General features: G+C 44.0%; 48 protein-coding genes and 1 other annotated feature (1 of these 49 running past the window's edge). Of the genes, 30 read left to right on the top strand and 18 right to left on the bottom strand.

The genetic code is table 11. From position 1 onward, the window contains the following. The 7 genes from recJ to OCT63_RS16400 all read left to right on the top strand — a co-directional run. On the top strand, positions 1-1,577 hold the 3' portion of the coding sequence (gene recJ / locus OCT63_RS16430; RefSeq protein WP_161672872.1) for a single-stranded-DNA-specific exonuclease RecJ. 160 nt of this gene lie to the left of the window's left edge; 1,577 of the gene's 1,737 nt are visible here — the last part of the coding sequence; its start codon lies beyond the left edge, outside the window; it ends in the stop codon at positions 1,575-1,577. 235 nt (positions 1,578-1,812) lie between these two features. Continuing rightward, positions 1,813-2,911, top strand: a protein-coding gene (prfB, locus tag OCT63_RS16425) for a peptide chain release factor 2 (RefSeq protein ID WP_161686311.1) whose coding sequence is annotated in 2 segments (ribosomal slippage) — positions 1,813-1,887 and positions 1,889-2,911 — 1,098 coding nt in all. Because the reading frame shifts where the segments join, the coding sequence is not laid out codon by codon here. A gap of 80 nt (positions 2,912-2,991) precedes the next feature. Then, positions 2,992-4,524 (top strand): lysine--tRNA ligase, encoded by a 1,533-nt coding sequence (gene lysS, locus OCT63_RS16420; protein WP_046223907.1) that lies wholly within the window; start codon positions 2,992-2,994, stop codon positions 4,522-4,524. Positions 4,525-4,796: 272 nt separating this feature from the next. Next, the gene (gene vpsR, locus OCT63_RS16415) at positions 4,797-6,137 is read left to right on the top strand and encodes a cyclic-di-GMP-binding transcriptional regulator VpsR (protein ID WP_269984068.1); all 1,341 of its coding nucleotides are present in this window, start codon (positions 4,797-4,799) and stop codon (positions 6,135-6,137) included. Positions 6,138-6,490: 353 nt separating this feature from the next. Next, on the top strand, positions 6,491-6,613 hold the full coding sequence (locus OCT63_RS16410) for a hypothetical protein (protein ID WP_260167372.1): 123 nt from the start codon (positions 6,491-6,493) through the stop codon (positions 6,611-6,613). A gap of 109 nt (positions 6,614-6,722) precedes the next feature. Next, entirely contained in the window at positions 6,723-6,974 is a 252-nt protein-coding gene (locus OCT63_RS16405) for a hypothetical protein (RefSeq protein ID WP_046223909.1), read from the top strand. 193 nt (positions 6,975-7,167) lie between these two features. After that, on the top strand, positions 7,168-7,479 hold the full coding sequence (locus OCT63_RS16400) for a DUF6482 family protein (protein ID WP_046223910.1): 312 nt from the start codon (positions 7,168-7,170) through the stop codon (positions 7,477-7,479). Between the two features lie 44 nt (positions 7,480-7,523). Here OCT63_RS16400 and mutH read toward each other — a convergent pair whose 3' ends face one another. Beyond that, positions 7,524-8,189: a DNA mismatch repair endonuclease MutH gene (gene mutH, locus OCT63_RS16395; protein WP_046223927.1), complete on the bottom strand. Its 666-nt coding sequence runs from the start codon at positions 8,187-8,189 to the stop codon at positions 7,524-7,526. A gap of 617 nt (positions 8,190-8,806) precedes the next feature. Here mutH and rppH point away from each other — a divergent pair. The 5 genes from rppH to OCT63_RS16370 are packed head-to-tail and all read left to right on the top strand — an operon-like array spanning position 8,807 to position 14,117. Further along, the gene (gene rppH, locus OCT63_RS16390) at positions 8,807-9,325 is read left to right on the top strand and encodes an RNA pyrophosphohydrolase (protein WP_017056118.1); all 519 of its coding nucleotides are present in this window, start codon (positions 8,807-8,809) and stop codon (positions 9,323-9,325) included. Between the two features lie 2 nt (positions 9,326-9,327). Beyond that, positions 9,328-11,577: a phosphoenolpyruvate--protein phosphotransferase gene (ptsP, locus tag OCT63_RS16385; RefSeq protein WP_060467200.1), complete on the top strand. Its 2,250-nt coding sequence runs from the start codon at positions 9,328-9,330 to the stop codon at positions 11,575-11,577. Between the two features lie 8 nt (positions 11,578-11,585). Then, positions 11,586-12,377: a sulfite exporter TauE/SafE family protein gene (locus OCT63_RS16380; protein WP_161753366.1), complete on the top strand. Its 792-nt coding sequence runs from the start codon at positions 11,586-11,588 to the stop codon at positions 12,375-12,377. A gap of 57 nt (positions 12,378-12,434) precedes the next feature. Continuing rightward, positions 12,435-13,256 carry a prolipoprotein diacylglyceryl transferase gene (gene lgt / locus OCT63_RS16375; protein WP_161686305.1) on the top strand — a complete coding sequence of 274 codons (822 nt, stop codon included), beginning with the start codon at positions 12,435-12,437 and terminating at the stop codon, positions 13,254-13,256. A 9-nt stretch (positions 13,257-13,265) separates the two neighbouring features. Next, positions 13,266-14,117 (top strand): thymidylate synthase, encoded by an 852-nt coding sequence (locus OCT63_RS16370; RefSeq protein ID WP_060467202.1) that lies wholly within the window; start codon positions 13,266-13,268, stop codon positions 14,115-14,117. Positions 14,118-14,432: 315 nt separating this feature from the next. Here the strand turns inward: OCT63_RS16370 and OCT63_RS16365 are convergent, their stop codons facing one another. Continuing rightward, positions 14,433-15,578, bottom strand: coding sequence for a Na/Pi symporter (locus OCT63_RS16365; RefSeq protein WP_060467203.1), 1,146 nt, complete (start codon positions 15,576-15,578; stop codon positions 14,433-14,435). Positions 15,579-15,965: 387 nt separating this feature from the next. On the opposite strand from OCT63_RS16365, the gene nhaR reads away from it, so the two are divergent. Beyond that, positions 15,966-16,856, top strand: coding sequence for a transcriptional activator NhaR (gene nhaR, locus OCT63_RS16360; RefSeq protein ID WP_060467236.1), 891 nt, complete (start codon positions 15,966-15,968; stop codon positions 16,854-16,856). 100 nt (positions 16,857-16,956) lie between these two features. Further along, positions 16,957-17,250, top strand: a complete 294-nt coding sequence (locus OCT63_RS16355) for an ArsR/SmtB family transcription factor (protein WP_060467204.1) — start codon at positions 16,957-16,959, stop codon at positions 17,248-17,250. Positions 17,251-17,580: 330 nt separating this feature from the next. Here OCT63_RS16355 and rpsT read toward each other — a convergent pair whose 3' ends face one another. Next, positions 17,581-17,841 carry a 30S ribosomal protein S20 gene (gene rpsT / locus OCT63_RS16350; protein ID WP_017056126.1) on the bottom strand — a complete coding sequence of 87 codons (261 nt, stop codon included), beginning with the start codon at positions 17,839-17,841 and terminating at the stop codon, positions 17,581-17,583. Between the two features lie 252 nt (positions 17,842-18,093). Between rpsT and murJ the strand changes: the two genes are divergently transcribed. From murJ to ispH, 6 genes are all read left to right on the top strand, one after another. Further along, positions 18,094-19,656: a murein biosynthesis integral membrane protein MurJ gene (murJ, locus tag OCT63_RS16345; RefSeq protein ID WP_333482696.1), complete on the top strand. Its 1,563-nt coding sequence runs from the start codon at positions 18,094-18,096 to the stop codon at positions 19,654-19,656. A gap of 70 nt (positions 19,657-19,726) precedes the next feature. Next, on the top strand, positions 19,727-20,662 hold the full coding sequence (gene ribF, locus OCT63_RS16340; protein ID WP_060467205.1) for a bifunctional riboflavin kinase/FAD synthetase: 936 nt from the start codon (positions 19,727-19,729) through the stop codon (positions 20,660-20,662). A 63-nt stretch (positions 20,663-20,725) separates the two neighbouring features. Continuing rightward, positions 20,726-23,602 (top strand): isoleucine--tRNA ligase, encoded by a 2,877-nt coding sequence (gene ileS / locus OCT63_RS16335; RefSeq protein WP_269984067.1) that lies wholly within the window; start codon positions 20,726-20,728, stop codon positions 23,600-23,602. A 158-nt stretch (positions 23,603-23,760) separates the two neighbouring features. Further along, positions 23,761-24,261: a signal peptidase II gene (gene lspA / locus OCT63_RS16330; protein ID WP_161686298.1), complete on the top strand. Its 501-nt coding sequence runs from the start codon at positions 23,761-23,763 to the stop codon at positions 24,259-24,261. Positions 24,262-24,446: 185 nt separating this feature from the next. Next, on the top strand, positions 24,447-24,878 hold the full coding sequence (fkpB, locus tag OCT63_RS16325; RefSeq protein WP_077680013.1) for an FKBP-type peptidyl-prolyl cis-trans isomerase: 432 nt from the start codon (positions 24,447-24,449) through the stop codon (positions 24,876-24,878). A gap of 176 nt (positions 24,879-25,054) precedes the next feature. Further along, the gene (ispH, locus tag OCT63_RS16320) at positions 25,055-26,011 is read left to right on the top strand and encodes a 4-hydroxy-3-methylbut-2-enyl diphosphate reductase (RefSeq protein WP_146441208.1); all 957 of its coding nucleotides are present in this window, start codon (positions 25,055-25,057) and stop codon (positions 26,009-26,011) included. A 151-nt stretch (positions 26,012-26,162) separates the two neighbouring features. Here ispH and btsR read toward each other — a convergent pair whose 3' ends face one another. The 3 genes from btsR to OCT63_RS16305 form a co-directional block, all read right to left on the bottom strand. Next, entirely contained in the window at positions 26,163-26,894 is a 732-nt protein-coding gene (btsR, locus tag OCT63_RS16315) for a two-component system response regulator BtsR (protein ID WP_060467208.1), read from the bottom strand. Positions 26,895-26,988: 94 nt separating this feature from the next. Then, a complete protein-coding gene (locus tag OCT63_RS16310) occupies positions 26,989-28,659 on the bottom strand; it encodes a sensor histidine kinase (protein ID WP_269984066.1) in 1,671 nt (556 codons plus the stop codon). Positions 28,660-28,921: 262 nt separating this feature from the next. Then, positions 28,922-30,415 carry a carbon starvation CstA family protein gene (locus OCT63_RS16305; RefSeq protein WP_060467210.1) on the bottom strand — a complete coding sequence of 498 codons (1,494 nt, stop codon included), beginning with the start codon at positions 30,413-30,415 and terminating at the stop codon, positions 28,922-28,924. A gap of 354 nt (positions 30,416-30,769) precedes the next feature. Here OCT63_RS16305 and OCT63_RS16300 point away from each other — a divergent pair, with 354 nt between their 5' ends. Beyond that, a complete protein-coding gene (locus OCT63_RS16300) occupies positions 30,770-31,120 on the top strand; it encodes a DUF2799 domain-containing protein (protein WP_060467211.1) in 351 nt (116 codons plus the stop codon). A gap of 125 nt (positions 31,121-31,245) precedes the next feature. On the opposite strand, the gene murQ is transcribed toward OCT63_RS16300, so the two are convergent. The 4 genes from murQ to OCT63_RS16280 are packed head-to-tail and all read right to left on the bottom strand — an operon-like array spanning position 31,246 to position 35,800. Continuing rightward, positions 31,246-32,166, bottom strand: a complete 921-nt coding sequence (murQ, locus tag OCT63_RS16295; protein WP_060467212.1) for an N-acetylmuramic acid 6-phosphate etherase — start codon at positions 32,164-32,166, stop codon at positions 31,246-31,248. A 44-nt stretch (positions 32,167-32,210) separates the two neighbouring features. Next, complete coding sequence (locus tag OCT63_RS16290; RefSeq protein ID WP_269984065.1) at positions 32,211-33,323, bottom strand: anhydro-N-acetylmuramic acid kinase; 1,113 nt, start codon at positions 33,321-33,323, stop codon at positions 32,211-32,213. Continuing rightward, complete coding sequence (locus OCT63_RS16285) at positions 33,320-34,204, bottom strand: BadF/BadG/BcrA/BcrD ATPase family protein (RefSeq protein ID WP_269984064.1); 885 nt, start codon at positions 34,202-34,204, stop codon at positions 33,320-33,322. Before OCT63_RS16285 ends, OCT63_RS16290 begins: the two co-directional genes overlap by 4 nt. Before the next feature lie 3 nt (positions 34,205-34,207). Then, positions 34,208-35,800 (bottom strand): sodium:solute symporter, encoded by a 1,593-nt coding sequence (locus tag OCT63_RS16280; RefSeq protein WP_161686290.1) that lies wholly within the window; start codon positions 35,798-35,800, stop codon positions 34,208-34,210. A 247-nt stretch (positions 35,801-36,047) separates the two neighbouring features. On the opposite strand from OCT63_RS16280, the gene OCT63_RS16275 reads away from it, so the two are divergent. The 4 genes from OCT63_RS16275 to tyrA all read left to right on the top strand — a co-directional run bounded on the left by OCT63_RS16275 (position 36,048) and on the right by tyrA (position 40,462). After that, the gene (locus OCT63_RS16275; RefSeq protein WP_137007634.1) at positions 36,048-36,896 is read left to right on the top strand and encodes a MurR/RpiR family transcriptional regulator; all 849 of its coding nucleotides are present in this window, start codon (positions 36,048-36,050) and stop codon (positions 36,894-36,896) included. Between the two features lie 11 nt (positions 36,897-36,907). After that, positions 36,908-37,897: a beta-N-acetylhexosaminidase gene (gene nagZ, locus OCT63_RS16270; protein WP_161678835.1), complete on the top strand. Its 990-nt coding sequence runs from the start codon at positions 36,908-36,910 to the stop codon at positions 37,895-37,897. Between the two features lie 246 nt (positions 37,898-38,143). Then, positions 38,144-39,217 (top strand): 3-deoxy-7-phosphoheptulonate synthase, encoded by a 1,074-nt coding sequence (locus OCT63_RS16265; protein WP_060467218.1) that lies wholly within the window; start codon positions 38,144-38,146, stop codon positions 39,215-39,217. 117 nt (positions 39,218-39,334) lie between these two features. Next, positions 39,335-40,462, top strand: coding sequence for a bifunctional chorismate mutase/prephenate dehydrogenase (tyrA, locus tag OCT63_RS16260; RefSeq protein ID WP_060467219.1), 1,128 nt, complete (start codon positions 39,335-39,337; stop codon positions 40,460-40,462). Between the two features lie 169 nt (positions 40,463-40,631). Here tyrA and OCT63_RS16255 read toward each other — a convergent pair whose 3' ends face one another. The 3 genes from OCT63_RS16255 to ettA form a co-directional block, all read right to left on the bottom strand. Further along, on the bottom strand, positions 40,632-41,642 hold the full coding sequence (locus OCT63_RS16255; protein ID WP_060467220.1) for a M23 family metallopeptidase: 1,011 nt from the start codon (positions 41,640-41,642) through the stop codon (positions 40,632-40,634). Between the two features lie 49 nt (positions 41,643-41,691). Further along, on the bottom strand, positions 41,692-42,060 hold the full coding sequence (locus OCT63_RS16250; RefSeq protein WP_060467221.1) for a PilZ domain-containing protein: 369 nt from the start codon (positions 42,058-42,060) through the stop codon (positions 41,692-41,694). A gap of 90 nt (positions 42,061-42,150) precedes the next feature. Continuing rightward, complete coding sequence (gene ettA / locus OCT63_RS16245; RefSeq protein ID WP_017629779.1) at positions 42,151-43,818, bottom strand: energy-dependent translational throttle protein EttA; 1,668 nt, start codon at positions 43,816-43,818, stop codon at positions 42,151-42,153. A gap of 263 nt (positions 43,819-44,081) precedes the next feature. Here ettA and OCT63_RS16240 point away from each other — a divergent pair, with 263 nt between their 5' ends. Both OCT63_RS16240 and trpR read left to right on the top strand, forming a co-directional pair. After that, complete coding sequence (locus OCT63_RS16240) at positions 44,082-46,031, top strand: transglycosylase SLT domain-containing protein (protein WP_161686282.1); 1,950 nt, start codon at positions 44,082-44,084, stop codon at positions 46,029-46,031. Positions 46,032-46,202: 171 nt separating this feature from the next. Continuing rightward, a complete protein-coding gene (gene trpR, locus OCT63_RS16235) occupies positions 46,203-46,496 on the top strand; it encodes a trp operon repressor (protein ID WP_161672906.1) in 294 nt (97 codons plus the stop codon). 116 nt (positions 46,497-46,612) lie between these two features. Here trpR and yjjX read toward each other — a convergent pair whose 3' ends face one another. From yjjX to OCT63_RS16210, 5 genes are all read right to left on the bottom strand, one after another. Next, entirely contained in the window at positions 46,613-47,137 is a 525-nt protein-coding gene (gene yjjX / locus OCT63_RS16230) for an inosine/xanthosine triphosphatase (RefSeq protein WP_060467224.1), read from the bottom strand. After that, positions 47,100-49,478 carry a bifunctional diguanylate cyclase/phosphodiesterase gene (locus tag OCT63_RS16225; RefSeq protein ID WP_269984063.1) on the bottom strand — a complete coding sequence of 793 codons (2,379 nt, stop codon included), beginning with the start codon at positions 49,476-49,478 and terminating at the stop codon, positions 47,100-47,102. The genes yjjX and OCT63_RS16225 overlap by 38 nt, the downstream gene beginning before the upstream one ends. A 348-nt stretch (positions 49,479-49,826) precedes the next feature. Continuing rightward, positions 49,827-51,002 (bottom strand): prephenate dehydratase, encoded by a 1,176-nt coding sequence (pheA, locus tag OCT63_RS16220; RefSeq protein ID WP_060467226.1) that lies wholly within the window; start codon positions 51,000-51,002, stop codon positions 49,827-49,829. Positions 51,003-51,014: 12 nt separating this feature from the next. Beyond that, positions 51,015-51,136, bottom strand: a sequence feature (Phe leader region). A 110-nt stretch (positions 51,137-51,246) separates the two neighbouring features. Next, positions 51,247-51,582, bottom strand: coding sequence for a ribosome hibernation-promoting factor, HPF/YfiA family (gene hpf / locus OCT63_RS16215; protein ID WP_060467227.1), 336 nt, complete (start codon positions 51,580-51,582; stop codon positions 51,247-51,249). Between the two features lie 467 nt (positions 51,583-52,049). Then, positions 52,050-52,778 carry an outer membrane protein assembly factor BamD gene (locus tag OCT63_RS16210; RefSeq protein WP_060467228.1) on the bottom strand — a complete coding sequence of 243 codons (729 nt, stop codon included), beginning with the start codon at positions 52,776-52,778 and terminating at the stop codon, positions 52,050-52,052. 137 nt (positions 52,779-52,915) lie between these two features. Here OCT63_RS16210 and rluD point away from each other — a divergent pair, with 137 nt between their 5' ends. From rluD to clpB, 3 genes are all read left to right on the top strand, one after another. Then, a complete protein-coding gene (rluD, locus tag OCT63_RS16205) occupies positions 52,916-53,890 on the top strand; it encodes a 23S rRNA pseudouridine(1911/1915/1917) synthase RluD (protein ID WP_065676749.1) in 975 nt (324 codons plus the stop codon). A 2-nt stretch (positions 53,891-53,892) separates the two neighbouring features. Then, on the top strand, positions 53,893-54,633 hold the full coding sequence (gene pgeF, locus OCT63_RS16200) for a peptidoglycan editing factor PgeF (protein WP_060467229.1): 741 nt from the start codon (positions 53,893-53,895) through the stop codon (positions 54,631-54,633). A 142-nt stretch (positions 54,634-54,775) separates the two neighbouring features. Continuing rightward, positions 54,776-57,349 carry an ATP-dependent chaperone ClpB gene (clpB, locus tag OCT63_RS16195; RefSeq protein ID WP_161672910.1) on the top strand — a complete coding sequence of 858 codons (2,574 nt, stop codon included), beginning with the start codon at positions 54,776-54,778 and terminating at the stop codon, positions 57,347-57,349. Positions 57,350-57,671: the final 322 nt, after the last annotated feature.

Here is a 57,671-nt window from a genome sequence, read left to right as displayed (position 1 = left end):
TCGATGCTGCGGTTGAGTTGTTGTTCAACGCGATTCAGCAGCAAAAACGCATCATCATTGTTGGTGACTTTGATGCCGATGGCGCGACGAGTTCTGCGTTGTCAGTGCTTGCTCTGCGTATGTTGGGCAGCTCTAACGTCGATTATCTGGTACCAAACCGTTTTGAAGATGGTTATGGCTTGAGCCCTGAGGTTGTCGAACAGGCAATCGAGCTTGGCGCTGAAGTGATCATGACGGTCGATAACGGTGTCTCTTCGATTGAAGGTGTGCGTTTTGCCAAAGAGAAAGGACTGGAAGTTCTGGTTACCGATCACCACTTGCCGGGTAATGAACTGCCAATGGTCGATGCGATGGTGAATCCGAACCTTGAAAGCTGTGCTTTTCCTTCCAAAGCCCTGGCGGGGGTTGGTGTGGCCTTCTACCTGATGATGGCACTGTGTGTCCACATGCGTAAGCTGAATTGGTTTGCAGAGCGTGGCATGACCGAGCCTAAGCTGATGGAGTTGATCGACCTTGTGGCGCTAGGCACCGTAGCCGACGTGGTGCCACTCGATGAGAACAATCGAATCTTGGTACACCAAGGGTTGCAACGCATTCGCGCGGGTAAAGCGCGTCCGGGTATTCAGGCCTTGATCGAAATTGCCAAGCGAGACGCTAAGCGTTTGGTCGCCTCTGATTTTGGTTTTGCGTTAGGTCCTCGTATTAACGCTGCTGGCCGATTAGATGATATGTCCTTTGGTGTTGAATTGCTGATGAGTAACAACATCCATGCAGCACGTCGAATGGCGAGTGAGTTGGATGGCTTGAACCAAACGCGTAAAGAGATTGAAGAGGGCATGAAACAAGAGGCGATGGCTTTTTGTGAGCGCCTTGAATTTGGTAAAGACGATCTGCCTTCAGGTTTAGCGTTATTCCAACGTGATTGGCACCAAGGTGTGATTGGTATCTTGGCTTCGCGTATCAAAGACAAATACCACCGCCCAGTGATTGCGTTTGCAGATGGCGGCGAAGGCAGTATTAAAGGCTCTTGTCGTTCAATTCCGGGGTTGCACATGCGTGATGCTTTGGACCGTATCGACACTCAAAATCCAGGCTTGATTCTAAAGTTTGGTGGCCACGCAATGGCGGCGGGCTTAACCATCATGGAAAAGGACTTTGAACGCTTCAGTCAGCTGTTCAATGATGTCGTGAAGAATGAACTTGGAGAAACAGCACTGAAGGGCATTATCTTGTCTGATGGTGAGCTGTTACCTGAAGAGTTCTCAATGCACACCGCTGAAACGCTTCGTTCAGGAGGTCCGTGGGGACAAGCTTTCCCTGAGCCAATCTTTGATGGCGAGTTTAAAGTGCTGCACCAAAAGCTGGTGGGTGAGAAGCACCTTAAGCTGATGCTAGAGCCGCTCTACAAAGGTCATCCAACTAACGTGATGATTGACGGTATTGCTTTTAACGTCGATTTACGCCGCTGGCCTGATGCCTCGGTGAAAACCGTTCACCTTGCATTTAAGCTCGATATTAACGAATTTCGTGGCAACCAATCGTTGCAGCTGATGATTGATCATATCGAAGCCAAATAGTTCTTTTTGGATCAATAATGCTCATCGTATAGCGCTAAACTCAGCAAGCTCTGTTCAAAAACAGGGCTTGTTTTCCTTCCTTCCCTTACAAATTTTACGTGTTTTTTCTGCCTGTCAATTTTATATCCCATTAAGTTGTTGAATCTTCGTTCACCACTCTAAAAAATTCTGTATCTCCGTCACACTTTTGAGTACAATTCTCCGGTTAAATTCTACTCATAAATGATGAGCTAAAATGTTTGAAATCAATCCTATAAAAAACCGTCTGCAGGATGTGTCTGAGCGCACAAATATCCTGAGGGGGTATCTTTGACTATGACGCTAAGAAAGAGCGTCTAGAAGAAGTAAACGCAGAATTAGAACAACCGGATGTATGGAACGAACCTGAGCGTGCTCAAGCGCTAGGTAAAGAACGTTCTGCATTGGAAGCGGTAGTAGAGACGATCGGCCAACTTGACCAAGGTGTTGAGGATGTTGATGGTCTACTAGAGCTTGCGGTTGAAGAAGAAGATCAAGAAACGTTCGATGAAATTGAACCAGAACTGGCTGAGCTAGAAGCTAAGCTAGAGAAGCTGGAATTCCGTCGTATGTTCTCTGGTGATCACGATGCATCAGATTGCTACATCGATCTGCAGTCAGGCTCGGGCGGTACAGAAGCTCAAGACTGGACTTCAATGATGTTGCGTATGTACTTACGTTGGGCAGATTCGAAAGGCTTCAAAACTGAAGTTATCGAAGTGTCTGAGGGTGATGTTGCTGGCCTTAAAGGCGCAACAGTACGTATTTCTGGTGAGTACGCTTATGGTTGGTTACGCACAGAGACCGGTGTTCACCGTCTAGTTCGTAAGTCACCATTTGATTCAAGTGGCCGTCGTCATACTTCATTCGCCTCTGCGTTTATCTATCCTGAGATTGATGACAACATTACGATCGACATTAATCCTTCTGACTTACGTATTGACGTATACCGTGCCTCTGGCGCTGGTGGTCAGCACGTAAACACCACGGAATCGGCGGTACGTATTACTCACGTTCCGACTAACACCGTGGTTCAGTGTCAGAATGACCGTTCGCAGCATAAGAACAAAGATCAAGCGATGAAGCAGCTACGTGCTAAGCTTTTTGAACTTGAGATTCAAAAACAAAATGCTGAAAAACAGGCGAGCGAAGAAACGAAATCAGACATCGGTTGGGGCAGTCAGATCCGCTCTTACGTACTGGATGATTCTCGTATCAAAGATTTACGCACCGGCATCGAAAACCGTAATACACAAGCGGTTCTTGACGGTGACTTAGACAAATTTATTGAAGCTAGCCTGAAATCAGGCCTGTAAGCTTACCAAGTATATTTGTAAAAATGCCTATATTTGCAAAGATATAGCGGTCCAAATTATAAAAGCAAGGTACATCTCTAATGACTGATGCTGTTCAAAACGAAAACGTACAAGAAGCTTCTTCACCTGAAGAAAATAAACTCATTGCTGAGCGCCGTAGCAAGCTGGATCATATCCGCCAAAACTGCAAAGCAAATGGTCATCCAAATGATTTCCGTCGTGAGCACCTAGCTGGCGATCTTCAAGCGGAATTCGGTGAGAAGACTAAGGAAGAGCTAGAAGAGCTTAACCACATCGTTGCGATCGCTGGTCGTGTTATGGCGAAGCGTGGTCCATTCCTTGCGATTCAAGAAACTTCTGGTCGTATCCAAGCATACGCAGCGAAAGACGTACAAAAAGTACTGAAAGAGAAGTACCAAGGCCTAGATATCGGTGACATCATCGGTGTTAAAGGTGCGCTTCACAAATCGGGTAAAGGCGACCTTTACGTAAACATGGAAGAGTTTGAGCTGCTGACTAAAGCACTTCGCCCTCTACCAGAGAAGTTCCACGGTCTAACTGACCAAGAGATGCGTTACCGTCAGCGTTACGTTGACCTAATCGTGAACGAAGACTCTCGCAATGCATTCATCGTGCGTTCTAAGCTTGTATCTTCAATCCGTAACTTCATGAGTGCTAAAGGCTACCTAGAAGTTGAAACGCCAATGATGCACGTGATCCCGGGTGGCGCAACTGCACGTCCATTCATTACTCACCACAATGCATTAGACATCGACATGTACCTACGTGTTGCTCCTGAGCTTTACCTTAAGCGTCTAGTCGTTGGTGGTTTTGACCGTGTATTCGAGATCAACCGTAACTTCCGTAACGAAGGTCTGTCTCCACGTCATAATCCAGAATTCACAATGATGGAATTCTACCAAGCGTACTCTGACTACAAAGATCTAATGGATCTAACTGAAGAGATGTTAAGCACAGCAGCAATGGACGTTCTTGGTTCTACTTCTATGCCTTACGGTGACGAAACGGTTGAGTTCGGTGGCACTTACGCTCGCATGAGCATGTTCGATGCAATTAAACACTACAACCCTGAGCACGCTGAGATTCAAGCGTTAACAGAAGCAGACCTACAAGACCGTGAGAAGATGGTCGCTATCGCTAAATCTGTACACGTAGACGTAGAAACGTTCTGGACATGTGGCCAGCTTCTTGAAGAGATCTTTGGTGAAACGGCTGAGCCTCAGCTAATTCAACCAACGTTCATCACTGGCTACCCAGCGGACATCTCTCCTCTAGCTCGTCGTAGCGATGACAACCCGTTCTTCACAGACCGTTTTGAATTCTTCATCGGTGGCCGTGAAGTCGCGAATGGTTTCTCTGAGCTTAACGATGCACAAGACCAAGACGAGCGTTTTAAAGCGCAAGTTAACGCGAAAGACGCAGGCGATGACGAAGCTATGTACTACGATGCAGACTACATTACTGCACTAGAGCACGGTCTACCGCCAACAGCGGGTCAAGGTATCGGTATCGACCGTCTAGCAATGCTATTTACAAACACGCACACAATCCGTGACGTGATCTTGTTCCCGGCAATGCGTCCACAAGCGTAATTTTTGCTTACAGGCCGTCGCAGCCCATCCAATTAAAAAGCCATCTTCGGATGGCTTTTTCTGTTTTTAGGCTTCAAAACCTAGCCTGTACCGCACTCTTGATTCGAATAATCATTATTTCTGGCGTAGTCTTACTATTGAGACGGAAAATCTAAGATAGTTCTCACTACTATACATATCGGCGCTGAATATGATCTCGTGGCACTTCGTAGAATTAAGAATCATGGAACTCGTATTAGCCAGACTTAAATAAAATAGAATAAGGAAGAAGGATGGGAACTCAATTTAAGATGGATTCCTTACCAGGTTCTCTTATCGTTGTTGGTGGTGCATACGAACCTTGGTTATCTGTATTAGAACAAGTGGGTTGGCAATGCACTCAGTGTGCGGATTTACGAAAAGCCGATGCCTTGATTGCTGACATTGGCCCATGCATTGGTATTGTTGATCTTAGCCACGATGAGTTCAGTCTTAACGGTATTGCTAACCTTGTGAGTAATAACAAACAGGTGAGGTGGCTCGCTTTTATTCGTGAATCACAATTAAGCTCTGATACGATCTGCCAGTTTATCGTTAACTTCTGTATCGACTTTTTCACGGCGCCAATCCCTGACGCTCAGCTATTGAGTACCATTGGTCACCAGTTGGGTATGCTTAAGCTTGAGCAGAAGGTATGGCCAAACTACGGCATTAACAACAATATGGGCCTGCTGGGCGACTCTGTGGCTGTAAAGCGCTTGAGAGACCAAGTGAAGCGTATTGGGCCGACTGACGTCAGTATCTTAATTTACGGCGAGAGTGGGGCAGGCAAAGAGACGATTGCACGCTCGATTCATCAAAACTCTTCGCGAGCACAGAAACCATTTCTCACGGTGAATTGCCGCGCCTTGTCAGAAATGAGAATTGAAGCCGAAGTGTTTGGTATCTCAGCATCAGCACAACAAGCGACAGCACCATGTATGTTAGAAGAAGCCGATGGCGGAACCATCCTACTCAATGATGTGTTGGCGATGCCACGCAATCAGCAGCTGAACCTGCTGCGCTTTTTGCAGGAAGGAAAAATTGAAACAGCGAACGGACCAAAATCTGTCGATGTACGTATTCTTGCTGCGAACTCTTCTGATATCGAAAAAGCACTAATTGAAGGTGACTTTAATGAAGAGCTTTATCACTACATCAATGTTCTGCGTATTCATGTTCCGAGCCTGAAAGAGCGTGTGAGTGATATTTCGGTACTGGCGAATCATTTCCTGCGTGAGTACTCGAAAGAGTTTAATGCTCAGGCTAAGAGCTTTTCAGACGACGCTATTCGTTCTATGAATCGCTACCACTGGCCAGGCAACGTCCGTGAGCTGATGAATCAGATTAAGCGTGCTGTTCTGATGTCGGATGCGGTGATCATCGAAGATCACCAACTTGATTTACCAAAACAGAATGATGAACGCCGTAGCTTGAAAAGTATTCGTGAGCGTTCAGAGCGCGATGCATTGCTGATTGTATTGGAGTCTTACGGTGGACAGGTTTCGTTGGCGGCTAAGGAGCTTGGCGTATCACGAGCAACGATGTACCGTTTGCTGAATAAACACAGTCTTATTTCTGAGGGTGTTGTGTAGAGCTCTCTTGTAAGTCATTCAATCTGTTAGTGTAAATTTAAGAGCCACGCATCATGCGTGGCTTTTTTGTTGCTAATCGCTGCGTTTATGCTCGAACAATCGAGAGATGAACTCTCAGTCACTAAGAGAGATATGCTGTGATTTTATATAATAATAGTGAATATCTTATATATAAATGAATATGCAACTGATATTTCAGGTGAATGCATTGTTTTGAAAATGTTAACCAATTATCGGTTGAATAATATACTCACTTGGTTAGACTTTAACCGTGAAAGCAGCGATTTAACAAAGACTTGTCTGCTTTTACTACCCATTTCTTTTTGGATTTTTTAGTTAGCTTGGAGGCGCAAATGAAACATTTCGATTTTATACAGCATATTTGCGCGTCTTTTGATCCGTGTACTGACATGGTGACTGATATGTCACAAACATCAGCCATGGCCGATCGAAACACCCAAGATAAACCTAACTAATAGATCCGTACCCTTATTTGGCTGCGGAAAAATAGCAGCTAAGTGAGAAGCCCTCATACGATCTAACACGCTATTTTTCCTCAGTTGATCCAACAACTGGAGAGTTATTATGCGTCACTCAGTATATTTAAAATTAGCAACAATCCTTATCCGTGCCGATCTTCGTCGTGAAGAACGCGAATGGCAACGAAAAGTTCGCCGTAGTTCATATGAGCTACCTTGGAACAATACTCATTTATTAAAAGATATTGGTCTTGAAGCCGATGGTCGACCGATTGGTTTTTCTGAACCAGAAGTTGTCACTATTGAACGTCGAGTACGTCACCTTCGTCGTGTCCTAAGTGCGCGAATACCGACGTAATCTTAGGGGTTGATAGCACCGTTCAACCCCTAAGATAACTTACAGTGATAGTTATGGCGTCGAAAGTGCAAACTTTTGAACTAGAACTGGATAAAAAAGAGAAGCACTTGCTTCTCTTTTTTGCTTTTTTAAGCCGTTATCTAGTAAAGGAAAAGAGTTCTACTACGCTTTATAGAGCAGGGGGAGAACGTTTATGCAAAAGCATCAATTAGACATGTGGTTACATGGAGAGCACAAAGACTCTTATCAAACACCCAAAGTGTACGTTATTGGCTGTTCTGATATCTCAGAATATCTATTAGCGGTGGAGTACAAACATAAGTTGGAACCGGTAAAACAAGACGGCGTGCCACTTCATTTTGGATCTTTAGATCAAGTGAAAGAGGAGTTACTCCGGCTCGGCTTTGAAAAGGCCTATCTTCGCTTACACAACGCGTATGAAGAGTTTGGCAATGAACCAAGTCATAGCTACTGTGATATTGAATTGGCCCTCAAACCTCATTAGAAAGCGTATATAACGTATTTATAAACAGAGTTTGTTATTACTATTTATGCGTAGTGTGTTGTCAGTAATTTATGGGTGAATTGAGTTCGCAGGTAGAAACCTCGTGGTTTGGTCTTGATGGGTTTGCCACTTGCACCGTAAGCTTCAGTTAACACTCGGCTGTTAGCGGCTTTTGGTCGAAGATGCAATGCTTCACCGTGCCTTGCTGTTATCTGTCCAACATTACCTAACACGATTAATTCCATCAGTTCTTCCCAGTCCCTTTTTAGAAGCTCATCTTCAGCTTCGTTTGGTGTCCAGAGTAAGGGAGAGCCAACATGCCTTTCTGCCAATGGAATTTCCCTTTCACCTTCTACAGGGATCCACAATACTTTAGATAGCTTGTTTCGGACGTGGCTGGTTTCCCATGTTAATCCCTGCACCCCCATCAGTGGGGCGACACAAACAAAGGTCGTTTCGAGTGGCTTTCCAGAATAGCCAATTGGAATGCTTTTAAGCTCGATACCTAGTTTAGCAAAATCTTGTTCTGGCTTACTGCCTGCTGGGGCGCCTAAGTGCCATTCCAGTAATTGTCCAACCCAACCTTTATCACGCTTAAGGTCGTTTGGCATCACCATCTCGGCTTCATCCGCGAGCTCTTTAAAAGTCATTCCGGCAATCGCATACGCTCTGTCTAATAACTCTTGTTGTGTTTGTGGTTCTGGTTTCATAATAAAAGGTATGATCAAAAAAACGATTTTATCAGAAGTTATCACCAAATGCCGAGTGGTTAATAAATGATCTCCTTGTTATAAAAGAGATCAAACTCATGGTTATCCACAGGACATAAACGTAATTAATTGAAATATTAATTTAGTGGATAAATAAACAGGGTTTAGTGGGGGATAAAATGCTTGCTAAATGATGTTTAAAATGAATCTTTCACTTACTAGTGTGGATAAACTGCTGGGTGATTGATCTTTAACCATGTTGAGTTTTTCAAAGATCTTCTGCTGTTTTTCAATTCTAAAATACACAGGTTTAAGTTTTATATTGCTGATATTTAAGGTTTTTATTTTTTATTTTTTATTTTGTTATTTATGGTTCTGATGAGTTTATGGATTAAAAAAAACGATTTCTGGTAATTCTTCACATAGTTATTCACAGAAAAGGTGAATAAATGTGGTCTATGTCTCACTCTTGTGTGGGTAACTAATATTTGAGCAAAACTTATCCATATTCTTAGTTAATATTCATAAATATAGCGCTTGTCACGTCACTAAGTTTGCTCCAATTGGGGATATGTGGAAAAATCAGTGTAATTAAAAATTTAGATAGAGGTTGGCCAGTGATAGATGGCGATGGTTACCGATTAAATGTTGGTATTGTAATCTGTAACAACCATGGTCAGGTCTTCTGGGCTAAACGATACGGACAACATTCATGGCAATTTCCTCAAGGGGGAATTGATGAAGGTGAAACTCCGGAACAGGCAATGTACCGCGAGTTGTATGAAGAGGTTGGCCTTACAAAAAAGGATGTAAAAATCGTCGCGACAAGTCGTCATTGGTTACGCTATAAGCTACCCAAACGACTGGTTCGGTGGGATTCGAAACCTGTCTGTATTGGACAAAAACAGAAGTGGTTCCTTTTACGCTTAGATTGCGATGAATCGTGTATCAATATGCAGCGTGGAAGTACACCTGAGTTTGATGGTTGGCGTTGGGTGAGTTACTGGTACCCAGTTCGACAAGTTGTTTCTTTTAAGCGAGATGTTTATCGTCGAGCGATGAAAGAATTCGCATCTTTGGCAATGCCGTTTAAAGAGCGAAAAACAAAAGGAAAACGCAAATTGCGTAGAGGTTAAGCATGCTCAGTCAACTAAGGGAAATAGTTGAACACGTATCAAGAGTTGAAGATGTGTCAACGGCTCTGGATATTTTAGTTAAAGAGACATGCAGTGCGATGCAGACCGAATGCTGCACCGTTTATTTAGCAAATAATGATATGCAGCGCCTTGAGTTGATGGCAACTCAAGGCCTGATCTTTAAAGGTAATAGTATTCACATTGGTTTTGACGAAGGTCTGGTTGGCCTTGTCAAAAGAAGTGCTGAGCCAATCAACCTTGCACAAGCCTCTGCTCACCCCGATTATAAGTTTTTTCCAGAGCTGGGAGAGAAGGTTTATCACTCTTTTCTTGGCACTCCCATCATCTATCGCAAGCAAGTGCTTGGCGTATTGGTCATTCAACAGAAGTCTCCTCGTTTATTCAGTGAAATGGAAGAGTCTTTTCTCGTCACGCTCTCAGCACAACTTGCCGTTATTGTTGCGCATGCTCAAACACAAGGTCATTGGTTATTAGAGCAGCAAAAGCTGCCTGCGACTAAAGGTGTCGCTGCGTCATCGGGTGTGGCGATTGGTGATTTGTGGTGGGATAACACGCAGCCTGAATTAACCGATGTTTATCCTGCGTCGACACTTAATGTCGAAAGGGAGCATGAGTTGTTGGCGGTTGCGGTTGAAAATGCCCTCAATGATTTTAAGCGTATGCGCAAGCGCTTGGATAGTGATATTAATAAAGATGCGCTGGCGATCTTTGACCTGTTTACGCACTTACTGAATGATCCGATGTTACGTAAGGATCTGAAAAACCAAATTCAGAAAGGCGATAAGGCCGATTGGGCATTAAGACAAGTTGTTGAGAGTTACTCTAACCGTTTTGCTCGTATGTCTGATGTTTACCTTCGAGAAAGGGCACAAGATATTCGTGAGCTTGGTCAAAGGTTGCTCTATTTCCTTCATAACTCAGAACAGGAGTTACGTACGTTCGATAAGCCGATTATTTTGGTTGTGCGTGAGTTGACGGCATCAGTATTAGCTTCAATACCGAAAGAGAAGCTGTTGGCTGTTATTTCTTTAGAAGGGGCGGCAAACTCGCATGCGGCGATTTTATCTCGTGCGCTTGGCATTCCTTCGGTAATGGGCATTAATCTCAACCTAGCTCAAGTGAATGGCAAACAAGCCATTGTTGATGGGTACAGCGGTGAGATATTTATTGAGCCGACTCAGAGTTTACTGATTGAATACCAAGGGTTTATTTTAGAGGAGAGTGAGCTCTCTTCTATGGTTAGCCGAGAGCTCTCTTTACCTGCGAAGACACAAGATAACAAGCAAATTGAAATCCTACTTAATGCGGGATTAAGTGCTGATACCAACATTGCTATCAACCAAGGTGTTGATGGGGTTGGTCTGTATCGAACCGAAATCTCTTTCTTGCTTCAGCAAAGGTTCCCGTCAGAAGACGAACAGTTCAAGCAGTATCGCTCTGTACTCGCGAGTTACCCTGAAAAGCAAGTTGTGATGCGAACTTTGGATATTGGTGGCGATAAGGCATTACCTTACTTCCCAATAGAAGAAGACAACCCATTTCTTGGCTGGCGTGGTATTCGCTTTACGCTCGATCACCCCGATATATTTATTATCCAGTTGCGTGCGATGTTACGTGCGAGTTGTGATAGCCAGAATTTGAGTATCTTGTTGCCAATGATCTCTAGCACTCAAGAACTGGATGATACTGTTCAACTCATCGAGCAAGCCTACGATGAAGTGCATGAGCTCGACAGTCGAGTTCGTATGCCTCGTATCGGTATCATGATTGAAGTGCCATCAATGCTTTACCTTCTTCCGCTTATTGCGGATAAAGTTGATTTCGTTTCGGTGGGCACCAATGATTTAACTCAATATTTATTGGCGGTTGATCGGAACAATTCCCGCGTCTCTGATGTCTATGAATCCATGCACCCTGCAGTGATCATGGCATTGAAACACATTCATGATACTTGTAAGCAATATCAATTGCCTGTGTGTATATGTGGAGAACTTGCGGGTGATCCAATGGGCGCTTTGCTCTTGATTGGATTAGGGTATGAGACGTTAAGTATGAATACCTCAAATGTCGCAAGGACTAAATATTTGATTCGTCAATCTAAGCTTAGTGAACTGCAAGATCTGGCAAATAAGGCACTTTCAAAACCGTATGGTTGTGACATCTATAGTATGATGCTCAACTATTTCGAAGAGCGTGAATTTACAGGCTTCATTCGAGCAGGTAAAAAATAGGATTTAACGTGTCATATGAAATAATAGGCTTGTTAGCAGGCCTTGGGGCTGTTGTTGGTGTTTTAGCGGGGTTGCTAGGCATTGGCGGTGGTTTGCTGGTGGTTCCTGCCTTACTGTTTTTGCTTCCTAAAGCGGGTATCCCTCAAGAGTTTGCAATGCAAATGGCATTGGCAACCTCATTATCGACCATTATTGTTACGTCAGGATCGTCTGCGATTAACCACTTAAAATTGGGTAATGTAGAGATGTTTGTCGTTAAATGGTTGATGCCAGGTGTGGTAGTGGGTGGTTTTCTCGGTTCTTTTGTCGCCGACGTAATTCCAGCTCAATACCTACCGAAAGTCTTTGGTGTGATTGTATTGGTATTAGCATTACAAATGCTGTTATCGATTCGTTCTACGAGTCAGAAAGCGATGCCAGGCTCTGCAAAAACTATATTATGCGGTGGTGGTATTGGTTTAGTCTCAAGCTTAGCGGGCATTGGTGGTGGATCTTTATCTGTGCCTTTTCTTAACCATCATGGTGTAGAAATGCGCAAGGCGGTAGGGTCATCTTCGGTGTGCGGCTTTGTTATCGCTATCTCAGGAATGCTCGGGTTTATTTGGCATGGCTCGTCTGTCGATGATCTTCCAGCGTTTAGTCTGGGCTATGTTTACCTGCCTGCTTTGGTCGCAATTTCTTGTACTTCAGTGCTGACTACGCGAGTTGGTGCGAAACTGGCCACTCAATTGCCAACCCCTGTGCTAAAGAAATTCTTTGCGGTATTTTTAATGTTTATAGCAGCCACAATGCTGCTGTAGTGTCTTTTCTGTTAGCTGCTGAGCTGACCGTTATTCAATTTAGATAGAGAGCCAAATATGTCTCAGGGTTTTATCGAATTCCCAAATATCGATCCTGTTCTTATTGAACTAGGACCAATTTCAGTTCGCTGGTATGGCTTAATGTACCTGGTCGGTTTTATGTTTGCTCTTTGGCTAGCAAATCGCCGAGCTGATCAACCTGATAGTGGGTGGACTCGAGAGCAAGTATCAGATTTGCTGTTTGCAGGATTTCTAGGTGTGGTGCTTGGTGGTCGTATTGGCTACGTACTTTTCTATAACTTTGACCTTTTCCTTGCAGACCCTCTTTACCTATTTAAGGTATGGACCGGTGGTATGTCTTTCCACGGTGGCTTGCTTGGTGTTATTACTGCGATGTTTTGGTATGCCAAAAAGAACGGTCGCACCTTCTTTGGTGTGGCAGACATGATTGCACCATTGGTGCCATTTGGTTTAGGCATGGGACGCTTAGGCAACTTCATGAACAGCGAACTTTGGGGCCGTGTGACGGATGTGCCATGGGCGATTGTGTTCCCTAACGGTGGTCCGCTTCCTCGTCACCCATCTCAGCTTTATGAAATGGCGCTCGAAGGTATTGTGCTGTTCTTCATCTTAAACTGGTTTATTAAAAAGCCGCGTCCTCTTGGGTCGGTATCAGGGTTATTCCTCGCAGGATATGGTACATTCCGCTTCTTAGTTGAATACGTACGTGAACCTGATGCTCACCTAGGTTTGTTCGGTGGATTTATCTCTATGGGACAAATTTTGTCACTGCCAATGGTTGTTATCGGTGTGCTGATGATGGTGTGGGCATACAAGCGTGGTCACTACAAAGATGAATTACCACAACAAACGAAGTAAGGAATTGGTGTGAAACAGTATTTAGATCTCTGTCAGCGTATCGTTGATGACGGTACTTGGATTGAAAATGAACGCACGGGCAAGCGCTGTCTAACTGTGATCAATGCTGACCTTGAATATGATGTTGGTAATAACCAATTCCCACTGGTAACTACGCGTAAAAGTTTCTGGAAAGCGGCAGTTGCAGAGCTGCTTGGTTATATCCGTGGTTACGACAATGCTGAAGATTTTCGTAAACTAGGGACAAAAACTTGGGATGCGAACTCGAACCTGAATGAAGCATGGCTGAATAATCCTTACCGCAAGGGTGAAGACGACATGGGCCGTGTTTATGGCGTTCAAGGACGTGCATGGGCAAAACCTGACGGCGGTCATATCGACCAACTGAAGAAGATTGTTGATGATTTAACTAACGGTATTGATGACCGTGGTGAGATCTTAAACTTCTACAACCCAGGCGAGTTCCACATGGGCTGCTTGCGTCCGTGTATGTACAGCCACCACTTCTCTCTGCTTGGTGACACTCTGTACCTAAACAGTACTCAGCGATCTTGTGATGTACCGCTAGGCCTGAACTTCAACATGGTTCAAGTGTATGTGTTCCTCGCTATCATGGCGCAGATCACCGGCAAGAAAGCGGGCGTGGCTTACCACAAGCTTGTGAATGCTCATATCTACGAAGACCAATTGGCACCCATGCGTGATATCCAGTTAACGCGTGAGCCTCTAGCAGGCCCTACATTCCATATCAATCCTGAAATTAAGTCTCTAGAAGATTTAGAAACGTGGGTGACGATGGATGACTTCTGGGTTGAAGGTTACGAATGCCACGAAGCGATTAAGTACCCATTCTCGGTTTAATCTCATTCGCTTTGCTTGATTGAAAGGCTGCCATTGTGCAGCCTTTTTTGTATCTAAGGGAACAGTGACGAGTAATCGGGATGCGAGATACGAAGAACAAAAGTACTCATCACCCCCTAGACTGACCAAGGAAGTAGAAGTGAATCTCTTTTGTAGTGTGTTGGTGACGCTCGAGTCTCTCTGTAGAGAATAACGGTTTTTATCTACTTTTGCTTTTCGTCACTCGTTTACTCGTATCCCTAATCTACTTTTCAGAAAAGAAAAAGCCCGCAACCTAGGTTGCGGGCTTTGCTATAAGCGATGTTTGTTTTGCTATTAAGCAGTAAGAGCTAACACGGTACCAGGCAGTACAAGGAATACTGCAACAAGGTAACCAGCGACTACCGCTTTGTTCTTCACTGCCATGTCTGAAATCATGTCTGCTGCTTTAACTGGTAGTTCACGTAGGAACGGAATGCCGAAGATGAATACCGTTGCCATAATATTGAATACCAAGTGTACTAGAGCAATCTGCAGTGCGAATACAGCGAACTCACCAGATACTGCTGTTGCTGCAAGTAGAGCGGTAATACAGGTACCGATGTTTGCGCCCAGAGTGAATGGATAAACGTCACGCACTTTAAGTACACCTGAGCCTACGAGCGGAACCATCAAGCTTGTTGTCGTTGAAGAAGACTGAACAAGGATAGTAACGATAGAGCCAGAAGCGATACCGTGAAGTGGACCACGACCGATTGCGTTCTTTAGAATCTCACGAGCACGCCCAACCATTAGGCTCTTCATTAGCTTACCCATTACTGTGATCGCTACGAAGATAGTCGCGATACCAAGAACGATAAGCATGATGCCGCCAACTGTGTCGCCAAACGTTGATAGTGGCTCTTTAATCGCGCTTACTACAGGTTTAGTGATTGGCTTGATGAAGTTAAGACCCTTCATGCTCATATCACCTGTTGCTAGCATTGGAGACACTAACCAGTGAGAAATTTTCTCTAGAATACCAAACGCCATCTCTAGTGGTAGGAAGATAGCAACGGCTAATAGGTTAAAGAAGTCGTGAATTGTCGCGCTTGCGAATGCTCGTTTGAACTCATCTTTACAACGAACATGGCCAAGGCTCACTAGCGTATTGGTTACCGTAGTACCAATGTTTGCCCCCATGATCATAGGGATGGCTAGCTCAACAGGCAAACCACCGGCTACAAGGCCAACAATAATTGAAGTAACGGTACTTGATGATTGAATAAGTGCTGTTGCCACTAAACCAATCATTAAGCCAGCAACTGGGTGTGAAGCAAATTCAAAAAGTACTTTTGCTTGCTCGCCTGTTGCCCATTTGAAGCCTGTACCAACCATTGAAACTGAAAGTAATAGTAGGTAAAGCATGAATGCCAAGTTAGCCCAGCGTAGCCAACGAGTGGTACTCGAAATAGGCGCTGCTGCAGTAGTAGCTTGGTTCATAATGTTTTCTCCATTGGACCGTTTAAGTCTGAGTGTGGTCTGTGTGTTTAATCTGAGCGAGATGTTAGAGATTAAATATGTCAGTAATATTACATTTTGATTTCGGTGAGGCTTTTTTGCGTCAATTTACTATTTAAATATTTTCCTCATAAAAGACGTTTATTTAAGTCTTTGTTTATTAGTTTGTTTTTGGGTTTGTGATGATGGAGGATATGGTTTTTGACAGGTAAGGAAAATGGGAAATAATCACTTTCATATTACATTGTTCAATTTCACTTATCGGAAAAACAAATGTTTACTGGTTTTTCTTTAGGTTTTTCCGAGTTCATTGAGTGGGAAGGGGATATTTGTTATAACAAGGCATCTACTCTCTATTACGGCACATTTATGTCGCACCTCAACTATAATCATGTCTACTATTTCTGGATGGTCTGCAAGCAAGGCTCTGTTACTAAAGCGGCGGAAGCTCTATTTTTAACGCCACAAACAGTAACGGGTCAAATTAAAGCGTTAGAAGAACGTATGGATGGCAAGCTGACTAAGCGTAATGGACGCAGCGTTGAGCCTACTGAGCTTGGTCAGCTGGTCTTTAAATATGCCGATCGTATGTTTGGTCTGAGTTATGAAATGCTCGATATTGTGAATTACAGCCAGCACTCAAATATTTTGTTTGATGTGGGGGTCGCGGATGCGCTATCTAAAAGATTAGTCAGCAAGATATTGATGTCGACGATCCCGCCAGACAACAGTATTCACTTACGTTGCTTTGAATCTACCCACGAAATGCTGCTTGAACAGCTCTCTCAGCATAAGCTGGATATGATCTTGTCTGATTGTCCGGTTGACTCTAGCCAAAGCCCTGGCTTGTTCAGCAAGAAATTGGGCGAAAGCAGTCTGAGTTTTTTCTGTTCAGGTAATGTTAAAGAGGTAAGTTTCCCCGCTGTATTAGAGCAAAGAAAATTGTTGATCCCAGGTAGCCGTACCTCAATGGGGCGTAAAGTGCTGCAATGGTTCGATAGGCAAGGACTTAAACCTGATATCTTGGGGGAGTTTGATGATGCAGCATTGATGAAAGCTTTTGCTCGTTATCACCATGATGCTATTTTCTTAGCGCCCACACTCTATATGTCTGAGGTTGATCAAGACACATCGCTGCAGTTGCTGGGTGACATTGAAGAGTTAAAAGAGGAGTACTATGTCATATTCGCTGAGAGGATGATCCAACATCCAGCAGTAAAAAACGTATGTGACGCAGATTTTAGCAAATTGTTCGAGTGAGGTAGTTTGTTAATGAATTGATATCGATTATTATGATCACCCAATGTACCGGAAATACTGATAGCCCGTAGTTGGCGTAGAGGTGGTAGGGAGCCAAACTATGAACTTAAAAGAGATGGAGAAGAACTCAGCAAAAGCTGTGATTCTACTCAAAGCCATGGCCAACGAACGTCGTTTACAGATCTTGTGCCTATTGCATGGTACTGAGCTGTCGGTTGGAGAGTTGTGTGGTAAGTTGGAACTGAGCCAATCGGCTTTATCTCAACATCTTGCTTGGTTGAGAAGAGATGGTTTAGTCGAAACTCGCAAAGAAGCTCAAACCGTGTATTACACATTGAGTAGTGAAGAAGTTAAAGCAATGATTAACCTACTGCATGGCCTATATTGCAAGTAGCTTATTGTTGGTGAGGAAGGTGATTCTTTATCAGGATAAGGTCGACACAAGGAAGTGTCAGTATTTCACGTCGAACGTTAATGCCTATCTGTGATCTTTTATAAATCCACTCTCTTTTGTTGATCGGTTAGCCGTTTATCTATTTGTTTATTTGTCTATCGGGAAGCGAAATTATTTTTAGTAAACAAATTATTTTTCAATAAGCCAATAGCTGTCAGTAAGAAAAATAACGTTCAGTAAGAAACCAAATAAAAACGTTACTCAAAATTTAGATATAAAAAAACCGGCCTAGGCCGGTTTTTTTCGTTTTGCGTTGTAATCAAATTTCTATTAAAGAGCTTTGATTGCAGCCGCGAAACGAGACTTATGACGTGCAGCTTTATTCTTATGAATAAGGCCTTTAGTCGCCATACGGTCAAGAAGTGGTGTAACTTCTACAAGAGCAGCAGTTGCAGCTTCTTTATCACCAGCTGTGATAGCTGCGATAGTCTTTTTCATGTAAGTGCGCATCATAGAACGACGGCTAGCATTGTGCTGGCGACGTTTCTCAGCTTGGATAGCGCGCTTCTTAGCAGATTTACTGTTTGCCAAGGGTCTAACTCCCAAAAACTTAGTTCGGTGACAATTTAAGGGCGAGGACTATCCCTCATTAGCGCTTAATTGTCAAATGATTTGTGCAAAAACCAGTCGTAGCCAAACAAACTTTGGTATAGAAAGGTCATCGCGGTTAAGATGGCGGGGATTCTAACAGCATTTTTATACCAATGCTAATAATTATGCTTCTTAGGACAGGATAGTATTTATCCCCCGCTTAAAAGTAATCAACTAGTGTCAGAGGTTTCTGTGAGTAAACGACTATTAAAGTCAGGCCTGATTGTCAGTGCAATGACTTTTGTTTCCCGTGTGTTGGGGCTAGTACGTGATGTAGTAGTAGCAAATTTGATGGGGGCAGGAGCAAGTGCCGATGTATTTTTCTTCGCTAATAAAATTCCTAATTTCTTACGTCGACTTTTTGCAGAAGGTGCATTTTCTCAAGCGTTTGTTCCTGTATTAACGGAATATCACGCTGCTGGTGATAAAGATAAAACTCGAGATTTAATCGCTAAAGTTTCGGGTACGCTCGGAGTATTAGTTTCGATCGTAACGATTGCTGGGGTACTGGGGTCTGGAGTGATCACCGCGATGTTTGGTGCAGGTTGGTTTATCGACTGGCTTAACGACGGCCCTGCGGCACCAAAATTTGAGTTGGCGAGCTTTATACTAAAAATTACCTTTCCTTACTTATGGTTTATCACCTTTGTGGCTTTGTCTGGTGCGATTCTTAATACCTTAGGTAAGTTTGCTGTTTCTTCTTTTACGCCTGTGTTCTTGAACGTAATGATCATTGGTGCTGCATGGTTTATTTCCCCTAACCTAGAGCAACCCGAAATTGGCTTGGCAATTGGTGTGTTTCTTGGAGGTCTCGTTCAGTTCCTTTTCCAAATGCCATTCTTAATCAAAGCGGGTGTGTTGGTTAAGCCTAAATGGGGATGGAGAGATCCGGGGGTGGTTAAGATCCGCACATTAATGATCCCTGCGTTGTTTGGCGTGTCTGTTAGCCAAATTAACTTACTGTTTGATACCTTCATTGCGAGTTTCCTTGCGACGGGCTCTATCAGTTGGTTGTACTACTCTGACCGGTTACTTGAATTTCCACTAGGTTTATTCGGTATCGCGATTGCGACTGTGATTCTGCCCGCTTTATCCCGTAAACACGTAGACGCTCAAGGTGAAGGGTTCGCACATACGATGGACTGGGGCGTACGAATGGTTTTGCTTCTCGGCATTCCGGCGATGTTAGGCCTGATTGTTTTGGCTCAACCTATGCTGATGGTGCTCTTCATGCGTGGTGAGTTTTCTCCACACGATGTGCAGCAGGCATCCATGTCATTGGTGGCTTATGCATCGGGCCTGCTTAGCTTCATGCTGATTAAAGTATTGGCGCCGGGCTATTATTCTCGCCAAGATACCAAAACGCCAGTTAAGTACGGCATTATTGCTATGGTCACCAATATGGTATTCAACGCGATCTTTGCGTATTTCTATGGCTATGTTGGTTTGGCGATTGCGACGGCATTGTCTGCTTTCGTGAATATGTCATTGTTATATCGCGGATTGCACCTTGCTGGTGTGTATCAATTATCTAAGACCACTTTGTTATTTAGCGCTAAGTTACTTATCTCAGGTAGTGTGATGGTTGCGGCTATTTTGTGGCAGCTTGATAGCATGCAAAAGTGGCTTGAATGGGGATTCAGTCAGAGAGCGATGACATTAACAGGCTTGATTGGACTTGGTGGCTTTGTTTATATTGTTTCTGTATTGATTTTAGGTGTCCGAGTAAAACATTTAAAAGCAGCGACAGATTAATACTGATTAGTATATAATCCGTCGGTTTCACACAATAAATGATGCAAATAGCAGGTTTTAGTTGATCATAATGGAACTGATCCGAGGTATACACAATATAAAAGCGCAGCATCGTGGCTGTGTATTAACCATAGGTAACTTCGATGGTGTTCATTTAGGACATCAAGAGGTGCTAAGTCAGGTTTCTAAACAAGCGGCAGTATTGGGGCTCCCCTCTGTTGTCATGACGTTTGAACCACAGCCTATGGAGCTGTTTGCCCGAGATAGAGCGCCAGCACGTTTAACTCGCTTGCGAGATAAATACGTGCAACTGAGTAAGCTAGATATCAGTCGTTTACTGTGCGTTAATTTTAACCAGTATTTTGCAAGTTTATCTGCGGAAGCATTCATTAAAGATCTTCTGGTTGATAAGCTTGGTGTTAAGTTCTTGGTGGTTGGTGACGATTTTTGTTTTGGCAAAGGTCGCACGGGTAATTTCGCTATGCTTAAAGAAGCAGGCGAAAAATATGGTTTTGAGGTGGTAAGCACCCAGAGCTATTGCTTAAACCAATTACGAGTAAGCAGCACCGAGATACGAAATGCATTAGCGGCTGATGACTTGGCTGCAAGTGCAACCATGTTAGGGCGTGATTACAGTATTAGTGGTCGTGTTTCTCATGGTCGAAAATTAGGGAGAACCATAGGTTTTCCTACCGCTAACATTCCATTAAAGCGTTGCGTTTCTCCTGTTTCGGGAGTCTATGTTGTTGAAGCTTTGGATATCGACGGTGTTCCTGTCGGTGGCGTGGCTAACATTGGACAACGACCAACGGTTAATGGCGTAAGGCAGCAATTAGAAGTGCACTTTTTTGACTTTAAAGCCAATTTATATGGTAAACAGTTAGAAGTTCGACTTTTACACAAACTGCGCGACGAGATAAAATTTGAATCGTTCGACGCATTAAAGAATCAAATAGAATTGGATGCTGAAGCCGCAAGGGTGTGGCTGCTTCAGCTAAAGAATTAATCGGATGATTCCACCGGTTAACATAATGTCTAACTTCGCCCAATATAACGGAATTAAGAATCGATGAGTGATTATAAAACTACCCTGAACTTACCAGAAACAGGGTTCCCAATGCGTGGCAATCTGGCAAATCGTGAGCCAGAAATGCTTAAGCGTTGGTATAAAGAAGATCTTTACGGCGAAATCCGTAAGGCAAAGAAAGGTAAAAAATCTTTCGTACTGCATGATGGCCCTCCATACGCGAACGGCGACATTCACATTGGTCACGCGCTGAATAAGATTCTTAAAGACATTATTATTAAATCTAAGACCCTTTCTGGTTTTGATGCACCGTATATCCCGGGTTGGGACTGTCACGGTCTTCCAATCGAGCTAATGGTTGAGAAGAAGAAAGGTAAGCCTGGTCAGAAGATTTCGGCTGCTGAATTCCGCGAAGAGTGTCGTAAGTACGCTGCGGGCCAAGTTGAAGGTCAGAAAGAGAGCTTCAAACGTCTTGGTATCATGGGCGAGTGGGACAAACCTTACCGTACTATGGATTTCGGCACAGAAGCGAACATCATTCGTTCTCTAGGCAAAATTGCAGATAAAGGTCACCTTCTGAAAGGTTTCAAACCAGTGCATTGGTGTACTGACTGTGGTTCTGCTCTAGCTGAAGCTGAAGTTGAATACAAAGATAAAGTTTCTCCATCTATCGATGTGAAGTTTTCTGCAGCTGACGAAGCGGCACTTCTAGAGAAATTTACGCTAGCTGGTGAGCACGCTGGTCAAGGTGAAATTTCTATAGTTATCTGGACAACAACACCATGGACTCTGCCTGCTAACCGCGCAGTCTGTCTACGTGATGATCTTGAATACGTACTTATCCAAGTTGAAGCGAATGGTGAACAGCCAGCTCAACGTATCGTTGTTGCTTCTGAACTAGCAAAAGACGTAATGGATCGTGCCGGTATCGAGCACTTCCATAACCTTGGTTTTGCAACTGGTGCTGATCTTGAGCTTTCTCTGTTCAACCACCCGTTCTACGACTTTACGGTTCCTGCTGTTCTTGGCGACCACGTTACAACGGATTCAGGTACTGGTGTAGTTCACACTGCGCCTGGTCACGGTCAAGAGGATTTCGTGGTTGGTAAGAAATACAACCTAGAAATCGCTAATCCAGTAGGCTCTAACGGCGTTTACCTGCCAGATACAGAGCTATTTGCTGGTCAGCACGTATTCAAAGCGAACGACTCTGTTTTAGAAGTTCTAAAAGAGAAAGGTGCACTTCTGCATCATCACGCTTACGAGCACAGCTACCCACACTGTTGGAGACACAAAACTCCAATCATCTTCCGTGCAACACCACAATGGTTCATCTCTATGGATCAAGCTGGCCTACGTGCAAAAGCACTTGAGTCAATCAAAGGTGTTGAGTGGTTGCCGGAATGGGGTCAAAGCCGTATCGAAGGTATGGTTGAAGGTCGCCCTGAGTGGTGTATCTCTCGTCAACGTACATGGGGCGTACCAATTGCTCTGTTCGTTCATAAAGAGACGTCAGAACTTCACCCAGACAGCCCTGCGCTGATTGAAAAAGTAGCGAAGCTAGTAGAAGAGAAAGGCATTCAAGCTTGGTGGGATGTAGATGCTGCTGAACTTATGGGCGCAGAAGACGCTGATAAGTACGAAAAAGTAATGGATACGCTAGACGTATGGTTTGACTCCGGTGTGACGCATTTCTCTGTTGTTGATTCTCGTGAAGAGTACAACTTCCCGAATGAAGAAAGAACGCACAGTGCCGATCTTTACCTTGAAGGTTCTGACCAACACCGTGGCTGGTTCCAGTCTTCTTTGATTTCATCTATCGCGATGAAAGACGAAGCACCATACAAGCAAGTGCTAACGCACGGTTTCGTGGTTGATGGTAAAGGCCGTAAGATGTCTAAATCTATCGGTAACGTTGTTGCTCCTAAAGATGTAACCAACAAGCTGGGTGCGGATATCCTACGTCTATGGGTTGCTTCCACAGACTACACCGGTGAAGTGGCGGTTTCTGATGAAATCCTGAAGCGTTCAGCTGATGCTTACCGTCGTATTCGTAACACGGCTCGTTTCTTCCTAGCGAACTTGAATGGTTTCAACCCTGAAACTGACCTAGTACCTGCTGAAGAGATGGTTGCACTTGATCGCTGGGCTGTTGGTCGTGCTCAAGCTGCACAAGAAGAGATTGTTAAAGCATACGGCGAGTACAACACTCACGGTGTGACTCAACGTTTAATGCAGTTCTGTTCTATCGAAATGGGTTCTTTCTACCTAGACGTAATTAAAGATCGTCAGTACACAGCGAAGCAGGGCAGCCATGCTCAACGTAGCTGTCAAACGGCGCTTTACTACATCGTAGAAGCTCTAGTTCGTTGGATGGCACCTATCATGTCGTTCACTGCCGATGAGATCTGGAACGAAATGCCAGCTTCTCTTCCAACCGGTGAAAAACGTGACAAGTTTGTATTCACAGGCGAGTGGTTCGAAGGTCTATTTGGTCTTGCTGAAGGCGAAGAGCTAAGCAACGAATTCTGGACTGAAATCCAGTCTGTTCGTGGCGCAGTGAACAAGCTCCTTGAAGATGCTCGTAAAGAGAAAACGATCGGTGGTGCACTGCAAGCTGAAGTGATTCTGTACGCTGACGACGCACTAGCGGCTAAGATCAACAAGCTAGAAGATGAGCTACGTTTCGTACTTATCACTTCTACTGCGGTTGTTAAGCCACTAAGCGAGAAATCTGATACAGCTCAAGCGACAGACGTTGAAGGTCTATTCGTTGAAGTAGCGGCGACTGAAGCTGAGAAGTGTGACCGTTGTTGGCACCACACTCCAGATGTAGGCACTATCGAAGGTCACGAGAAAGTTTGTGGTCGTTGTGTGTCGAACATTGACGGTGAAGGCGAAGTGCGTAAGTTCGCATAACCGCTCAGAGAAAGACTGAACTTTTTGTAAAAATTATAGCCCCAGTATCAACTGGGGTTATTTTTAATTATAGGAAATGTGTTTCGCCAAGTTGAGTACTGATGATCACTTAAATCGAGTGAAAATGAATACTAACTTCGTAAATACTAGGAATAGAAATGAGTGAAGTTTCGTTAAAACAATCTGGTGTGCGTTGGTTATGGTTGGCTCTGCTGGTTTTCCTTGCCGATATCGGCATTAAACTTTTCGTCATGGACAACATGGGTTATGGCTGGGCAAATCGTATTGAGGTGCTGCCGTTCTTTAACTTTTTGTATGTTCATAACTATGGTGCGGCTTTTAGCTTCTTGAGCGACCAAAGTGGTTGGCAGCGTTGGTTATTTACCTGTATCGCATTTGCAGTAACAGGCATGCTGACGTACTGGATGAGCAAACTACCAGCGACAGAAAAGTGGAATAACATTGCTTATGCGATCATTATTGGTGGTGCAGTTGGTAACGTATTTGACCGAGTAGTACACGGCTTTGTTGTCGATTACTTAGACTTTTACTGGGGCACTTACCACTGGCCTGCCTTCAACTTAGCGGATATGGGAATCTGTATCGGTGCAGCGATGATCATCCTCGATGGTTTCCGCAAGAAAGACGAAAGCAAATAAGTGAATAAGCCTTAAGTAGAAACGCTTTGAAATAGATGACCTTAAAGTCAGTCTATGACTCACAGAATAGAATAGCCCTAAGCGCTGTCGGTTGATTCCGGTGGCGCTTTTTTTTATGCTTCAGTCAACAAGAAAGCAAAGCACCATGCGTCCCCCAAATAATAAAGAAGTCTAAGGAAAGTAACGTGGCAGCAATTAAAAACGATTCAGCAGTAACCCTACATTTTACGATTAAAATGAAGGATGGTTCCGTTGCCGATAGCACCGAAAATATGGGTAAACCCGCGAAGTTCGTTATGGGTGATGGTAGCCTAAGTGAGAACTTCGAAGCGTGTTTGCTTGGACTTGAAACCGGTACTGAAAAGTCTATCGAACTGAAAGCACAAGATGCGTTTGGTATGCCGAACCCAGACCATATCCACCATATGGATAAAACAAAATTTGCTGGTGATTCTGATGTTGAAGTCGGCACTATCATGGCATTCTCTGGCCCTGACGGTATGGAAATCCCTGGGATTATCACTGATATCGCGGGAGATTCAGTAACGGTTGATTTTAATCACCCGTTAGCAGGTCAAGACGTTACTTTTGATGTCAACATCTTAGCGGTAGAATAGTTATCTTCACGGTGGAGTAGCTAGTTTAACGGTAGAATAACTATCTTAACGTTAGAATAGCGCCGCCTTACAGGTGTGATACAACCCAGAGCTTCACTGTCTAGGCGCTTCACTGTAGAATGCGAACCTCGCTGACGGCGAACTCTAGAGAAACAACCTTAGTACCGCGGTAAATGATGAGCAATGAAATGAAAATAATGTTAGCTAACCCTCGTGGCTTCTGTGCCGGTGTCGATCGTGCGATCAGCATCGTAGAGCGCGCACTTGAAATGTATCAGCCACCGATTTATGTTCGCCATGAAGTGGTACATAACCGCTTTGTTGTTGAAGGGCTTAAGCAACGTGGTGCTATTTTTGTCGAAGAGCTGAGTGAAGTGCCAGACGATAACATCGTGATCTTTTCTGCTCACGGTGTATCTCAAGCGGTTCGTAAAGAAGCGAAAGAGCGCGATCTCACCGTATTTGATGCGACGTGTCCATTGGTCACTAAAGTTCATATGGAGGTTGCTCGTGCGAGTCGTAAACATATGGAAGTGGTATTGATTGGTCACGCAGGTCATCCTGAAGTGGAAGGGACTATGGGTCAGTACGCTAGCCAAACCGGTGGAATGTATTTGGTTGAAAGACCAGAAGACGTACAAAACCTAGTAGTGAACGATCCAACTAACTTACATTACGTTAGCCAAACCACCCTGTCAGTTGATGAAACCGCAGATGTGATTGAAGAACTGCGCCGTGTATTCCCACAGATCCAAGGCCCACGTAAAGACGACATCTGTTACGCGACTCAAAACCGTCAAGACGCAGTACGTGATATGGCAAATGATGTAGACGTAGTGATTGTGGTTGGTTCTAAGAACTCATCGAACTCAACACGTTTGAAAGAGCTGGCTGAGAAGCTAGGCACACCAGGTTATCTAACTGACTGCCCTGAAGACATTCAAACAGAATGGGTTGAAGGCAAGAAGAAAATCGGTGTAACGGCGGGGGCTTCGGCTCCAGAAGAGCTAGTAAACCAAATCTTGGACCGCATTCGTGAGTTGGGTGCTACCGAGGTTGAAGAGATTCAAGGTCGTGAAGAGAATATGTTCTTCGAAGTGCCCAAAGAGCTGCAGATTAAACAAGTCGACTAATCTTTATCGACTTGTGATGCTAGCGATTCGCAACACAGTTGAATCGTAAACACTATCGATTTGCAAACACTATTGATTTGTAAACAGCAGGAAGCCAACGTTGATGCGTTGGCTTTTTTGATCGTGCTTTATGTCCCACCCTGAAATATGTTTACTGAAGGCCGAGCTGTTCTTTTAACGTTTTGAGGTAGCGACGGCTAACAGGCACTTCAAAGCCCGTCAGTGTGATGATCTCGGCCAGTCCATTTTCTAACAACTTGATCTCTTGGATCGATTTTATGTTGATCAAATATTGTCGATGACAGCGGATCAAGTCGGTTTTTTCTTCTAAGGTCTTCAAGGTTAACTGTGAGGTTGCGGTTTGCGATGAGCTACGTACGTGGACACCGCTGATATCGGAATACGCGCACTCGACCGTTTGGCTTGCCATGATCACTATACGGTTATGTCCAATACACGGAATCTGCTCTAAATGACAAGGGGCGATGACTGATATGTCTTGTTCTGGCGCTTTGTGGTTCTGTTTGATGATCTTATTCAGACGACAAACGCTCTTGTTTAATCGACAAGGCTCAACAGGCTTGAGTAGGTAATCAAAGGCATTATCTTCAAAGGCTTGAATCGCATATTGATCATAGGCTGTTACGAATACTACGTAAGGCATAGTGTCTGGATCAAGCATGCTCAGCAGTTCAATTCCGGTAACTTGCGGCATTTGAATATCTAAATACACTACATCAGGCTTGAGCTGGTTGATCTGCTTTAGGCCTTCGATCGCGTTGCTTGCTTGACCGATGACTTCCACTTCTCCAGTTTCAGTCAGTAGTTCAATCAGTTCTTCACGAGCAAAAAGCTCATCATCGACAACTAATGCTTTTAACATCCTACAATCTTCATCTTGATTCTATCCCTGTTTGATTCACGTTTGGCTTCTAAATAATACGGTTACCGAGAGGCTATCATCTACGAAAGCACCGTTATTTTAGTATAGGTATGATAAAGCTCATTCGAGTAAATTGCTGTGGTTGAGATTCTATTTTTAGTGCTGAGTCTTGTCCAAAGAAATTCGCGAGTCGTTTATCAACAATTTCCATTCCTAACCCCACATGGTCTTGAGACGGCTTCTGATAGTTGCCTGCATTGTCTTCCACGATCAGCTTGAATCCCCCCTTGAAAGCCTCGCTATAAATCTTCACTTTGCCGCCTTCTAGCATGTTTGAAATGCCATGTTTTATGGCATTTTCAACCAGTGGCTGCAGGGTAAAGCTCGGCAATTGAGAGTCATACAGTACCGGGTCGATATCTAACTCCACTTCTAAGCGGTCGGTAAAGCGTGCCTTTTCTATGGTCAGGTAAGCATTGACGTGTGCCAGTTCGTCTTTGAGTTTCACAGTGTTGATGTTCTGCTTAAGGTTGCTTCTAAAGAAGTGAGATAGGTGCTGAATAAGCTCTCGTGCTTTATCTGGGTCACGACGTGTAACGGCACTGATGGTATTCAGCGCATTGAACAAGAAGTGCGGGTTAACTTGAGCGTGCAGCAGTTTGATTTCAGCTTGGGTGAGCAGGGTCTGCTGCTGCTGGTAGTTACTAAATAGGATTTGGCTGGATAACAGTTGAGCGATACCTTCTGCCATCGACATGTTAATGGTCGAGAACAGTTTCAACTTTGGCTCATACAGTTTGATGGTACCGACGACTTCGTTACCGGCACGCAGTGGGATAATAAGCGCAGAACCTAACTTGCAATCTTGAGATAGAGAACATTGGTATGGGTTCTCTTTACCATCAAGGTAGATGATGTCGTTCTGTTCCATCGAGGTGAGGGTGCTTTGCGATGAAATAGGGGTATTTGGGATATGGTGTTCATCGCCAATGCCGACGAACGCGAGGATTTTCTCTCGGTCGGTAATCGCCACTGCACCAACATTGGTCTCTTCGTAAACGATACGTACGATTTTTTGTGCGTTATCGGAATTAAACCCACCATGCAGAATACCCACCGAACGTTCGGCGATGGTTAATGCGCGGCGCGAGAAAGTAGCTGAATATTTCTCGAAGATGGTTTTCCTGTCTTGGATGATGCTCATGAACAGCGCTGCACCCACTGAGTTGGCGATGATCATTGGCGCGGCAATATCGGAAACTAAAGCATAAGATTGCTCAAATGGCTTGGCGACTGCGAGCAGAATCAACATCTGAATGATCTCTGCAAACAGGGTGACAGAGAACACCACCAGAGGATTAAACAGTTGGCTGGCTTTGTTTTTTCTCACTAGGTAAACGTGTAACAGTCCGCCAATCAAGCCTTCTGCTGTAGTGGAAATAGCACAAGCTAAGTCCGTAAAGCCACCTAATGAGTAACGATGAATACCGCCAGTAAAGCCGACGGCAAAGCCAACGACAGGGCCACCAAACAGACCACCCATTACTGCGCCCATCGCTCGCGTGTTGGCGATGGCGTCATTGATCTGCAGTCCGAAATAGGTGCCCATAATGCAGAACAGGGAAAACAGAACGTAGCAGCTGATCTTATGACTTAAACGTGAAGAGATGCTCAACAAAGGGAGAATCAGTGGGGTTTTACTTAGCATGTAAGCAATCACTAAGTAGACACAGGTTTGTTGCAGCAGAGAGAGAATGAGTTCCATATTTTCACCTATTGAGACGCTTGTTAAGTGTAAAGCTCATTGCTTGGTAACGGTAGCTTTGCTTGTCTTTTCGCTGGATATATAGGCTTCCAAAGGGGCAAAATTAATGCCTAAAAACAATAAAGCCCATCACAGTGGACGGGCTTTAGTCTTATTTTCCACGAATCACCGAGTGATTACGGGAGCAAGCGAAGTGTGTTTGGCTTGTTCTTTTGTCTCTTTCTATGAAGATTGGTCTCTTGTTATCAAGAGCCTTAAAGAACTAGGCTGTTTTAGTCACCGGTTTTGATTCTTGATCTTGTTCTTCGTCAGCTAGGTCGATATCGCCTTTGCCTTTTGAAATCTTGATAACGTAAGCCGTAATCAGTAGAGATGACACCACGCCTACGATTGTTGAGATTTGCATAGGCAGACCAAAACCCAGTTGGCTGTTGTTCAGGATGAATGTGATACATACAGACGTCATGAAGATAGCTGGAACTGTTGTTACCCAATGCAGTTTATTGTGACGAAGTAGATAAGCAGAAGCTGTCCACAGCATCATTACTGCCGTTGATTGGTTAGCAAAACCGAAGTAGCGCCAGATGATACCGAAATCTACTTGAGTCAGGATGCCACCAAGAACGAATAGCGGTAGAGCCATTAGTAGTCGGTTGCGCAGTGTTTTCTGTTCCATGTTGAAGTATTCAGCAAGGATAAGACGGCTTGAACGGAACGCTGTGTCACCAGAAGTGATAGGTAGGATAACCACGCCAAGGAAAGCAAGGATACCGCCAAATACACCCAGTAGGCCAAATGAAGCGCTGTATACCACGTTACCTGGGCCGCCGTTTGCAATCGCGTCAGATAGAGACTCAACTGAACCGAAGAATGACAGAGCAAGTGCACACCAGATTAGAGCGATGATGCCTTCACCAATCATTGCGCCGTAGAATACGAAGCGACCGTTCTTCTCGTTTTCCATACAACGCGCCATCAAAGGAGACTGAGTTGCGTGGAAGCCAGAGATTGCGCCACAAGCGATGGTGATGAATAGAGCAGGCCAAAGTGGTAGATCATTCGGGTTCATGTTGGTGAACATGTCTTTCATCTCAAAGCCACCCATGATTTGGTGCTCGTCAGATAAACCAATCGCAGTGATTAGGCCAACAGACATAAAGATAAGCAGCGCGCCGAACAGTGGGTAGAAGCGACCAATGATTTTATCGACAGGGACAATCGTTGCGATGATGTAGTAGGCAAAGATGATAACAACCATCGTCGTTGCAGACATCGCAAAATCAGTTTGGTCGTTCACTAGGTTAGTGATCATACCTGCAGGAGCAGATACGAAAACCACACCAACAAGAAGCAGTAGAACAATGGCAAAGATGTTCATAAAGTGTTTTGCGCCATTGCCTAAGTAACGTCCAGTGATGGTTGGAACCGAAGCGCCGCCATTACGAATAGATAACATACCTGAGAAGTAGTCGTGTACTGCACCTGCGAAGATACAACCTAGAACGATCCAAAGCATTGCTGCTGGGCCGTAAAGGGCACCCATGATAGGGCCGAAGATTGGACCGACGCCTGCAATGTTAAGCAGCTGAACTAGGTAAACCTTTGGTGTTGACATTGGAACGTAGTCCACGCCATCTTGCTTGGTATGAGCGGGTGTTTGGCGCTTTTCATTGATACCGAAAATCTTCTCGATAAAGGTACCGTAAATAAAGTAGCCACCAATGAGTGCTGCAACACAGGTAAGAAACCACATCATAATTTGTTATCCCTGAATGTATTAATTAAGTCAGGGTGTATATTAAAGGAGTCGATGAGAAAAAACTTCCGCTATGAGAGTGAGTGGTCGAATAGCCAATTTAACGGTGCTATGAATGATTGAGTGGTTTGTTCACTTTGTTGAGTGGCGGATATTTCTACTGAGAGGCTTCTTGTCTCTATAAAGAGGTTGTTTGAGTTGGCTTAGCGGCGGCGACTGACTTTGAGTGGTCGGAATTAGCCTAAAGTGGTAAACATTAGACAATAAGTGGACATCAACAGGCGTTCAGCGGAGAATCACCACCAAGGTAACGCTTCGTCAGAAAGTGGTGAAGTAACAATATAAAGGATTGAAATGAAAAAAATAATCGCACTATTCGCCGTGGCATTTAGCCTTGCAGGGTGCAGCGCCAATATTCAAGATTTAGCGGCAGAAGGTAACTGGCAAGAGATTGGTTTCCGTGACGGTATTAAAGGCAATACTCAGCGTTCGTATTCGGAGATGACTGAGCTTGGCGCAGTCGATCAAGCAAGTTACACCGAAGGTTATCACCTAGGTGTGACGGAATATTGTAATCCGAACCATGCTTATCAGATTGGCTTGTCTGGTCAGATGTATGAAGGCGTGTGTTCTGGTACGAAAGACGCTCAACGTTTCCGTATGGAATGGCAACGTGGTTGGGATGAGTTCTCAAACGACTATTAAGCCCAAGCTTGCGATAAAAAATTAAAACTAAAAAAGACCAGTACCGCATGTGTACTGGTTTTTTTGTATGTCGCGGCGTAACACTCAACAGCATAAGCATAAGCATAAGCATAAGCATAAGCAGATTACTGATTATTCTCGACCGCTTTTCTCAAGAAGCCATTTTGTTGGTCAAGCTGAGCCTTGGCGGCCTCAAGATCAAGCCCTGTCAGGATCATCAAAATCGCGAGCTTCACGTCATAATCAGTGGTTTTTAGCGTCGATACGGCCAGTGCTTTATCACACTCCGTCGCTTGAATAACGATACGAGCGGCGCGGGCAACCAGCTTCTCATTGGTCGCTTTAACATCGACCATCAGGTTCTGGTAGCTTTTACCAATGCGGATCATGCTCGCAGTGGTTAGCATGTTGAGCACTAGCTTTTGTGCCGTACCGGATTTGAGCCGTGTTGATCCCGTTAGTGCTTCTGGGCCAACCACTGGGCTAATTGCGATCTGTGCGATCTCGGCAATTGGAGAATCAGGATTACAAGACAGCGCTACGGTCACCGCACCGATTTGATTGGCATAGTTGAGCGCACCAATCACATAAGGTGTACGGCCACTGGCTGCGATACCGACCACAACATCGTTTTCTGAAAATTGAATCGCTTTCAGATCTTCAATACCAAGAGTCAGCGAGTCTTCCGCGCCTTCTTTGGCTTTTAAAATGGCTTCTGGGCCGCCAGCGATGAGACCGATAACCATTTTGTCTGAAACACCAAACGTCGGTGGGCATTCTGATGCGTCTAACACACCTAATCGACCACTGGTGCCTGCGCCCATATAAATCAGTCGACCGCCGTTTTGGAAGGCGTGAGCGATCTTGTCAACGGCTTGCGCGATCTGTGGCAGTTCGGCCTCGATAGCGAGTGGTACTTGTTTGTCTTGTTGGTTAATCTTTTCAACCACTTCGAGAGAGGTGAGTAGATCAATATCCATAGTATCAGGGTTTCTCCCCTCCGAAACGAGGTGCGAGAGCGCTGATATGAGAGCGTTGTTACTCATAATGATCCTTAAATGGTGATTCTAAAATGATGGTTCTAAATTGTTTAGTCAGCACGATAGAGAACGCCTAGAGAGGCAGCCCTGCTTGCACCAGTCACTTCGGGTAAATTGCTTGGCAGTTGATGGACATGACGTTGAGCAAGCCACGCAAAGGCCATCGCTTCCATGTAGTCGGCATCAACGCCTTTACTGGTGGTCGATTCCACTTCCCAGCTAGGAAGCAGTTCAGACAATCTTTTCATCAACAATGGGTTTCTCGTACCGCCGCCACATACATAGAGTGCTGGTTGGTTACCCAAGCGATAAGTCTCCACTTCATTGGCTATCGTCAATGCGGTGTATTCACAAAGCGTGCGCTGAACATCTTCTGCTGAGATGTCGTTAAATTCTGTTAATTGTTGCTCTAGCCAAGGCAGGTTAAATAGCTCTCTGCCAGTACTTTTCGGCGGCATCTGAGATAGATAAGATTCATTGAGCAGCTGTTCGAGTAAAGCTTGATTGAGCTTGCCTTGAAGTGCGAACTGCGCATCACGGTCAAACTTTTTACCAGTGTGTTTATCTACCCACGCGTCCATCAACATATTGCCCGGGCCTGTATCATAACCAAGCGTTGGCTGATTTGGGCGCAGCACTGAAATATTCGAGATACCACCAATATTCAACACGACAACCGAGCTGTCCTGCGGGTGAAAAATAGTATGGTGGAAGGCGGGTACGAGTGGCGCACCTTGCCCGCCAAGTGCCATGTCTTTGCGTCTGAAATCGGCGACGGTTTGAATCTCTGTTTTAGCAGCAATGATATTGGCATCACCCAACTGCATGGTAAATGGCGATGCGCCGGTAGGCTGGTGGAACACCGTTTGACCATGATTACCAATGGCCGTCACTGAAGATGCTGGAGTGCCTGACTTTTCGAGAAGTTGCAGAACCGCATCAGCAAATAGATGGCCAAGCTGGTGGTCAAGTTCACCAATGGCAATCAAATCCGTTTTCTGACCAATACACACCTCAAGCAGGCGGGCTTTGATATCTTCAGGCATAGGGAATTCATCATGCGCGAGTAATGTGATACGAGTGCCTTCGATCGACACTAAGGCCGTATCAACGCCGTCCATACTCGTGCCGGACATCACGCCAATATATAACTCTGACTTCATTGTTCATTTCCTAAGTTGAGCATGTGGATCTTCTGGTGAGCGATAACTTCGGCACCATCCTGAGCGTTACCTTGAATGTCTAAAGCGCGAGTTTGAAGCCCTTGAGAGAGCTTAGAACGATAGAATTGTCCTAAGCTGCCTAAAAACATAATCGGTAAGCTGTTATTTTCTGCGCATGTTCGTGTGAGCTTCTCTATTTCTTCAATACCTTGTTTTAATATGGTACTTGCCGTTGAGCAGCGCTGTTCTATATCAACGAGCTCTCGTGCAAATTGCGCATAATCGGTCGCATTGGCCGTGTTGAGCCACTTTAGAATGTCACTACGTTCGCTGCCTATTTTATTCATGACAAGCTGGCTTGTTAAAGAGGAGCGTTTGTCATCAAATTCGGCTAGAGTTTGCTGCACCGCTCGAAATCCAAGCCAAGCGCCACCCCCTTGATCGCCAATCGGGAACCCCCACCCACCAAACTGATGAGTCACATGTTGGGTATCTAGCTGAATGGCAACCGAACCGGTCCCAATCGCAATGCAGTTAACGCCTCGCCCTGAGTTAGCACCAAACACCGAAGCTTCAGCATCGGTTGTCACATATAGGTGTGGGCAGTGGGCTAACGCCGATTTTAGTTTGGCTTTTAAATGACTATTTCCAGCACCAGCAACGCCAACCACAATATAGCACTGTTTGGCTTTAATCTGATTCACACTCAACATTTCCTCAATATAATGAGTCAGTTGAGTGATTGCCGCCTCACCATACAAGGTCAATGACGTTGCCGCTAAAGTACGTTCTTGAATGACTCTTGGTATAGTTGATATTTGCTTCAGTCTCACGGCGGTTTTGGTTCCACCGCCATCGACTGCCAAAGTATGGGTAATCATTGGCTAAACCGTTTGTAGTTTATTAACTTCTTGAGTCTGCTTCTTACCTAGAAGGCACACGATTAATGATACAAACGTGCCTACGCAGAGTTGATACGGAAAGGCTAATCGAACACCCACCCAATCCGCATTAACCGCGCCCATCACACTGTCCCATACATAAGCTTGCATCAGTAATGTCGTTAAGAAGCCTGCCATTAGAGCTAAAGCGACTGAAGTTTCGTTGCCGCGTTCAGTGAAAATCGCCGTGAAGTAGACGCCCAGTAATCCGGTGTAAGCAAACACCATCACACTTAAAGCGAACGATAACAGTGGCATGTCTGTGTACTGTTGCCAGTAGTAACAAAGGATACCCATGCTACCTAAGGCTACGGCCGCTGCAGCCATTCCAAATCGGCCAGCTTTTACGTAATGGAAGTCATCTTGTTCTCCTTTACGAGCTTCTAACCAAGGCTTGTAAATATCTTGTACCGCAACTGAAGACATCGAGTTTAAGCCAGAGTTTAGTGTCGATAGCGCCGCGGCAACCACACCAACAGTGACTAAGCCACGAAGACCTGCAGGCATTTCATTCAGCACGTAGTACATGAAGATCGTGACGTTTTCGCCATTAAAATTTTGCACGACGTCTTTGCCTTCAACACCCATCAGTTCAGGTCTTTGGTAGAAAACATACAAGAGTAGGCCAATCGACATAAATACCAACACGACAGGAATCGAGAATATGATTGAGTTGATCATCGCCTTTGAACCTTGCTTGGCATCTTTACAAGTCAAAACGCGTTGCGTCATGTCTTGATCAAGGCCAAATGCCCCGATGTTTAACAGGACAAAACCAGTGATACATGCCCAAAAACTGAAGGTGCCAGCAGGGCTAAAGTCGAGCGTGAAATCGAGTAGAGTCAGCTTCGAGGATTGTCCTTCACCCGGATTAGTAAGTACCTGAGCAATTTGGCTAAAGTCGGCAGGGATCTGACCCAGTAGGTAGACAATTACCGCAATAGCTGCGCCGACGTACACAACAAGCTGGATTAAGTCACTCCAAATAACGGAACGAATGCCGCCCATGTAGGTATAAGCGAGGCCAACGGCGACAAGAATGACCACCGAAGTGACTACGCTGCTTGGGTCAATGTTGGTAAACAGAATCATGGATACTGCGATAGCCGCCATGTATAGGCGCGCACCAGAAGCAAACACACGGCCCACCAAGTACATCACACCTGCGCGCTGTTTGGTCTTCTCACCAAAGCGTACTTTCAGTAGTTCATAAACGGTAGAGACTTTGTTGTGGTAGAAACGAGGAATTAGAACGAGCGCGACAAAAATTGCACCAAGAATACCGCCGATGTTGGTCGCTAGGTAAGTGAGATCACCACGGTAGCTAGACTCTGGTCCACCTAAAAACGTCGCTGCGGATTGTGAGGTCGCCAGTACCGAGATAGCAACAACCCACATTGGCATTGAGTTACCACCTAAGAAATAGTCCTTGGTACTTGTGATTTTTGTTCGGCTAAAGTGCCAACCAGTAAAAGCGATAATGGCGAAATATATCGCAAATACCGCCCAGTCCAGCGAGGTAAATAGTGAATTCATAGCAGCTCCGTAGCATGAATAGGGTAGAGGGTGTTTATTATTATTTTTTCAGAATGTCAGTTTGAATAATGAGTTTCAAAATCTATTCCTTGGTGGAATAGTGACCAATGGTTTTCTTTGACAGTGATCCCAGAAGGTTGTGTCAGCTATTCCAAACAGCAGAATGTGAAGGAATAATTATTCCAATTAAAATAAAAAACTCGTTATGATAACGAGATTCGGTCATAGGGAAGGGGAAGAGCGTTTAATGAAAGGCATTGCGAAAGTTAAAGCGTTATTACCAAAACTCTCTCCATCAGATTCGCTGGTGGCTCGTTACGTACTGGATCATCCACAACAAGTTAAGCAACTCTCCTCTCCTGAGTTGGCCAAAGCGGTAGGCGTGAGCCAGTCGACGATCGTAAAGTTTAGTCAGAAACTCGGTTACAAAGGGTTTTCTGAGATGAAGATGAAGCTCTATCAGAGTGATATGACCTATCAGCCAGTGTCACAACGCGGGATTCATGGCACGATCACCAGAAAAGATCCGCCTGATACCGTGATGGACAAACTTCTTGCAAGTAAAACACAATCGCTTGAGCGTACCGTGTTATTAAATGAAGGCGAACAGTTGAGCAATGCCGCTGATTTACTGCACCTTGCTAATAAGGTACAAATCTCAGGAGTGGGTGCATCGTCTCTAGTCGCCAAAGACTTCGCTTACAAACTGATGAAAATAGGTCATGCTGCAAATGCAGAGCAAGATGCCCATATTCAGATTGCTAATACCGCTTCTCTCTCTGAAAATGATGTCTTGGTTGCGATTTCCTACTCGGGAGAAACCAGAGAAGTGGTGAAGGTTGCGCAGCTGGCGAGGTCGAAAAAGGCCAAGGTGATTGTGATTAGTCAGTTATCACCCTCTGCTTTAGACAAATATGCGGATATCAAACTTATCTCTGCGGCTGACGAAAACCATATTCGCAGTTCATCGATTACAGCTCGAGATAGTCAGCTTTTTATTACTGACTTGTTGTTCATAGCGTTAACTCAGCAAGAAGAGCAAGCCGACCAATTAATTGAACAAAGTAAATCTGCAGTAGCGGAATTTAAGCAATAGAAGGAAATGTTATGGGACCGTTGTGGGTTGATGTTGCAGGCTACGAACTGACCGCTGAAGACAGAGAAATTTTAGAGCATCCAACCGTTGGTGGTCTCATCTTATTTGCTCGAAATTATCACGATAGCAAACAGTTATCGGCGTTAAACAAAGAGATCCGTAAAGTTTCTAAACGTCCTATTTTGATTGGTGTTGACCAAGAGGGAGGACGAGTACAACGCTTCCGCGACGGCTTTTCAATTATCCCTGCCGCGCAAGAATTTGCGACCAAGAATAATGGTGAGCAGTTGGCAGAACAAGCGGGTTGGTTGATGGCGGCAGAATTGGTCGCCCATGATATTGATCTGAGTTTTGCGCCTGTTTTAGACAAAGGTCACGACTGTAAAGCGATTGGTAGCCGAGCATTTGGTGAAGATATCGACACTATCGTTCGCCACAGCAGCGCTTTTATTAAGGGCATGAAATCGGTTGGCATGGCAACAACAGGCAAGCACTTCCCAGGACACGGTGGCGTGATTGCTGACTCACACCTTGAAACGCCTTATGATCCAAGAGACGACATCTTTGAAACCGACATGGCGATCTTCAAGGCGCAGATTGAAGCGGGAATATTGGATGCCATGATGCCTGCACACGTGGTTTTCTCTCATTATGATGATCAGCCAGCAAGTGGCTCTCAGTATTGGCTGCAGAAAGTATTGAAGCAGCAGCTTGGGTTTAAAGGTTTAGTTTTTTCTGACGACTTAACCATGGAAGGGGCTGCCATTATGGGTGGGCCAGCCGACAGAGCAAAGGCTGCCTTGAATGCGGGTTGCGACATGGTGTTGATGTGTAATAAACGAGAGGCACAAATTGAAGCTCTCGATCACTTAGCGATTCAAGAGGTGCCTTTAGCCACCTCATTGCTTAAAAAATACAGTTTTGATTTACCGACCCTTCACTCAGATGCTAGGTGGAAAGAGACCTCAGAGACGATCAAGCGAATGCTCGGCAGTGAGTGATAAATAAACACATAATAAATTTAGATAGGGCGATATGAGAAATATCGCCTTTTTTGTATGTGCGAGGCGTGGTTTAGGTCTTTTTATTACTCTGAACAAGTTAAAGTAAGAGTGTAAATTTAAATTTACAGCTAATGTTTTTTTAAATGTACACTTGAAATCGTTTTTTTAGCTGTTATTGTGTTTTTAAAGATTGTTAGCCCAAATGGAAATGTTGGGTGTAAAAATAAATATACAGGTTGGGTTATGCAGAAAAGTGAATTAAGCAATGTCAATATCATCGACGAACAGGTACTGATTACTCCTGAAGAGTTAAAAGCAAAACTGCCTTTGAGTGATAATGCTCGTCGTTTCATTCAAGAGTCTCGTCAAACTATCGCAAACATTATTCATAAGAAAGATCATCGCATGCTTGTTGTATGTGGCCCATGTTCTATCCATGACATTGAAGCGGCGAAAGAGTACGCGAAACGCCTAAAAGCACTTTCTGAAGAACTGAGTGATCAACTGTATATTGTAATGCGTGTTTACTTTGAAAAGCCTCGTACTACTGTTGGCTGGAAAGGCTTGATCAATGACCCTCATCTAGATGGCACTTTCGATATAGAGCATGGTCTGCATGTTGGTCGTGAGCTATTGGTTGAACTTGCTGAGATGGAAATTCCACTCGCAACTGAAGCATTAGACCCAATCAGCCCGCAATACCTAGCAGACACGTTCAGCTGGGCAGCCATCGGCGCGCGTACGACTGAATCACAAACCCACCGTGAAATGGCAAGTGGTCTTTCAATGCCTATCGGCTTCAAAAACGGTACCGATGGCAACCTAGGCACTGCAATCAATGCAATGCAGGCGGCGTCTTCTAGCCATCGCTTCATGGGGATCAGCCGCGAAGGTCAAGTTGCACTACTAACAACACAAGGTAACCCAAATGGTCACGTCATTTTACGTGGCGGTAAGCAGACGAACTACGATTCAGTGTCAGTACATGAATGTGAACAAGAGCTTGGTAAGTCAGGCTTAGATGCGGCACTGATGGTTGACTGCAGCCACGCGAACTCTCGCAAAGATTTCCGTCGCCAACCCCTAGTTGCTGAAGATGTGATTCACCAAATTCGTGAAGGCAACAAGTCGATTATCGGCCTTATGATTGAAAGCCATATTAACGAAGGAAATCAATCTTCGGATATACCTCTCAATGAGATGAAATACGGCGTATCTATAACCGACGCGTGTATCAATTGGGATTCAACTGAGGCACTATTGAAGCATGCACATACGGAATTAGTCCCGTTCTTAGAGAACCGTTTGAAAGGTTAGTCAGAGTTTATATTTAAGTGCCTCATCTAATGGGGCATTTTAAGATCTGTTGCTAACGAACCTGCGTCAGTGCGGGCTTATAGATTAGTACGGGCTTATAAATTAGTAAGGAATAAAATGGCCGTTGAACTGAACGAATTACGCGACCAAATCGATGCTGTCGATAAACAAATGCTGGATTTACTGGCTCAGCGGTTGGCTCTAGTAGAGAAAGTTGGTGAAGTAAAAAGTGAACATGGTTTACCTATTTATGTGCCAGAGCGTGAAGCAGCAATGCTGGCATCTCGTCGTCAAGAAGCCGAGAAAATAGGGGTTCCGCCACAGCTAATCGAAGATATTTTACGTCGTACTATGCGTGAGTCTTATGCCAGCGAAAAAGATTCTGGTTTTAAGTGTCTTAACCCAGAGTTACGTTCAGTGGTTATCGTTGGTGGTAATGGTCAACTTGGTGGCTTGTTTGGCCGTATGTTTAAGCTTTCTGGCTACGAAGTGAAAATCCTTGGCAGCCAAGATTGGGATAGAGCCGACGAGATTTTAGATAACGCAGGGCTTGTGGTTGTTACGGTCCCAATTCACCTAACGGAAGGTGTAATTGCAAAACTGGGTAACTTACCAAGCGATTGTATTCTTTGTGATTTAACGTCGATTAAGTCAAAGCCTCTGCAAGCAATGATGAACATCCACCAAGGCCCTGTGGTTGGATTACATCCAATGTTTGGCCCTGATGTTCCAAGCCTTGCCAAGCAAGTGATTGTTTACAGCGATGGGCGTGGCTCTGAAAGCTACCAATGGTTACTGAATCAATTTGGTATCTGGGGCGCGAGCCTTTGCCAAATGGACGCCGCTGAGCATGACCACGGCATGACATTGATTCAAGCACTGCGTCACTTCACCTCTTTTGCTTACGGTTTGCACCTTAGTAAAGAGAACCCGAACATTGACCAACTTCTGAAGTTAAGCTCGCCAATCTACCGTCTAGAGATTGCGATGGTCGGTCGTCTGTTTGCTCAAGATCCGAACCTGTACGGTGATATTATTCTTTCTTCGGACGAGAATATTGAAATGATTCGACGCTTTCACCGTCGTTTCGGTGAAGCGTTAGAAATTTTAGATGGAAAAGATAAAGCTAAGTTTGTTGATAGCTTTAACCAAGTGAGCGAGTGGTTTGGTGATTACTCACAGCAATTCTTGCAAGAGAGCCAAAGCCTGTTAAAGCAAGCACATGACTCGATTCACCGTGGCTAATTACGGTTTGAATTATAAAAAAGAGCGACCATTTGGTCGCTCTTTTTGTTTGTGTTGAATGACTCCAAAGCATTTGGCCTACAGTAGGCTAAAGCAATTAGATCATCATAGGCCAAACCAACCTGCCCTAATAACTAATAACTAATAACTAATAATTAATGGTTAATAACTAGTTAGTCGCGATAGGCTTTTTAATATCTTCACTCGACACGGTGTCGATGGTCGAACTGATGTAAGGCACGTTTGTCAGGTTTATCTGCAAGCGAACCACATTATCAATCAACTGAACCAACGGGCCCCACTTCACTTTATTTTCTTTTTCAAAAACGTAATTGAAGTTTTCAGGCGTCCAATCCATCAGATATTGAGGGTTCAGTGAGCGACCTAGGAAGCGCACTTCATAATGTAAATGTGGACCGGTTGAGCTACCGGAGTTACCACAGCTTGCGATCACATCACCTTTGCTCACAAATTGCCCGCTACGTACTTTGAATTTCTGCAGGTGAGCATAAGAACTCATGAAACCAAATGAGTGGCGCATGGTTATGAAGTTACCGAAGCCTTTGTTACTTGGGCGAACCGTTTCAATGACACCATCTGCGGGTGCTAAGATGTCTTCACCACGCTTACACGTTAGGTCGATGCCTGTATGAACGTGGCGTTTACCTGTAATAGGGTTAGTACGGCGACCATAAGAAGAAGAGATACGTTGATAAGCCATAGGGCTGTCGTTTGGAATCAAACGGAACATGGTTGCTCTTACTGCTGAATCGACGGCAGCGGCATCAATTCTGTCTTCTAAAGAGACATCATCGGTCAGTAGTTCTTCGTCAGCAAGGCCAAGTACCGATTCAACGTCAAATACACGCTTACCAAGCAGTTGAATCGTGCCTTCTTTCTCTGTCAATGTTTGCGATAGAGAATGATTGGTATCAACTTGTTCAGCATAAAGAAACTCGGTTTGTTCTTTTTCAACAATCAGTGTTTCAATCAACTGTTGGGCATCACCCGCTTGCTGTGCGAGTTCTTGTTTACTCTCGAAGTGCATGTATGCCGCTCCGCCAATTAATAGCGGTACTGAAAAAATCGCAGTGGTGCACATGAGCACGGCTTTTCGGCCGAAGTAAAACGTCTGTTCCCCCTGACTAGAGGGAATAGTAATGGAAACTTTTTTAGACATGGTTCTGTACTAATTAGATGCTTTTAATAGAAAAAAGGTAACTGAGATCTTATTCACAACCTAAGTCGGTAAGGTGTTTAATCTCTCTATAAAGCAATTCATCATCGCCAACATTAAGTTCCACAAGGCGCTTAAGGTGACTGATACTATCAATATCTAAATGCTCTATGCGTAAACGCATTGAGGTATTGATGGTAGAGACTATCGTTGCTTCTAACTGAATATTGATATCACTGCTTGTCAGCGTAAAGCTGACCTGAACAGGAATATTGTCGCTGAGTTGTTGTAATTCATTACATTGAATGAGTAGGCCATGAAGAGATAAGTCTTGTATTGAGCCAGATATGTTTACTTGTCCTTGTGACAATTTTACTGGGACTTGATAAACAACTCGTGAAAACTGACGTCTTTCTATCATAACGAATATCTCTATATCAATGTGTAATACGTAATTCAGATATATCAAAGGCCGCTATTATCGCGGCCTTTGTTCAGAATACAAGCTAATTTACTTAGATATACGCTTGTACTTGATGCGGTGTGGTTCCGCCGCTTGAGCGCCCAGAGTCTGTTTTAGCCACTCAGTGTACTCAGTGTAGTTACCTTCGTAGAAGTTAACTTGACCTTCATCACGGTAGTCTAAGATATGGGTTGCAATACGGTCAAGGAACCAACGGTCATGCGAGATAACCATTGCACAACCAGGGAACTCAAGCAGTGCTTCTTCAAGAGCACGTAGCGTTTCAACGTCAAGGTCGTTGGTTGGTTCATCGAGTAGCAGTACGTTACCACCTGCTTTTAGCAGTTTCGCTAAGTGAACACGGTTACGTTCACCACCAGAAAGCTCACCGATGATTTTCTGTTGGTCGTTGCCTTTAAAGTTGAAACGAGAGCAGTATGCACGCGCAGGGATTTCGAAGTTGTTGATCTTAATGATATCAGCGCCTTCAGAGATTTCTTGGAATACTGTCTTGGTGTCGTCCATACTGTCACGGAACTGATCAACAGAAGCAAGCTTAACGGTTTCGCCGAGTTCAACTGTACCTGAATCTGGCTGTTCTGCACCGCTTAGCATCTTGAATAGTGTTGATTTACCCGCACCGTTGGCACCCACGATACCGACGATAGCGCCTTTAGGCATGCTGAACGATAGGTCGTCGATAAGAACGCGGTCACCAAACGATTTAGTTAGGTTGTTCACTTCAAGAACTTTGTCACCTAGACGCTCACCCGGCGGGATGAACAGTTCGTTAGTTTCGTTACGCTTCTGATATTGACCAGTAGTCAGTTCTTCAAAACGAGCCATACGAGCTTTAGACTTAGCTTGACGGCCTTTAGGGTTTTGACGAACCCATTCAAGTTCTTTCTCGATGGTCTTTTGACGTGCGCTTTCGCCCGCTTTTTCTTGCTTAAGACGCTCGTCTTTCTGTTCTAGCCAAGATGTGTAGTTACCTTCCCATGGGATACCTTCACCACGGTCAAGTTCTAGGATCCAGCCAGCTGCGTTGTCTAGGAAGTAACGGTCGTGGGTAATTGCCACAACAGTGCCACTGTAATCAACGAGGAAGTGCTCAAGCCATGCTACTGATTCTGCATCCAAGTGGTTGGTTGGTTCATCAAGAAGCAGCATGTCTGGCTTCTCAAGAAGTAGACGACAAATAGCAACACGACGACGCTCACCACCTGATAGGAATTCAATTTTCGCATCCCACTCAGGAAGACGAAGTGCGTCAGCAGCACGCTCTAGAGCGGTTTCTAGGTTGTGGCCGTCTTTTGCTTGAATCAGTGCTTCTAGTTCGCCTTGCTCTTTAGCAAGTGCATCGAAGTCTGCATCTGGTTCTGCGTAAGCTGCGTAAACTGCGTCGATACGCTTAAGTGCGTCAGCAACGTCAGAAACCGCTTCTTCTACGATCTCACGCACTGTTTTTGATTCGTCTAGTACAGGTTCTTGCGGTAGGTAACCGACTTTAAGACCTTGCTGTGCACGAGCTTCACCATCAATATCAGTATCAATACCAGCCATGATACGTAGTAGGGTAGATTTACCTGAACCATTTAGACCCAAAACACCGATTTTAGCGCCAGGAAAAAAGCTAAGAGAAATGTCTTTAAGAATTTGACGCTTAGGTGGAACCGTTTTGCTCACCCGAGACATGGTATATACGTATTCAGCCATTGCCGATCGATCCTAATTATTGTTCAAAATTGTCTGCTATTTTATACCAATATCCCCAAAGATGTTACTCCTAGGGCAGAAAAGGCATTCTTGAAGGAATCCTTACCTATTATTGTCACATTGGTCATTAAAACTATATTTAATGATCTTCTGAGGTGAAGTGTTAAATATTAATAATATTTACACTCAAATCCTTTACATTTGATGTGAGGTCGGGCGTAAATAGATTTCACGTATTCATACACGCACTAAGGAAAGAGCGAATGTTTTTCCGAATTGGTAATACGAAAATTGCTGTGGTTGCATCGGCAGTTTTGTCTTCATTTTCACTGGCTCCGATGGCTTTAGCGAGCAATGCATCCGAGCTTGAAATGCAGCGTGATGTTTATGATAGAGCGCAAGAGGTTTTAGACAACCATGATCTAAAAGCCTATTCCGCGCTACGTAACAAGATTCAAACATATCCTTTAACGCCTTATACCGATTATCGAGCTTTTCTTATTGGCTTAGGAGAGCGTACACCTGCTGAGGTGGATGCTTTTATTGAACAGAATAAAGCACTACCATTTTCTAATCGTATGCGCGCACCTTATTTGGATTCATTGGCTTTTCAAAAACAGTGGCAGACCATCCTTGAGTTTCAAACTAAAGAACCTGTTGGTGAAAAATACCAATGTATCTATTACCGAGCGCATTACGAACAAGGCAATCAAGAGCTTGCTTTTAAAGGGGCTAAGCAACTTTGGTTAAGTGGTAGTGGTGTTGATGACGCCTGTGATCCTCTGTTTGAGAGCTGGGATCAAGCGGGTTTAAGAACGGATGAGCTGATACTAGAAAGGATGTTGTTAGCGTTCGAAGGTCGCAGCGGTAAATTGATGACTTATCTAATTAAGCAATTAGATAGTGATGAGTCAATTGCCCAAGCGAAACAGATGAAGGCGTTGTACAACAAACCCGAGGATGTCCTCGCGTTCGCTAAAAAGCATCCTGAGAATGAATTTTACCAAGCTCAAACCGAGTTTGGTTTCGAGAAATTGGCAAGGAAGTCAGCAAGCAGTGCTCAGGAGGTGTTTGATGAGGTCATCAAGGCTCAGAAGTTCTCGAAAGAGAAATCTCAAGAGCTTGCCGATTACCTAGCATTTCGTTTGATTAATACGGATTCTGAAGAGTTGATGGCGTGGCGAGACAAAATACTCGTGAGTTCATCAAAACAAGTGTTGCTTGAACGACGTGCTCGTTTAGCGATTCAGCATGCAGATTGGACTGGTTTACAAGACTGGATAGCACGCTTGGATGATAAACATCAAGCTTCGCTTCGCTGGCAATATTGGCTGGGCAGAGCTGAGATAGCGTTAGGTGATACTGCCAAAGGCAATAAGCGACTAGCCGATATTTTAGGTAGGCGTAATTTTTACAGTGTCGCGGCGGCTAAACAGTTAGGTAAGCCCGTTCAATATCCGACATCAGTACTCAAATACAATGCTGAGATGATGAAGCCGTTCGACACCTCTTTGGTTCGTATTGGTGAGTTGATTGACCGAGATAAAATTGCGGCAGCGAAGAGTGAATGGCGTTGGTTATTAACCAATGCGGACAAAGAGCATAAGGCGATGTTTGCTGCCCATGCCGCGACACAGCGTTGGAATCACTTAACAGTAACGGCGAGTATTGCAGCGAAGATGTGGGATAACCTCATTCTGCGTTTCCCTGTTGCCCATAAATGGTGGTTTAATTTCTACGCCGAAAAGCACGATATTGATCCCATCACTTTAATGGCTTTATCGAGACAAGAGAGCGCTCTGGACTCAGAGGCACGCTCTCCTGTTGGGGCCCGTGGTATCATGCAAATCATGCCGAAAACGGCTCAATACACGGCTAACAAGCATCAAATTAAGTATCAGGGTAGCGATGATCTTTATGATGTTGGCAAGAACATTGAGATTGGTAGTCACTATTTAGATGGTTTACTTTCTCAATACGACAACAACCGTATTTTTGCTTTGGCTGCTTACAATGCCGGACCGAGCCGAGTGAGGCAGTGGCGTTCGCGCAGTGACGAAAAGCTCGATGCGTATGCCTTTATTGAAATGATCCCTTTTAAAGAGACTCGTGGTTACGTCCAAAACATCTTGATGTTTGAAGCTTATTACCGAGATATCTTAGGAGTGAAGGGGGAATTCTTGGCTCCTCATGAGGTAAAAACGAAATACTAATACTCGGTGCTTTGTCCTAAATTGAGTGGTATCGAAAGCAGTGAGTGCGAACCATTTGCACTTACTGCTTTTTTACATTGGATTACATCAAGTGTTTAGGTATAAAGTGTTGAACGCTTTTAATCATTAAGCGAATACTTAAAGTCATAATTTTAAAGTAAGTGTAGAGATATGACATCAAAACCTGAATATGATAATTGGCAACAACTAATGGACTTGGTAAAAATAGCGGCTGAAAAAGATCAGCATGAGTTGTTGTTGACCATGATGATGACCTCTGACGAACGCGATGCTTTGGTTGCTCGAGTAAACATCCTTTGTGAACTTATGAAAGGGGAGATGTCTCAGCGTCAAGTGAGTCAAATGCTTGGAGTCGGTGTGGCGACTATCACAAGAGGCTCGAATGAGTTAAAAGCCAAATCTGAACAAGAGAAAGCCGCTATTGCCGAACTATTGCTGAAGTAAATACTGAATAATGTCAGTTCGAATCTAACAACAAACGCTAACGAAATGTTAGCGTTTGTTGTTTCTATATAGCACTGTTTGACTTCTTGAGGTTGTAAAGAGGGTTGTTCGTATGACTAGTTATCGGGGAAATGTTCAGGGTTTACAAATGGGATCAATGCTAAGATCAAAGCCTGATGATATACCGAGCTGCGCGAGAGTTGGTTGTGTGTCAGCAGACCAATCGCCCCACCTTTTTGCTTGATGTTGTCTGTACCGAAGACTTCATCCATTACATCGCCTAACTCGTTTGCATGTTCTAGCTTCTCAAGTACCGCAGGTGGCAGCATCAGACTTGCCGAGCGTGACTCTCCACGCTGACCATTCGCTTCAATCACCATCCATGCAAAGGTAACACTGTCTTCTATTCCAGCTTCTAGACCAACATAAAAGTCCGCATCCGACTGCGCTTGAATAGCGTTGTGCACGCGGTTCACTGCACCTTGATAGGTTTCATCATTGCTCATAGGTTGTTCAGCAACCCCGCTGGGTACGCTAACGCCGATGAATTCGAATTCAGTATTAGGAAAAGCAGACAAGAACGCGCTTTTAACAGCGTTAACTTTAGCTGGGTTCAGTGATGCAATGACGACGGATTTCATGTGTTGGATTCTTACTATTGTTGATTAGATTGAGTTGATGCTGTCGGTACCACTCATGCAGTTCTTCTAGTGGCATGGGTTTACCAAAGTAATAGCCTTGCAGCATATCGCATTGTGCTTCTTGCAACCACTGATGCATATCTTTTGTTTCTATACCTTCGGCTGTTACCTTTTTGCCTTGAGCATGGCACAGCTCGATAATCGGTTTCACGATGTTTTGATTATCGGTCTTAATCAAGGTATCCAAAAATGCTTTATCCAACTTGATTTTCTGAGTTGGGTACTGCACCAGTTGAGTGATAGAGGTGTAACCAGAGCCAAAGTCATCAATCGCTAATCGGTAGCCCATCCTAGACAGCTCGTTGAGCAGAGGGAAGCCTTGCGAATTTGAATAAAAGGTTTCCGTGATTTCAAAATCAATCAAGCTTGGCGGAATAGTATTCATTTTAGCCTGTTCATCAATGAAGTCAGCAAGGTGTGTGGTTTCAATCCCGGCTGAAGATAAGTTAATCGACAGTTGAATTGAATGGGTAAATTGAGCCTGAAGTCGATGAAAAGAAGCAAAGGCATTCTGTATCACCCAGCAATCAACCATCTCAAATAACCCTGTTTGCTCGGCAATAGGAATGAATTCATCGGGCGGAACTAGACCAAGCTGCTTTGAATGCCAACGTAGTAAGACTTCAACGCCAATAATATGGCTTCCTGTTGAATCCATATAGGGCATATAAACGAGCTTAAATTCATCATCAAAGTTTTTGTCCCTGAGTGCGCGTTCAATATTTGCTTGGCGTTGAATCACTTTGTCTAAATCTCGTGAATAGTCAGCAAATTGGTTTTTGCCGGCACGTTTGGCTTGATACATAGCGGTATCAGCATTAGAGAGTAACTTTTCGATTGAGTAACCATCGTTAGGATACGTTGCAATGCCGATACTGACCGTAATTGGAAAGCTCCCAGACTGAGTAACAAAGCCTTTTTGCAGTGGAGTCAGTAAGTCATCAGAAAACCTATGGGCGATGTTTCCTTTGTCAGTTGGAGCGTTAATGTACACTACAAATTCATCTCCAGAGAGTCGTGCGGGCATACAATGAGCATCGAACTCTGTTTTATAATGGGTACAAATAGCGGAGATACGCTTGGCAAAACAGACCAGTATCGAGTCACCGATTTGATGTCCGTATTTGTCGTTTACAAACTTGAAGTTGTCCAAATCGAAATAGAGTACCCAAGTTTCGGTGTTGGAGCTTGGTTTCGGAAGAGATTGTTGAACAAAGGTTTGGAACTGATGTCTGTTCGCTATTTGGGTTAATTGATCATTCTCTGCTAAAAGCTTGGTTTGTTGGTAGGTATTATCTAGCTCTTGGTACATGTCATAAAAACGCTGTGATAGGCGGCCAAGCTCATCGCGAGTGCCCAAGCGTTCAATGTTCTTGCGCTGCTTTTTTTCTACTTGTTGTAACTGTCGATCGAGTCGTGTTATCGGAGTAATAACATTGCGAGACAAGAGTATCAGCAGTAAAACGACAGTGATAAAAGCCGATAGTGCAAATGACAAACTTAGCTTGTTCCAAATGGAGTTAAGCTTGTTCTCTAATAGAAACTGTGCAGGATCTACTGTGGCATATAGTTCAGGTGCGAGTTTTACTGAATGGGTGACCCCATTTTCTAGAGAAACTGCAACTGGTGTAAAGAACAGGCTTGTTTGATAGTCGAATTCTATTTGTTTTCTCAACGCAGTAAATTTGTCGAGAGAGACGGATGCGACAACAAAGAACACATCGTTGAATTGATGACTTGTGGTTGGGGAGGCCATTTCATTATCTAGCATTTCATAGTGGACCAACATTCCCTCCCCTTGAGAGTTTTGTATATAGTTGGTACTCGATGTCTCTAAGGTATCTTGATAATGTTGATCAACGAACTCCAATATATTTTCATCAATCTGGGCTAAAGAGTCGTCACTATTGTCTGCGTAATAACTGAGTTTACGATCGCTATCGAGTATCGCTAATCCAGTATAACTTTCATCGCCATCTTGTAAGAAATATATGGCTTCTCTAAGGTTATTGACCAGTTTAAGATCGCGAGATAAATTTTGTTCAGTGAGAAAATAACGCTTCACCATGTCACTTTGGGTCAAGGTATAAGCGTAGCTATGCAGAAATGACCGAGATTGTCGAAAATGCCCGGCTAACTTCTCCATGTTGAGCTGTAGAACGTTGTTTTCACGTTTAATGAAGCTGTTTTTCTGAGTTGAATAAATAATATAGCTAGAAGCAGCGGCACTGATCAGGATCACTGGGGCTATCAGTAGTAATATTTTAGTACTTAGCTTCATAGTTAATGACAACACTATTTATAATTCAGCGCTTGAGTTTATGTTACTTAATGTTCACTCGCTATTAATTAAACGTAGTTCGATGCATTCCTGTGAAGGGAATTAGATTTTTGTTCTATTGTTAGCGATGTCATGAATGAAAGGCGTAATTGGATAGCAAGATTTTCGAGGTGAGGGGTACCTGCAGGCCTGAGAACAGCCTGCTAACGAATAACTAATTGAGATATAAACAAAATATCACTTCTGTCTTTCGCCCAATATGTTCAGTTATTGCGTTAGCAGCGATTTTATTTTACTTATTGACCTACAGTTGGCGAAATACTCCGTCTACTACTCGTAGATGAATGCTTACGATAACTTAACCTGAGTCGCTTTGATGTTTTCACTTGGGTAACAACCCAATACTTTCAAGTGACGAGTAATGGCTGTCAGTTCGGTTATTGCTTGTTGCATCTTATCTGAATCCAGGTGTGCTTCTAAATCCACATAGAACATCTCTTCCCACGGGTTACCCATGATAGGACGAGACTCCAGTTTCGTCATATTGATACCTAAGCGCTGTAAAATCAGTAGTGTTTCGACTAAAGAACCTGCCTCTTGAGAGGTCGACATGATCAGTGTCGTTTTTGCAGGGATTTGAGTCGACACTTCAACAGGTTTACGAGCTACTACGATGAAACGAGTATGGTTTTCAGTTTGGTTTGCAATATTGCCTTGGATTGCTTGTAGGCCGTAAAGCTTTCCGCTAGATGCATTACCAATAGCGGCAACATCATCGCCATCTAGCTCTTTTACTTTTTTCATTGCATCAGCGGTGCTTGCGCATGACTCGAGGTTCACCCCTTTAAGACGACTTAAAAATTCGCTGCATTGCTGATGGGGCTGTGGGTGCGAATAGAGTGTTTTGATGTCTTCTAAACGAATATCACTTTTCGCCACTAGGCAGTGTTCGATTGGTTGGGAAAGCTCACCAACGATGTAAAGCGTCGTGTGTTGCAGTAGATCATAGACTTCGTTAATTGAACCAGAGCTGGTGTTCTCGATAGGCAGCACACCGTAGTCGGCGTGACCTGATTCTACAGTTGATGCTACCTCTTTGAAATGATTGCAGTTTAGCTCAATTAACTCCATATTCTTTCGGCTAAAATATTCACGGCTTGCCAGGTGAGAATATGATCCTTTAGAGCCTAAGAACGCAACACGAGCGAGTGGCTTACGGCTTTGTGGGTTCGCAAGATTTTGCAAGTATGACTGTTGCAGCAACACGGAATCTTCGATGATAGTGTGGAATAGCTTAGTGATGTACTGCGCGTCTAATTCATATTTATTTTTACCGTTGTTGATCAGCTTTACTAATAGTTGTTGCTCTCGTACTGCGTCTCGAACAGGCTTTGATGTTTCTACTTTGCTTTTCGCTACTTCGATACTTAGCTTGCGTCGTTCTGAAAGTAATTTCAGTAGTTCGTCGTCTAAATCATTTAGGCGAAGGCGGATATCATCCAGTGAAATTGAGCAGTCAGTCATAAATGTGTCCTTATAAAAAAGCCTCCCTAATGTGGGAGGCTTCTTGTTCGTTTTTGACTTGTTTTTCTAAAACGACCTAGCCTCCGATTTACGGAAGAAAAAAGAAGTCAAAAATAAACAAAGATTGAGTGTGCATAAAAAGTGATTGTTTTATGAATGTTTAAACACAATAAGCAAGCGAGCAACGAGCGTCAAGCAAAAAAATAGCGCCCTGAGGCGCTATTTTTTAATCTGTTATCTTTCCTTATTCTACTTCAGCTTCTAGCTCTTCGATTTCAGGCTTTTCAGCGCGGCGCGCTTCAGGTTTATGGCGCAGCTTATTGAGTTGACGCTCTAATTTTTGTTCTACTTCGTTGATAGCTACGTAGAGGTCGTCATGAATTGATGAAGCAACAAGTTGGCCTTTTGGCACCGTTAGAACGGCTTCAAATTTTTTCTTCTTGTTTGGTTCTTCACTAAAGCTCGCTTGGCAGCCAATGATGTCTACTTGCCATTTATCCAGCTTCTTAAATTTGCTTTCTATGTGATCACGGATTGCAGAGGTAATGTCGATATTTTTACCAGTGATATTTATTTTCATAGAAGTTTTCCTCTGTTGTATCCCTCATGGGTTAACTTCAGATTACGTCTTTTAGGAATAAAGAATGTGATGTAGATCTTGTTTTTGTTGGGTGAAATGAGCATTAAAATCAAATGTGATCTCACGCAAGTCTTGGTGTCTTTTTGTTGGAAAATACTTGTTATCCCTATGAAAAACGATAACTTGGAAACGAGGCTTCGCTAAAAATTCATACGGTTTTTAGGGGAGTTTTATCGCTTTTTGAAAGTGTTTGGTGAAAGCTTTCTCAACCGATCTTTATGACTTAAATCACAACAAAGAAGCCCCTGAATTTAGTAAGCAAAAGCCGCACAAGAAACTTGTGCGGCTTTTGTGTTTTCTAAGCCTCGTCTGTCGGTACTGTGATTAGTAAGCTCTGTGACAGGACGCTGGCTAATCGTCTCAGGATGACAAATAGGTGCGCTTTTTAAATTTATATAATTAATTGATTAAGGTAGTGGGTTTAGCTCAATTAATTTCTCTGTTCTTGCTACCGCATCTTCTAGACCAATTTTTTTATAGGCTTTTAGCTGTATTTCTAAAGACTTACGGGCTGCAATGGTATCTGGGTAAGTCTTTTGTAGCTCTTGTGTGCGGTTTACTGCTGCAATCCACGCTTCACGCCTTAGGTAGAAATCAGCCGTTGCTAGGTCATATTCCGCTAGGCGGTTTTTAAGTGCAAACATGCGTTTTTGTGAATCTTCAGCATAAGGGCTGCTAGGGAAGCGTTCGAGCAATCGCTTGAAATCAGCAAAGGCAAGCTTCACTGGTTCTGGATCTCGGTCACTTCGATCGATATTAAAAATATCGTGCATGAAATTTCGATCTTGCGCCATGTGCGTTAAGCCGCGCATGTAAAGAACCCAATCTTGTTTTTCATGAGTTGGGTTTAAGCGTAGGAATCGTGAGATGGTGGCAAGTCCGAGTGCCAAGTCATCATTTTTGTAGTACGCGTAAATCAGATCGAGCTGTACTTGCTCGGAATAGGCGCCGAAGGGATAGCGAGAGTCTAAGGCTTCTAGCTTTTCGATTGCAGAAAGCCAGCTACCGCTCTGCAGTGACTCTTGAGCGTCAGAGTAGAGAACCGATGGTGGTACATCTGGCACTATCTCTTCACTACTTGAACAACCAACCAAGAGTGATACGGCTAATAGACCCGATAAAGTAAGGTGTTTCATGTCAGGCGTCGATTCCTTGAATTAAATATTTCGTAAGCTTCCGTTACTTTCTAACCAGTAACAGATACAATGATGCAATTATTCTATTTTATCCATACTAATGGGTATTAGTCTCACGGTTTTTAAAAAAGTTCGATATGGCTCAGCAGATCACATTAACAGACACAGTAAAAAGCAGCCAGTTAGGTCAACGTTTAGACCAAGCTGTCGCTGAACTATTTACCGATTTTTCTCGCTCTCGTATTAAAGAGTGGCTTCTTGATGGCAAAATCCAAGTGGATGGTGAAGTTATCACTAAGCCACGTGTTAAGGTTTTAGGTGGTGAGGAGATCATCTTGCAAGCTGAACTTGCAGATGAAGAGCGCTGGGAAGCACAAGATATTCCTTTAGACATTGTCTATGAAGATGATGACTTATTGGTGATCAATAAACCTCGCGATCTGGTTGTACACCCGGGAGCAGGCACGCCGGATGGAACCATACTAAACGCATTGCTTTTCCATTATCCTCAGATCGCAGAAGTACCTCGTGCGGGTATTGTGCACCGTCTTGATAAAGACACCACTGGCCTTATGGTTGTGGCTAAAACGGTTCCAGCTCAAACTCGTCTAGTGCGTGCTCTTGCTAAGCGTCGTATCACTCGTGAATATGAAGCCATTGCAATTGGTAAAATGACCGCTGGTGGTGTGGTAGAGAAGGGCATTAGTCGTCATGCAACTAAGCGTACATTAATGGACGTGAACGAATTAGGAAAACCAGCGGTAACTCACTATCGTGTTGCAGAACACTTCCGTGAGCATACTCGTATTCGCTTACGTCTAGAAACGGGTCGTACTCACCAAATCCGTGTTCATATGTCATACCTTCAGCACCCGCTGCTAGGTGATGTTGCATACGGTGGTCGTGCTCGTATTCCAAAAGGTGCATCTGAAGAACTAACGACAATGATTCGTTCTTTTGACCGCCAAGCACTACACGCCGTTATGCTTAAATTTGTTCACCCTATTACAGGTGAAGAAGTTGAATTTCACGCTCCTGTGCCAAATGACATGGTCGTGATGGCTGAAGCGTTACGTATTGATGCTCGCGAAAACTTAGAAGACGACATTTAATCATGTCGATGATCATCCCTAACTGGAATGCCCCCCAAAACGTCAAAGCGTTTGCTTCGACGCGTGTTGGTGGTTTTTCTAGCGATGCGTATCAAGGTTTAAACTTAGGTACACATGTTGGGGATGATGCTTCATTTGTTGAAAACAATAGAGTATGGCTCAAGCAACAAGCTAACATGCCTGCTTCACCGATATGGTTAAATCAAACTCACTCAACAGATGTCGTTACGGTTTTAGAACCGACGACAGATATTATCGATGCTGATGGTGCATTTACCACTGCAAAAGGTGTTGTATGCTCTGCGATGACGGCCGATTGTTTACCGGTTATCCTCACTGATACTAACGGTACGCAAGTTGCTGCGGTTCATGCAGGTTGGCGTGGTCTTGCTGGTGGTATTCTTGAAAATGCAGTCGCAAAGTTCTCAAGTATTGATAAGGCTAACCAAGTTATCGCTTGGCTTGGTCCTGCTATTGGTGAGGATGTGTTTGAGGTAGGTAACGATGTATTGGACGCTTTTGTTCGTTTTGACCCTCAAGCGAAATTAGCATTTAAAGCCAAATCTGAACCTGGCAAGTGGTTAGCAAACATGTCTCAACTCGCGACTCAACGATTGCATAAAGCTGGCGTGACCTCAGTGACAGATTCGAATCTGTGTACATACGCTGATTCAGATGCTTTCTATTCTTATCGTCGAGATGGTATTACTGGGCGTCAGGCTACTTTTATTTGGTTAGAGTAACCTCTAGCGACCGCAAATGGCCATCCAGCTCATTTATATTTTCATATAAACTCTATTCTTCATTCTTATCCCTTGAAAACCCTCGCTCTCGTATCCATCTTTTAGTCATAAGATCAATATCTCTAAGAGTAAGAAGGTTGATATGCGTCTCGATCGATTCACTAGTAAATTTCAAATTGCGATATCTGATGCTCAGTCACTCGCATTAGGTCGTGATCATCAATATATAGAACCCGTACACCTAATGGTGTCATTGCTAAATCAAGATAGTAGTGCGATTCGTCCACTGTTAACTATGTTGAATGTTGATGTTGTTCAGTTACGTTCGAAATTGAGCGAAATGTTAGATCGAGTGCCGAAAGTAAGTGGTATCGGTGGCGATGTTCAGCTCTCCAATTCAATGGGAACGCTATTCAACCTATGTGACAAGGTCGCGCAAAAGCGTCAAGACAGCTACATCTCTTCGGAAGTTTTCTTGCTTGCAGCCATTGAAGACAAAGGCCCTTTAGGTAACTTACTTAAAGAGCTAGGTCTTACTGAACAAAAGTTATCTCAAGCTATCGAGCAAGTTCGAGGTGGTCAAAAAGTTGATGACCCAAATGCGGAAGATAGACGCCAAGCACTAGAGAAGTTCACCATTGATCTGACTGAAAGAGCAGAGCAAGGCAAACTAGATCCTGTGATCGGTCGAGACGATGAAATTCGACGTACTATTCAAGTTTTACAACGTCGTACTAAAAATAATCCAGTTATTATCGGTGAACCTGGTGTGGGCAAAACCGCAATCGTAGAAGGTTTGGCGCAGCGTATTATCAATAATGAGGTGCCTGAAGGGTTAAGAGGTCGACGAGTACTTTCATTAGATATGGGATCTTTGATTGCCGGAGCCAAATATCGTGGTGAGTTCGAAGAGCGCTTGAAATCGGTTCTTAATGAGTTATCCAAAGAAGAGGGCAATATCATCCTCTTCATTGATGAAATTCATACTATGGTGGGCGCGGGTAAAGGCGAAGGCTCTATGGATGCCGGTAATATGCTAAAACCAGCATTAGCTCGTGGTGAACTTCATTGTGTCGGCGCAACAACACTTGATGAATATCGCAAGTATATAGAGAAAGACCCTGCATTAGAGCGTCGATTCCAAAAAATACTGGTCGATGAGCCAACGGTCGAGGATACCGTAGCTATCCTAAGAGGTTTAAAAGAGCGTTATGAGCTTCACCACCACGTAGAGATTACTGATCCTGCTATTGTTGCTGCGGCGACTCTATCTCATCGGTACGTATCGGATCGTCAGTTACCAGATAAGGCCATTGATTTAATTGATGAAGCGGCTTCAAGTATTCGCATGCAGATCGATTCAAAACCTGAGTCATTGGATAAATTAGAGCGGAAAATCATTCAACTGAAGATCGAACAACAAGCTTTAACCAACGAAAACGATGAAGCTAGTGAAAAGCGGCTCCGTACATTGCAAACTGAGTTGACCGATAAAGAGCGAGACTTCGCAGAGCTTGAAGAAGTATGGAATGCGGATAAAGCGGCCTTATCGGGTACGCAACATATTAAGTCAGAGCTAGAACAAGCTCGTATGGATATGGACTTTGCAAGACGTGCTGGTGACCTTAATCGTATGTCAGAGCTTCAATATGGCCGTATTCCTGAATTAGAGAAACAACTGGATCTAGCGACTCAAGCTGAAATGCAAGAAATGACATTGCTTCGTAATAAAGTCACTGATGCTGAAATCGCCGTAGTGCTGTCGAAACAAACGGGTATCCCGGTGTCCAAAATGCTAGAGGCTGAGAAAGACAAGCTTCTTAAAATGGAAAGTGCTTTGCATAAGCGAGTTATAGGCCAAGCCGAAGCCGTCGAAGTGGTGTCGAACGCCATTCGCCGTAGCCGTGCGGGTTTGTCTGATCCGAACAAGCCCATTGGTTCTTTCTTATTTCTTGGTCCTACAGGGGTGGGTAAAACAGAACTGTGTAAAACATTAGCGAACTTCATGTTTGATAGTGAAGATGCCATGGTACGTATCGATATGTCTGAGTTCATGGAGAAGCACTCGGTTGCTCGTTTAGTCGGTGCACCTCCGGGTTATGTTGGGTATGAAGAGGGTGGGTATCTAACAGAAGCGGTACGTCGTAAGCCGTATTCGGTAATTTTGCTGGATGAAGTTGAGAAAGCTCACCCAGATGTTTTCAACATTCTATTGCAGGTTCTTGATGATGGGCGCTTAACCGATGGTCAAGGTCGTACTGTAGATTTTAGGAACACGGTAGTCATCATGACATCTAATCTTGGTTCTGCTCGTATTCAGGAGAATTTCAATACGCTGGATTACCAAGGAATAAAAAATGAAGTGATGGAAGTAGTAGGGAAACATTTCCGACCTGAGTTTTTGAACCGCGTTGATGAAAGTGTTGTATTCCATCCATTAGATCAAGAACACATTCAATCAATTGCTTCTATTCAGCTTGAACATTTAAGTAAGCGTATGGAAGGCAGTGGATATGAACTTGAAGTTTCAGACAAAGCGTTGAAGTTTATTGCTCAAACTGGCTTCGATCCTGTTTATGGTGCAAGGCCTTTGAAGCGAGCAATCCAACAAAGTGTTGAGAACCCGTTAGCGAAAGCGATACTTGCTGGCAAAATAAACCCAGATAAGAAAGTACAGCTATTAGTAAACAACGATAGAATTATCGTGCACCAATAATTTAACTACTAACAATAGGTACGATTGCCGAAACTATGGCCTAATCGTACCTATTTTAGGTGATTTGCTTGAATAATGTTCGAATGGTCACCTATAGCGGATTTTTTTCGTTTTTGGCCTTGTGCAAAGGATTATTCTCTTTATAATGCGCCTCCGTTGCCAAGGGAAACCAAGTGGTTTCAATTGACTAACAAGATGGTAATAAGCATTTAAAATGCTTTAAAAAACTAGTGAAAAAGTGTTTGACACTGAAATCCAATTCGCTAGAATGACCGTCCACTTATGAGAGGCTCCTTACTAAAAGGAATCTTAAATAAGTAAA

Source organism: Vibrio sp. RW, from assembly GCF_027587105.1.
GTDB lineage: Bacteria > Pseudomonadota > Gammaproteobacteria > Enterobacterales > Vibrionaceae > Vibrio > Vibrio toranzoniae.
Note: the sequence above shows the minus strand (reverse complement) of the source record. Positions and strands in the feature narration are given on the sequence as shown.

What these genes read in the sequence shown, in the direction of transcription:
- OCT63_RS16280 (WP_161686290.1), bottom strand. Translation starts at nt 35,800, where the DNA reads ATGAATTCACTATTTACCTCGCTGGACTGGGCGGTATTTGCGATATAT.
- hpf (WP_060467227.1), bottom strand. Translation starts at nt 51,582, where the DNA reads ATGAAAATAAATATCACTGGTAAAAATATCGACATTACCTCTGCAATC.
- tyrA (WP_060467219.1), top strand. Translation starts at nt 39,335, where the DNA reads ATGGCCGTTGAACTGAACGAATTACGCGACCAAATCGATGCTGTCGAT.
- nhaR (WP_060467236.1), top strand. Translation starts at nt 15,966, where the DNA reads ATGTCGCACCTCAACTATAATCATGTCTACTATTTCTGGATGGTCTGC.
- ribF (WP_060467205.1), top strand. Translation starts at nt 19,727, where the DNA reads ATGGAACTGATCCGAGGTATACACAATATAAAAGCGCAGCATCGTGGC.
- OCT63_RS16290 (WP_269984065.1), bottom strand. Translation starts at nt 33,323, where the DNA reads ATGAAGTCAGAGTTATATATTGGCGTGATGTCCGGCACGAGTATGGAC.
- OCT63_RS16210 (WP_060467228.1), bottom strand. Translation starts at nt 52,778, where the DNA reads ATGAAACACCTTACTTTATCGGGTCTATTAGCCGTATCACTCTTGGTT.
- clpB (WP_161672910.1), top strand. Translation starts at nt 54,776, where the DNA reads ATGCGTCTCGATCGATTCACTAGTAAATTTCAAATTGCGATATCTGAT.
- ileS (WP_269984067.1), top strand. Translation starts at nt 20,726, where the DNA reads ATGAGTGATTATAAAACTACCCTGAACTTACCAGAAACAGGGTTCCCA.
- pheA (WP_060467226.1), bottom strand. Translation starts at nt 51,002, where the DNA reads ATGACTGACTGCTCAATTTCACTGGATGATATCCGCCTTCGCCTAAAT.
- OCT63_RS16410 (WP_260167372.1), top strand. Translation starts at nt 6,491, where the DNA reads ATGAAACATTTCGATTTTATACAGCATATTTGCGCGTCTTTTGATCCG.
- vpsR (WP_269984068.1), top strand. Translation starts at nt 4,797, where the DNA reads ATGGGAACTCAATTTAAGATGGATTCCTTACCAGGTTCTCTTATCGTT.
- OCT63_RS16310 (WP_269984066.1), bottom strand. Translation starts at nt 28,659, where the DNA reads ATGGAACTCATTCTCTCTCTGCTGCAACAAACCTGTGTCTACTTAGTG.
- OCT63_RS16275 (WP_137007634.1), top strand. Translation starts at nt 36,048, where the DNA reads ATGAAAGGCATTGCGAAAGTTAAAGCGTTATTACCAAAACTCTCTCCA.
- OCT63_RS16405 (WP_046223909.1), top strand. Translation starts at nt 6,723, where the DNA reads ATGCGTCACTCAGTATATTTAAAATTAGCAACAATCCTTATCCGTGCC.
- ptsP (WP_060467200.1), top strand. Translation starts at nt 9,328, where the DNA reads ATGCTCAGTCAACTAAGGGAAATAGTTGAACACGTATCAAGAGTTGAA.
- lspA (WP_161686298.1), top strand. Translation starts at nt 23,761, where the DNA reads ATGAGTGAAGTTTCGTTAAAACAATCTGGTGTGCGTTGGTTATGGTTG.
- ettA (WP_017629779.1), bottom strand. Translation starts at nt 43,818, where the DNA reads ATGGCTGAATACGTATATACCATGTCTCGGGTGAGCAAAACGGTTCCA.
- OCT63_RS16240 (WP_161686282.1), top strand. Translation starts at nt 44,082, where the DNA reads ATGTTTTTCCGAATTGGTAATACGAAAATTGCTGTGGTTGCATCGGCA.
- mutH (WP_046223927.1), bottom strand. Translation starts at nt 8,189, where the DNA reads ATGAAACCAGAACCACAAACACAACAAGAGTTATTAGACAGAGCGTAT.
- OCT63_RS16225 (WP_269984063.1), bottom strand. Translation starts at nt 49,478, where the DNA reads ATGAAGCTAAGTACTAAAATATTACTACTGATAGCCCCAGTGATCCTG.
- OCT63_RS16265 (WP_060467218.1), top strand. Translation starts at nt 38,144, where the DNA reads ATGCAGAAAAGTGAATTAAGCAATGTCAATATCATCGACGAACAGGTA.
- OCT63_RS16305 (WP_060467210.1), bottom strand. Translation starts at nt 30,415, where the DNA reads ATGATGTGGTTTCTTACCTGTGTTGCAGCACTCATTGGTGGCTACTTT.
- trpR (WP_161672906.1), top strand. Translation starts at nt 46,203, where the DNA reads ATGACATCAAAACCTGAATATGATAATTGGCAACAACTAATGGACTTG.
- murQ (WP_060467212.1), bottom strand. Translation starts at nt 32,166, where the DNA reads ATGAGTAACAACGCTCTCATATCAGCGCTCTCGCACCTCGTTTCGGAG.
- OCT63_RS16355 (WP_060467204.1), top strand. Translation starts at nt 16,957, where the DNA reads ATGAACTTAAAAGAGATGGAGAAGAACTCAGCAAAAGCTGTGATTCTA.
- pgeF (WP_060467229.1), top strand. Translation starts at nt 53,893, where the DNA reads ATGTCGATGATCATCCCTAACTGGAATGCCCCCCAAAACGTCAAAGCG.
- OCT63_RS16400 (WP_046223910.1), top strand. Translation starts at nt 7,168, where the DNA reads ATGCAAAAGCATCAATTAGACATGTGGTTACATGGAGAGCACAAAGAC.
- lgt (WP_161686305.1), top strand. Translation starts at nt 12,435, where the DNA reads ATGTCTCAGGGTTTTATCGAATTCCCAAATATCGATCCTGTTCTTATT.
- ispH (WP_146441208.1), top strand. Translation starts at nt 25,055, where the DNA reads ATGAGCAATGAAATGAAAATAATGTTAGCTAACCCTCGTGGCTTCTGT.
- OCT63_RS16300 (WP_060467211.1), top strand. Translation starts at nt 30,770, where the DNA reads ATGAAAAAAATAATCGCACTATTCGCCGTGGCATTTAGCCTTGCAGGG.
- rluD (WP_065676749.1), top strand. Translation starts at nt 52,916, where the DNA reads ATGGCTCAGCAGATCACATTAACAGACACAGTAAAAAGCAGCCAGTTA.
- lysS (WP_046223907.1), top strand. Translation starts at nt 2,992, where the DNA reads ATGACTGATGCTGTTCAAAACGAAAACGTACAAGAAGCTTCTTCACCT.
- btsR (WP_060467208.1), bottom strand. Translation starts at nt 26,894, where the DNA reads ATGTTAAAAGCATTAGTTGTCGATGATGAGCTTTTTGCTCGTGAAGAA.
- nagZ (WP_161678835.1), top strand. Translation starts at nt 36,908, where the DNA reads ATGGGACCGTTGTGGGTTGATGTTGCAGGCTACGAACTGACCGCTGAA.
- OCT63_RS16250 (WP_060467221.1), bottom strand. Translation starts at nt 42,060, where the DNA reads ATGATAGAAAGACGTCAGTTTTCACGAGTTGTTTATCAAGTCCCAGTA.
- OCT63_RS16285 (WP_269984064.1), bottom strand. Translation starts at nt 34,204, where the DNA reads ATGATTACCCATACTTTGGCAGTCGATGGCGGTGGAACCAAAACCGCC.
- yjjX (WP_060467224.1), bottom strand. Translation starts at nt 47,137, where the DNA reads ATGAAATCCGTCGTCATTGCATCACTGAACCCAGCTAAAGTTAACGCT.
- OCT63_RS16255 (WP_060467220.1), bottom strand. Translation starts at nt 41,642, where the DNA reads ATGTCTAAAAAAGTTTCCATTACTATTCCCTCTAGTCAGGGGGAACAG.
- OCT63_RS16365 (WP_060467203.1), bottom strand. Translation starts at nt 15,578, where the DNA reads ATGAACCAAGCTACTACTGCAGCAGCGCCTATTTCGAGTACCACTCGT.